General features: G+C 34.1%; 52 protein-coding genes (2 of these 52 running past the window's edge). 50 read left to right on the top strand and 2 right to left on the bottom strand.

Annotated elements, in window-relative coordinates; translation table 11 throughout:
* From EPK97_RS01075 to EPK97_RS00835, 49 genes are all read left to right on the top strand, one after another.
* Positions 1 to 870 carry the 3' portion of a 1-deoxy-D-xylulose-5-phosphate reductoisomerase gene (locus EPK97_RS01075; RefSeq protein ID WP_162034745.1) on the top strand. Its footprint begins 285 nt before the window's first position, so 870 of the gene's 1,155 nt are visible here — the last part of the coding sequence; its start codon lies off the left edge, out of view; the stop codon is at positions 868 to 870.
* 150 nt (positions 871 to 1,020) lie between these two features.
* Entirely contained in the window at positions 1,021 to 2,292 is a 1,272-nt protein-coding gene (gene rseP, locus EPK97_RS01070) for an RIP metalloprotease RseP (RefSeq protein ID WP_276609459.1), read from the top strand.
* A 19-nt stretch (positions 2,293 to 2,311) separates the two neighbouring features.
* Positions 2,312 to 3,760 (top strand): proline--tRNA ligase, encoded by a 1,449-nt coding sequence (gene proS, locus EPK97_RS01065; protein WP_162034744.1) that lies wholly within the window; start codon positions 2,312 to 2,314, stop codon positions 3,758 to 3,760.
* 64 nt (positions 3,761 to 3,824) lie between these two features.
* Entirely contained in the window at positions 3,825 to 8,186 is a 4,362-nt protein-coding gene (locus EPK97_RS01060; protein ID WP_162034742.1) for a PolC-type DNA polymerase III, read from the top strand.
* A gap of 142 nt (positions 8,187 to 8,328) precedes the next feature.
* Positions 8,329 to 8,784: a ribosome maturation factor RimP gene (rimP, locus tag EPK97_RS01055; RefSeq protein WP_338075632.1), complete on the top strand. Its 456-nt coding sequence runs from the start codon at positions 8,329 to 8,331 to the stop codon at positions 8,782 to 8,784.
* 116 nt (positions 8,785 to 8,900) lie between these two features.
* A complete protein-coding gene (gene nusA / locus EPK97_RS01050) occupies positions 8,901 to 9,995 on the top strand; it encodes a transcription termination factor NusA (protein WP_162034740.1) in 1,095 nt (364 codons plus the stop codon).
* Positions 9,996 to 10,019: 24 nt separating this feature from the next.
* Positions 10,020 to 10,307 carry an RNase P modulator RnpM gene (gene rnpM / locus EPK97_RS01045; RefSeq protein WP_162034738.1) on the top strand — a complete coding sequence of 96 codons (288 nt, stop codon included), beginning with the start codon at positions 10,020 to 10,022 and terminating at the stop codon, positions 10,305 to 10,307.
* The gene (locus EPK97_RS01040) at positions 10,294 to 10,608 is read left to right on the top strand and encodes a YlxQ family RNA-binding protein (RefSeq protein ID WP_420826762.1); all 315 of its coding nucleotides are present in this window, start codon (positions 10,294 to 10,296) and stop codon (positions 10,606 to 10,608) included. The genes rnpM and EPK97_RS01040 overlap by 14 nt, the downstream gene beginning before the upstream one ends.
* A gap of 56 nt (positions 10,609 to 10,664) precedes the next feature.
* The gene (gene infB / locus EPK97_RS01035; RefSeq protein WP_240903681.1) at positions 10,665 to 12,899 is read left to right on the top strand and encodes a translation initiation factor IF-2; all 2,235 of its coding nucleotides are present in this window, start codon (positions 10,665 to 10,667) and stop codon (positions 12,897 to 12,899) included.
* A gap of 4 nt (positions 12,900 to 12,903) precedes the next feature.
* Positions 12,904 to 13,257 (top strand): 30S ribosome-binding factor RbfA, encoded by a 354-nt coding sequence (gene rbfA, locus EPK97_RS01030; RefSeq protein WP_162034735.1) that lies wholly within the window; start codon positions 12,904 to 12,906, stop codon positions 13,255 to 13,257.
* Entirely contained in the window at positions 13,254 to 14,240 is a 987-nt protein-coding gene (locus EPK97_RS01025; RefSeq protein ID WP_162034734.1) for a DHH family phosphoesterase, read from the top strand. Before rbfA ends, EPK97_RS01025 begins: the two co-directional genes overlap by 4 nt.
* On the top strand, positions 14,237 to 15,160 hold the full coding sequence (gene truB / locus EPK97_RS01020; protein ID WP_162034733.1) for a tRNA pseudouridine(55) synthase TruB: 924 nt from the start codon (positions 14,237 to 14,239) through the stop codon (positions 15,158 to 15,160). Before EPK97_RS01025 ends, truB begins: the two co-directional genes overlap by 4 nt.
* Before the next feature lie 26 nt (positions 15,161 to 15,186).
* Positions 15,187 to 16,146 carry a bifunctional riboflavin kinase/FAD synthetase gene (locus EPK97_RS01015; protein ID WP_240903656.1) on the top strand — a complete coding sequence of 320 codons (960 nt, stop codon included), beginning with the start codon at positions 15,187 to 15,189 and terminating at the stop codon, positions 16,144 to 16,146.
* Positions 16,147 to 16,363: 217 nt separating this feature from the next.
* Positions 16,364 to 16,633, top strand: a complete 270-nt coding sequence (rpsO, locus tag EPK97_RS01010; protein ID WP_162034732.1) for a 30S ribosomal protein S15 — start codon at positions 16,364 to 16,366, stop codon at positions 16,631 to 16,633.
* A gap of 284 nt (positions 16,634 to 16,917) precedes the next feature.
* On the top strand, positions 16,918 to 19,014 hold the full coding sequence (pnp, locus tag EPK97_RS01005) for a polyribonucleotide nucleotidyltransferase (protein WP_162034731.1): 2,097 nt from the start codon (positions 16,918 to 16,920) through the stop codon (positions 19,012 to 19,014).
* A 118-nt stretch (positions 19,015 to 19,132) separates the two neighbouring features.
* Complete coding sequence (locus EPK97_RS01000; RefSeq protein ID WP_162034730.1) at positions 19,133 to 20,122, top strand: polysaccharide deacetylase family protein; 990 nt, start codon at positions 19,133 to 19,135, stop codon at positions 20,120 to 20,122.
* Between the two features lie 68 nt (positions 20,123 to 20,190).
* Positions 20,191 to 21,444: an insulinase family protein gene (locus EPK97_RS00995; RefSeq protein ID WP_162034729.1), complete on the top strand. Its 1,254-nt coding sequence runs from the start codon at positions 20,191 to 20,193 to the stop codon at positions 21,442 to 21,444.
* A complete protein-coding gene (gene dut / locus EPK97_RS00990; RefSeq protein WP_240903655.1) occupies positions 21,434 to 21,886 on the top strand; it encodes a dUTP diphosphatase in 453 nt (150 codons plus the stop codon). The genes EPK97_RS00995 and dut overlap by 11 nt, the downstream gene beginning before the upstream one ends.
* 170 nt (positions 21,887 to 22,056) lie before the next feature.
* Positions 22,057 to 22,953 carry a dipicolinate synthase subunit DpsA gene (gene dpsA / locus EPK97_RS00985; protein WP_162034727.1) on the top strand — a complete coding sequence of 299 codons (897 nt, stop codon included), beginning with the start codon at positions 22,057 to 22,059 and terminating at the stop codon, positions 22,951 to 22,953.
* Position 22,954: 1 nt separating this feature from the next.
* On the top strand, positions 22,955 to 23,548 hold the full coding sequence (locus EPK97_RS00980) for a dipicolinate synthase subunit B (protein WP_162034726.1): 594 nt from the start codon (positions 22,955 to 22,957) through the stop codon (positions 23,546 to 23,548).
* An 82-nt stretch (positions 23,549 to 23,630) separates the two neighbouring features.
* Positions 23,631 to 24,668 (top strand): aspartate-semialdehyde dehydrogenase, encoded by a 1,038-nt coding sequence (locus EPK97_RS00975; protein ID WP_162034725.1) that lies wholly within the window; start codon positions 23,631 to 23,633, stop codon positions 24,666 to 24,668.
* Positions 24,669 to 24,754: 86 nt separating this feature from the next.
* Positions 24,755 to 25,969, top strand: a complete 1,215-nt coding sequence (dapG, locus tag EPK97_RS00970; protein ID WP_162034724.1) for an aspartate kinase — start codon at positions 24,755 to 24,757, stop codon at positions 25,967 to 25,969.
* Between the two features lie 117 nt (positions 25,970 to 26,086).
* Complete coding sequence (dapA, locus tag EPK97_RS00965; RefSeq protein WP_170295421.1) at positions 26,087 to 26,965, top strand: 4-hydroxy-tetrahydrodipicolinate synthase; 879 nt, start codon at positions 26,087 to 26,089, stop codon at positions 26,963 to 26,965.
* Positions 26,966 to 27,180: 215 nt separating this feature from the next.
* Positions 27,181 to 28,854: a ribonuclease J gene (locus EPK97_RS00960; RefSeq protein WP_162034722.1), complete on the top strand. Its 1,674-nt coding sequence runs from the start codon at positions 27,181 to 27,183 to the stop codon at positions 28,852 to 28,854.
* A 235-nt stretch (positions 28,855 to 29,089) separates the two neighbouring features.
* Entirely contained in the window at positions 29,090 to 29,830 is a 741-nt protein-coding gene (locus tag EPK97_RS00955; RefSeq protein ID WP_162034721.1) for a ClpP family protease, read from the top strand.
* Positions 29,827 to 30,054 (top strand): YlzJ-like family protein, encoded by a 228-nt coding sequence (locus tag EPK97_RS00950; protein ID WP_162034720.1) that lies wholly within the window; start codon positions 29,827 to 29,829, stop codon positions 30,052 to 30,054. The genes EPK97_RS00955 and EPK97_RS00950 overlap by 4 nt, the downstream gene beginning before the upstream one ends.
* Positions 30,055 to 30,118: 64 nt before the next feature.
* Positions 30,119 to 32,566 carry an FtsK/SpoIIIE family DNA translocase gene (locus tag EPK97_RS00945; RefSeq protein WP_162034719.1) on the top strand — a complete coding sequence of 816 codons (2,448 nt, stop codon included), beginning with the start codon at positions 30,119 to 30,121 and terminating at the stop codon, positions 32,564 to 32,566.
* Between the two features lie 79 nt (positions 32,567 to 32,645).
* A complete protein-coding gene (gene sleB, locus EPK97_RS00940; RefSeq protein ID WP_162035419.1) occupies positions 32,646 to 33,368 on the top strand; it encodes a spore cortex-lytic enzyme in 723 nt (240 codons plus the stop codon).
* A gap of 202 nt (positions 33,369 to 33,570) precedes the next feature.
* Positions 33,571 to 34,857, top strand: a complete 1,287-nt coding sequence (gene yfmF, locus EPK97_RS00935; RefSeq protein ID WP_162034718.1) for an EF-P 5-aminopentanol modification-associated protein YfmF — start codon at positions 33,571 to 33,573, stop codon at positions 34,855 to 34,857.
* 1 nt (position 34,858) lies between these two features.
* Positions 34,859 to 36,148, top strand: coding sequence for an EF-P 5-aminopentanol modification-associated protein YfmH (yfmH, locus tag EPK97_RS00930; protein WP_162034717.1), 1,290 nt, complete (start codon positions 34,859 to 34,861; stop codon positions 36,146 to 36,148).
* Positions 36,145 to 36,891, top strand: coding sequence for an elongation factor P 5-aminopentanone reductase (gene ymfI, locus EPK97_RS00925; protein WP_162034716.1), 747 nt, complete (start codon positions 36,145 to 36,147; stop codon positions 36,889 to 36,891). Before yfmH ends, ymfI begins: the two co-directional genes overlap by 4 nt.
* Positions 36,892 to 36,979: 88 nt before the next feature.
* A complete protein-coding gene (locus EPK97_RS00920) occupies positions 36,980 to 37,234 on the top strand; it encodes a DUF3243 domain-containing protein (RefSeq protein WP_162034715.1) in 255 nt (84 codons plus the stop codon).
* A gap of 219 nt (positions 37,235 to 37,453) precedes the next feature.
* Positions 37,454 to 38,221: a DUF3388 domain-containing protein gene (locus EPK97_RS00915; RefSeq protein ID WP_162034714.1), complete on the top strand. Its 768-nt coding sequence runs from the start codon at positions 37,454 to 37,456 to the stop codon at positions 38,219 to 38,221.
* A gap of 27 nt (positions 38,222 to 38,248) precedes the next feature.
* Positions 38,249 to 39,178: a helix-turn-helix domain-containing protein gene (locus EPK97_RS00910; RefSeq protein WP_162034713.1), complete on the top strand. Its 930-nt coding sequence runs from the start codon at positions 38,249 to 38,251 to the stop codon at positions 39,176 to 39,178.
* A 102-nt stretch (positions 39,179 to 39,280) separates the two neighbouring features.
* Positions 39,281 to 39,772, top strand: coding sequence for a YajQ family cyclic di-GMP-binding protein (locus EPK97_RS00905; RefSeq protein ID WP_162034712.1), 492 nt, complete (start codon positions 39,281 to 39,283; stop codon positions 39,770 to 39,772).
* An 86-nt stretch (positions 39,773 to 39,858) separates the two neighbouring features.
* Positions 39,859 to 41,187, top strand: coding sequence for a 30S ribosomal protein S12 methylthiotransferase RimO (gene rimO / locus EPK97_RS00900; RefSeq protein ID WP_162034711.1), 1,329 nt, complete (start codon positions 39,859 to 39,861; stop codon positions 41,185 to 41,187).
* Positions 41,184 to 41,771: a CDP-diacylglycerol--glycerol-3-phosphate 3-phosphatidyltransferase gene (gene pgsA / locus EPK97_RS00895; protein WP_162034710.1), complete on the top strand. Its 588-nt coding sequence runs from the start codon at positions 41,184 to 41,186 to the stop codon at positions 41,769 to 41,771. The genes rimO and pgsA overlap by 4 nt, the downstream gene beginning before the upstream one ends.
* Before the next feature lie 219 nt (positions 41,772 to 41,990).
* Complete coding sequence (locus EPK97_RS00890) at positions 41,991 to 43,250, top strand: competence/damage-inducible protein A (protein WP_162034709.1); 1,260 nt, start codon at positions 41,991 to 41,993, stop codon at positions 43,248 to 43,250.
* Between the two features lie 261 nt (positions 43,251 to 43,511).
* Positions 43,512 to 44,555, top strand: a complete 1,044-nt coding sequence (gene recA, locus EPK97_RS00885; RefSeq protein ID WP_162034708.1) for a recombinase RecA — start codon at positions 43,512 to 43,514, stop codon at positions 44,553 to 44,555.
* Between the two features lie 194 nt (positions 44,556 to 44,749).
* Positions 44,750 to 45,406 (top strand): RecX family transcriptional regulator, encoded by a 657-nt coding sequence (locus EPK97_RS00880; protein ID WP_162034707.1) that lies wholly within the window; start codon positions 44,750 to 44,752, stop codon positions 45,404 to 45,406.
* Positions 45,407 to 45,619: 213 nt separating this feature from the next.
* Positions 45,620 to 47,161 carry a ribonuclease Y gene (gene rny, locus EPK97_RS00875; RefSeq protein ID WP_162034706.1) on the top strand — a complete coding sequence of 514 codons (1,542 nt, stop codon included), beginning with the start codon at positions 45,620 to 45,622 and terminating at the stop codon, positions 47,159 to 47,161.
* Positions 47,162 to 47,325: 164 nt separating this feature from the next.
* Positions 47,326 to 48,120, top strand: coding sequence for a TIGR00282 family metallophosphoesterase (locus tag EPK97_RS00870; protein WP_162035418.1), 795 nt, complete (start codon positions 47,326 to 47,328; stop codon positions 48,118 to 48,120).
* Between the two features lie 116 nt (positions 48,121 to 48,236).
* Positions 48,237 to 48,497: a stage V sporulation protein S gene (locus tag EPK97_RS00865; RefSeq protein WP_162034705.1), complete on the top strand. Its 261-nt coding sequence runs from the start codon at positions 48,237 to 48,239 to the stop codon at positions 48,495 to 48,497.
* A 115-nt stretch (positions 48,498 to 48,612) separates the two neighbouring features.
* Positions 48,613 to 49,551 (top strand): dipeptidase, encoded by a 939-nt coding sequence (locus EPK97_RS00860; protein ID WP_162034704.1) that lies wholly within the window; start codon positions 48,613 to 48,615, stop codon positions 49,549 to 49,551.
* A 225-nt stretch (positions 49,552 to 49,776) separates the two neighbouring features.
* Complete coding sequence (locus EPK97_RS00855) at positions 49,777 to 51,510, top strand: 2-oxoacid:acceptor oxidoreductase subunit alpha (RefSeq protein WP_162034703.1); 1,734 nt, start codon at positions 49,777 to 49,779, stop codon at positions 51,508 to 51,510.
* Positions 51,511 to 52,377 (top strand): 2-oxoacid:ferredoxin oxidoreductase subunit beta, encoded by an 867-nt coding sequence (locus tag EPK97_RS00850; RefSeq protein WP_162034702.1) that lies wholly within the window; start codon positions 51,511 to 51,513, stop codon positions 52,375 to 52,377.
* A gap of 180 nt (positions 52,378 to 52,557) precedes the next feature.
* Positions 52,558 to 53,127 carry a phosphate propanoyltransferase gene (locus EPK97_RS00845; protein WP_162034701.1) on the top strand — a complete coding sequence of 190 codons (570 nt, stop codon included), beginning with the start codon at positions 52,558 to 52,560 and terminating at the stop codon, positions 53,125 to 53,127.
* Between the two features lie 156 nt (positions 53,128 to 53,283).
* Positions 53,284 to 54,750 carry a tRNA (N6-isopentenyl adenosine(37)-C2)-methylthiotransferase MiaB gene (gene miaB, locus EPK97_RS00840; protein ID WP_162034700.1) on the top strand — a complete coding sequence of 489 codons (1,467 nt, stop codon included), beginning with the start codon at positions 53,284 to 53,286 and terminating at the stop codon, positions 54,748 to 54,750.
* Between the two features lie 51 nt (positions 54,751 to 54,801).
* Entirely contained in the window at positions 54,802 to 55,254 is a 453-nt protein-coding gene (locus EPK97_RS00835; RefSeq protein ID WP_420826761.1) for a YlbF/YmcA family competence regulator, read from the top strand.
* A 124-nt stretch (positions 55,255 to 55,378) separates the two neighbouring features.
* Here EPK97_RS00835 and EPK97_RS00830 read toward each other — a convergent pair whose 3' ends face one another.
* Positions 55,379 to 56,197 carry a VanW family protein gene (locus tag EPK97_RS00830; protein WP_240903653.1) on the bottom strand — a complete coding sequence of 273 codons (819 nt, stop codon included), beginning with the start codon at positions 56,195 to 56,197 and terminating at the stop codon, positions 55,379 to 55,381.
* Between the two features lie 117 nt (positions 56,198 to 56,314).
* On the opposite strand from EPK97_RS00830, the gene EPK97_RS00825 reads away from it, so the two are divergent.
* A complete protein-coding gene (locus EPK97_RS00825; protein ID WP_162034699.1) occupies positions 56,315 to 57,139 on the top strand; it encodes a DUF3450 domain-containing protein in 825 nt (274 codons plus the stop codon).
* 96 nt (positions 57,140 to 57,235) lie between these two features.
* On the opposite strand, the gene EPK97_RS00820 is transcribed toward EPK97_RS00825, so the two are convergent.
* Positions 57,236 to 57,671: the 3' portion of an SRPBCC family protein gene (locus EPK97_RS00820; RefSeq protein ID WP_162034698.1), read on the bottom strand. It continues 26 nt past the right edge of the window; 436 of the gene's 462 nt are visible here — the last part of the coding sequence; its start codon lies off the right edge, out of view; its stop codon occupies positions 57,236 to 57,238.

The following is a 57,671-nucleotide window of genomic DNA, read 5'->3' as shown; positions in this document are numbered from 1 at the left end:
GTAAATGCGTTGGTTGGCAGTCAGGGATTAAAACCAACAATAAGTGCTATTGAAGCTGGGAAACATATTGGTTTAGCTAATAAGGAAACTCTTGTTACTGCTGGACATATTATAAAACAATTAACACAAAAACATGAAGTAGATTTACTCCCAATAGACAGTGAGCATTCTGCGATTTTTCAGTGTTTAAATGGAGAATCTCATTCAGAAATATCGAAAATCACTTTGACTGCTTCAGGTGGTTCCTTTCGAGATCGATCTAGAGAAGAACTGGTCGGTGTAACTGTAAAGGAAGCCTTATCACACCCTAATTGGTCAATGGGTGCTAAAATTACGATCGATTCAGCGACCATGGTTAACAAAGGTTTAGAGGTAATAGAAGCACACTGGTTATTTGATATCGCATATGAAAAAATTGATGTAATCATACATCCTGAAAGCATCGTACACTCTTTTGTAGAGTTTAACGATTGTAGTGTTATTGCTCAGTTAGGTAATCCTGATATGAGAGTGCCCATTCAATATGCATTAACCTATCCAAGAAGATTAAAAACATCAACTGAACCATTAGATTTAGCATTACTTGGTAGGTTGAATTTTAACCAAATGGACTTTAATCGATTTCCTTGTTTAAAAATGGCTTTTGACTGTGGAAAAATAGGTGGATCAGCGACCACTGTTTTTAATGCGGCTAATGAAGTGGCAGTTTCTAAGTTTTTAAAAGGTGAAATTGAATTTTTACACATTGAAAAAATAATACATAAAGTTTTAGAGAAACATGCTGTAACGGCATTTCCTCAACTAGACGAACTTTTGGAAATAGATAAATGGGCTAGAGAAAGTGCGCATAACGTTTCTTCCTCTAGTTAGCAGCAATTGCTAACGACTTGTTTTTCCATTTGCAATCATGATAATCTTAGGACATACTGTTTATGAAAGTTTAATAAAATGATTGTAGGATAACTGAGCTAGGTATACTTTTATAAGTTATTGTACTAGTGAAATAAGGAGGGAAATCTATTGACTGTAGAAGTGATTATTATTGCTCTTCTCATGTTCTTTTTATTAGTAGGTATTCATGAGTGGGGGCATTTTTACTTTGCGAAACGAGTAGGTATTCTAGTCAGAGAATTTGCAATCGGATTTGGTCCAAAGCTACTATCTGTAAAAAGAAATGAAACTCGATATACATTTCGTTTACTACCGATGGGTGGTTATGTACGAATGGCTGGTGAGGATCCAGAAATCGTTCAAATTAACCCTGGTCAAACCATTGCAGTTAAAATAGAAAATGATAAAGTAACTCATATTTATTTAGATCAATTAGATCAAAGAACTGATGTGATTCAAGGGACTGTTGAAAGCATTGATCTTGAGCATAAATTAAATATCAAATTAGATGTTGATGGTGAACTGCAAGATTTAGATGTACATGAAAAAGCAATGATGGAGACAAAAGGGAAAGAGACTCAAATCGCTCCATGGAATCGTCAATTTGGAAGTAAAACGATTGCTCAGAGAGCACTAGTCATTGTAGCTGGACCAGTAATGAATTTTATTCTTGCTTTTTTCTTATTTATAACTTTTATTTATATGAGTGGAATACCTATTGAAAATCCGACTCATTTGCAGGTAGGTACGGTAGTGAGTGATTCCCCGGCTGAAACAGCGGGATTAGAATCAAATGATCTAATTATAGAAGTGAATGGTGAGACGATTGGAACAGACAATGAGAAATTACTCACTCTAATTTCACAATCAGCCGACCAACCCATGAATTGGACTGTATCTCGTGCTCAGTCTGAAATTCAACTTCAGGTCACTCCGAAACCCGATGAAGCAGGTAGTGGAAAAGTTGGAATATCTATTCAACTAGAAAAAAGAAGCCCTGATTCCATCGTTGAAGGTATCACATATTCTTCTAAAACGATGTGGAACGTTACGGAACAAATATTCATCAGTTTAAAAATGTTGGTTACCTTGCAATTTTCGTTAGATGATTTAGGAGGACCTATACGTATTACTGAAATGACAGGTGAAGCGGTTAGTTATGGTGTGGATACATTAGTTGGGTTTGTGGCGATGATTAGTTTATATTTAGGAATTTTCAATTTACTCCCATTTCCAGCTTTGGACGGAAGCCGCTTAATGTTTTTCGGAATTGAAGCTGTGCGTGGAAAACCTGTCGATCCAAATCGGGAGAGTATGGTTCACTTTATCGGTTTTGCTGTACTAATGTTACTTATGATTGCAGTTACTTATAACGATATATTAAGATTGTTTAAAGGTTAATTATTTCGGGAGGTTTATTATGTCTAAGGACAAAAAAATGGTGAGAGAAATTACGCCTCAACAAGAGGATTTTTCTAGATGGTATATTGATGTGATTAAAAAAGCAGATTTGATGGATTATTCTCCAGTCAGAGGGTGTATCGTTTTTAAACCTGAAGGGTTTGAGATTTGGGAGATGATGCAAAAGGAGCTTGATTCTAAATTTAAAGAAACTGGGCATCGAAATGCATATTTTCCTCTTTTTATTCCTGAAAGCTTTTTTCAAAAAGAAAAAGAACATGTTGAAGGTTTTAATCCAGAATTACCTTGGGTTACAGAAGCTGCAGGTGAACAATTAGAAGAGCGTTTGGCGATCAGACCAACTTCAGAAACGATGATCGGACACATGTATTCAAAATGGATCCAATCTTATAGAGATCTTCCTGTATTAATTAATCAATGGGCGAATGTAGTTCGCTGGGAGAAACGAACACTTCCGTTTTTAAGAACGAGCGAGTTTTTATGGCAGGAAGGACATACTGCACACGAAACTGAAGAGGAAGCTAGAGCAGAGACCATGCAAATGTTAGATATTTATCGTGAATTTGTAGAGGACTTTTTAAGCATACCTGTAATCGTAGGTCAGAAAACGCCATCGGAAAAATTTGCCGGAGCTATAGATACTTTTTCTATTGAAGCGATGATGAAAGATGGAAAAGCAGTTCAAGCTGGTACGTCTCACTATTTAGGTACTAATTTTTCCCAAGCATTTGATATTCAATATTTAGATCGTGATAATAAACAGCAGCATGCTTATACGACATCTTGGGGTGTAAGCACAAGATTAATAGGTGCAATGATTATGGTTCATGGAGATGACAAAGGGTTAGTTGTACCTCCTAAAGTAGCACCAACTCAAGTGATTATGATTCCAATTGGTCCAGCAAAGAAAAGAGAAGAAGTAACAAATAAAAGTATGGAATTAATGAATGGGTTAAAACAAGCTGGTGTAAGAGTACGTATTGATACACGTACAGATCAAAGTCCTGGATGGAAGTTTAATGAGTATGAAATGAGAGGGGTTCCAATTAGAATTGAACTTGGACCTCGTGATATGGAAAAAGGACAAGTTGTTCTTGTATCTAGAATTTCTGGGGAAAAGAAGTTTGTACCTCAAGATCAGTTAAATGAAGAAGTATCAAAAATGTTGGATGAGATTCAAAAACAAATGTACGATAATGCAAAAAGTTTTATGGACTCACATTTTAGCTCGGTGGAAAACATTGATGAAATGAAATCTGCTATGGAAAAACAAAGAGGTTTTGTATTAGCAGGTTGGTGCGGTTCTGAAGCTTGCGAACATCAAGTGAAAGAGGAGACAGGTGCAACAAGCAGAAATATCCCAACGGTTGTAACTGAACATAAAGGCAAATGTTTGGTTTGTGAAGAACCTGCAAAACATACTGTTGTATTTGGAAAATCCTATTAACTTATCATTCATAATAAGGAAGCATTAACATTATTGAAAGTTTCATAACAAGCCAGATATAAAGATGAAGAATCTATGTCTGGCTTGTTGCAATTGGGAGGGGAACATTATAAATAGTATACATAATCAAGAAAAAAGAATACGGTTTGAATTGTTGATGAAACAGGCAGAAATTCCACAGGAAATTGTGAATTCTTATTTTTCTGATGGATTTATCGAAAAGGTAATTTGCAATCGACATCATAATGATTGGAATATTCATATTATCAAAGATCATATGATCCCACAAAAAGTTTATAGACAATTTTGTAAACAAATTCAAAAAAAATTCGCCCATATTGCAAAAATTCGGTTTAACTTTTGTTTTTCTAATTCTATTACAAACCAAGAGTTAGTCTCTGAGTATTGGGGACTATTTCTAGATTGGATTCAAAAAGAACAAACATCAGTAAATGGTTGGTTTAGTAAAGCAAAGGTTGAAGTGAATGATCAAACGATCAATGTTTCTTTATTAGATGAAACAGGTATAGAATTGGCAAAGAAGAAGAAATTGGATGAGAGCATCAAACAATTTTTTATTGATTTTTTTTCTAGAAACTTCTCTATTAACTTCTCTGTTGATATGAATAGAATTGAGGAATACGATCGTTTTGCCGAGAAATTAGAAGAAGAAGAGCGATCTGCAACTCAAGCTATATTGGATTCAGCACCAAGAGAGATTGAAAAAGAAATCCCTGAAGGAGAACTGGTGCTTTTACTTGGGAAAAAGATAGATGAACCATCTGTTCCGATTCAACAAATTACGGATGAAGAGAAAAAAACGGTCATCCAAGGAACAGTCCTCAATTTAGAAATGAGGGAACTTAAAACAGGTACGACTTTAACTCAATTTATACTAACTGATTTTACAGACTCTATTAAAGTCAAAATATTTACAAAGAAAAAGGAAGATGTAAAAAAATTATCATTGTTAAAAAATGGAGTATGGATAAAATTAAGAGGGAAAGTTGAATATGATACCTTTCTTCCCGTGCATGAATTGACGATGATTCCAATGGATTTGAATGAAATCGTTGCTCCAGCTAATTTCGAACGCAAGGATCATGAGAAGGAAAAACGTGTTGAATTCCATCTTCATAGCAATATGAGTACAATGGATGGGATTACTTCCATCGGTGATTATATAAAAACTGCAGCTAAGTGGGGTCATAAAGCGATTGCTGTAACTGACCATGGTAATGTACAAGCGTTTCCGGAAGCTTTTTGGACAGCGAGTAAAAACAATATAAAAATGATTTATGGGGTAGAGGCGAATGTTGTTAATGATGCGATTCCAATTGCGCTGAACCCTTTCAATGTTTCTTTGCAAGATGCTACTTATGTCATTTTTGACTTGGAGACCACTGGTCTTTCCGTTACAAATCATAATATCATCGAAATTGCTGGAGTGAAGGTCAAAAACGGGGAAGAAATAGAGAGATTTACCTCTTTTGTGAACCCGCATGAAAAAATACCATATAACATAAGTCAATTGACGAATATTACGGATGATATGGTTGTAGATGCGCCAGATCTTAAAGATGTCTTTCCTAAATTTATTCAGTTTATAGGGGATGCTATTTTAGTAGCTCATAATGCTAGATTTGATGCAGGATTTGTTCAAGCAGCATGTGAGAAATGTGGATTGGAACAGGCAGATAATGCAGTTATAGATACTTTAGAACTGGCTAGGTTTCTTTTTCCAAATTTTAAAAACCATAGATTAAATACATTAGCTGATAAATTAAAAGTAAGTTTAGACAATCATCACAGAGCGATTGATGACACCATTGCACTACAACATATTTTTGTACATTTACTAAAGGAATTAAAACAAAGAGATATTACGAATGTAATCCAACTTAATGACTATGCTGGGCTGGATCTTTCTAAAGCAAGACCTTTCCATTGTTGTATTTATGCTGTGAATCTGGTAGGAAAGAAAAATTTATATAAATTAATTTCATTATCACACACTGAACATTTTAGTAGAGTTGCAACGATTCCAAAAAGTGTTTTAATCGATAATAGAGAAGGTTTAATCATTTCCTCGGGTTGTGAAAAAGGTGAATTATTCGAAACCATATTAAATAAATCGCCTGCTGAAGCAGAGGAAGTAGCCCAATTTTATGACGTTTTAGAAATACAGCCAATTGGCGTAAATCAACATCTTATAGACAAAGGTTTAGTAACACATCGCTTGCATCTAGAGGAAGCAAACCAAAGAATATGTAATCTAGGAGAAAAATTGAATAAACCTGTGATCGCTACAGGTAATGTTCATTATCTTAAACCTAGAGAGAAAATAAACAGAGATATTACGATTCACGGTATTACAGGTTATAGTCCACTAAAGGATTTGGAAAAACCCGATGTGCATTTTAGAACAACGACTGAAATGTTAGCTGAGTTTGAACATCTTGGAGAAGAAAAAGCCTATGAAGTTGTTGTAAAAAATACAAATGATTTGGCAGATCGCTTTGAAGATATTGAGTTGTTTCCTAGCAAACCGTTTTTCCCAGTCATTGAAGGGGCTGATGAGGAAATAAGAAATACATGTTATGCAACAGCTAAGGAAATATATGGTGAGGAACTGCCTGAAATTGTTATAGAACGATTAGAGAAGGAACTTGTTCCTATCATCAAAGCAGGATTTGCAGCTTTGTATTTAATTTCAGAAAAATTGGTTAAAAAATCGAATCGAGATGGTTACTTAGTTGGATCTCGGGGGTCTGTAGGATCTTCCGTTGTAGCTATGATGTTAGGTATTTCTGAGGTCAACCCGTTACCTCCTCATTATTTGTGTAAAACGTGTAAACATAATGAGTGGTTTACGGATGGAAGTGTTCGCAGTGGATTTGATATTGAAGATAAAACTTGTCCAAAATGTGATGGTTTGTTAAAGGGAGATGGTCAGGATATCCCATTTGAAACGTTTTTGGGATTTAAAGGAGATAAAGTTCCCGATATTGACTTGAATTTCTCTGGAGAATATCAGCCTAATGCTCATCATTATACAAAGGTGCTTTTTGGAGAAGAAAATGTTTATCGTGCTGGGACAATTGGTACTGTGGCAGATAAAACAGCATTTGGATATGTGAAAAAATATGAAGAAGATAAATTAAAAAGCTGGAGAAATGCTGAGGTAGTAAGATTAAGTACAGGATGCACGGGAGTGAAACGAAGTACTGGACAGCATCCAGGAGGAATTGTTGTTGTTCCTGATTATATAGACGTTGAAGATATTACACCGGTTCAATTTCCCGCTGACGATACATCAGCTGATTGGAAAACAACCCATTTTGATTATCATGCTTTTGATGCTAACTTATTGAAGTTAGATATTCTAGGGCATGATGATCCAACAATGATGAGAATGTTACAGGATTTAACGGAGGTGGATCCAACTTCCATTCCTATGAATGATCCTAAAATCATGAGCGTATTTAACTCAACAGATGCATTAAATGTTACACCTGATCAAATAAAATCTCCTGTAGGGACATTTGGTGTTCCTGAAATGGGCACTAAATTTGTAAGACAAATGTTAAAGGAAACAAAACCTTCAACCTTTGCTGATTTATTGCAAATCTCAGGTCTTTCTCATGGAACGGGGGTTTGGTTAGGAAATGCGCAGGAACTTATTAAAAACAATACGTGTACGATCAAAACGGTAATTGGTTGTAGAGATGACATCATGTTATATTTAATTTATAAGGGTGGTTTGGAGGCAGGTCTTGCATTTCAAATTACTGAAAGTGTTCGTAAAGGGAAGGGTTTAAAGGATGAATGGATCGCTACGATGAAAGAGCACAAAATACCGCAATGGTATATTGATTCATGTTTGAGAATTGAGTATATGTTTCCAAAGGCCCATGCGGCTGCTTATGTTATTTCTGCTGTAAGAACTGTTTACTTTAAAGTTCATTATCCAATTGCATTTTATGCGACTTACTTTTCTGTTCGAACAGAGGATTTTGATGTTGATGTATTTTGTCAAGGGTACAATTCAATTCTGAGAAAATTAAACGAAATTGAAGAATTGGGTTTTAAAGCAACTGCAAAAGAAAAAAGTATGATCTCGATTTTAGAAATGGCTTTAGAGATGACTGCTCGTGGTTTTTCATTTAAAGGCATTAACTTATATCGATCAGATGCTGAAAAGTATATAATAGATGGTGATTCTTTAATCCCTCCATTTTCTGCGATTCAAGGAATTGGTGTGAATGCTGCTAAAAACATCGTTGAAGCTAGAGAGGGTGGCGAGTTTTTATCTATTGAAGATTTTAGGCAACGTTCTAAAGTGTCTAAAACGGTTGTTGAAACATTAAATGGATTTGGTTGTTTCAATGGTTTACCAGAGACGAACCAGCTATCATTATTTTAGTACAGACCTTGTAAGGAATTTCACAATATGATATAATTTACTCATAATTGAGATAGCGATTTCGAGAAGAGTGGGGGAAACCCACTCTTTGCCTTTTATTTAAAGGATTTATCGCATTGATTTAGGGGGTTCAAAGTTTAAAGTGAGCAAAATAAAAGGTCTTGTTCAAGATATGATACAAAACTTTATCGAAGAAGAAGGATATGAATTAGTTGATATAGAGTATGTCAAAGAAGGTGAGAATAGATACCTACGTATTTATGTTGATAAGGACGGAGGTATTGATATTGATGATTGTGGTCGTATCAGTGAATATATAAGTCAAAAGTTAGATGAATCTGACCCAATAACAGAAGCTTACATTCTTGAAGTCTCTTCACCTGGTGCTGAACGTCCATTAAAAAAGGCAAAGGACTTTGAAAATGCTGTGAATAAAAATGTCTTTATTACTACATACGAATCCATTGATGGATTAAAGGAATTTGAAGGAGAATTGATTTCTTTCCAAAATGAAATGATCGAAATAAAACAAGTAAAAAAGACTCATCAAATACCACTAAATAAAGTTGCAAGTGCCAGACTTGCTGTACTTTTTTAAATATGAGATGTTGTTCAAACTTCTGTATATTCACACAATCTTCTCTGTACTGAAAAACGGAAATTTTTGAACACAGATTATTAGCTTGATTTTTTGAAAGGAGGGACTAGTTTCAAATGAATGCAGAGTTTATTGAAGCTCTAACTGAAATCGAAAGAGAAAAAGGGATTAGCAAGGAGGTATTAATTGATGCTCTTGAAGCGGCATTAATTTCAAGTTACAAACGTAATTATACCGCACAAAATGTAAGAGTGGATATTAATCAACAAACAGGCGTAATTAAAGTTTTTGCAAGAAAGACAGTTGTAGAAGAAGTGCTAGATCCAAGATTGGAAATCTCCATCGATGCGGCACGATCTATTAATGCAAATTACCATTTAGATGATATCGTTGAAATAGAAGTCACACCGAGAGATTTTGGTCGTATTGCAGCACAAACAGCTAAACAGGTCGTGACTCAAAGGATTCGTGAAGCTGAAAGAGGACTTATATTTAATGAATTCATTGATAAAGAAGAAGATATCATAACGGGCATCGTAGAAAGAATGGATCCAAGAAATATATATATTAATCTAGGTAGAGTAGAAGGTTTATTACCCCTAAATGAGATTATGCCAACTGAAAAATTCCAACAAGGTGATCGCATTAAAGCTTTCATCACAAAAGTTGAAAATTCAACTAAGGGTCCTTTAATTATGCTGTCAAGAACTCACCCTGGTTTATTAAAAAGATTATTTGAACTAGAGGTGCCAGAAATCTATGACGGAATCGTAGAAATTCGTTCTGTAGCAAGAGAAGCAGGTTATCGATCTAAAATCGCAGTGTATTCCCCTAACCCCGATGTTGATTCAGTAGGTGCCTGTGTAGGACAAAAAGGAATGCGAGTCCAAACCATAGTAGATGAATTAAAAGGTGAAAGAATTGATATTGTTTATTGGTCTGAAGATATTAGTGAATATGTTGCTAATGCATTAAGTCCATCTAAAGTTCTTGAGGTACAAATATTAGAAGAAGATAAAATGTGTAGAGTGATCGTGCCAGATTTTCAATTGTCACTTGCTATAGGGATCAAGGGTCAGAATGCAAGACTTGCTGCTAAATTAACGGGTTGGAAAATAGATATCAAAAGTGAATCACAAGCTTTTGAGCAGTTTGGTAGACCGAAAGAAGGCAGCGATCTACCACAAGAAGATTTTCTATCATTTGAGTAAATTCTCATGAAATAAGGTGATTTTATGCGAAATCGAAAAATTCCTATGAGAAAATGTGTTGCTTGCCAGGAAATGAAAACTAAAAAAGAGCTAGTTCGAATCGTTAGGTCCCCAGAAAATGAAGTGATCATTGATTCAACAGGTAAAAAGTCTGGTAGAGGGGCTTATTTATGTAAAACAGTAAGTTGCTCACAATTAGCTATGAAAAATAATTCACTTGACAGAGCATTAAAACATCAAGTCGACCGGGAAATATATGAGCAGTTAGAATTAAACTTCACGAAAATAGAGGAACATGATGGAAAAAAATAACAAGATATTATCGTATATAGGTCTTGCAAAACGAGCTGGTAAATGCTTGTCTGGTGAGGAGAAAGTATTAAACAAGATTCGATCTAATGAAGCAAAATTAGTTATCATTGCGAGTGATGCTTCTGATAATACTTCTAAGAAATTTAAGGATAAGTGCAGTTCTTATCATGTTCCACTCATCCAATATAATAATCGCTCTCAATTAGGTCAAAGTCTAGGAGAAGCAGAACGTGTTGTGATTGCAATTACTGATGATGGTTTTGTAAAAATGATCATGAATTGTATGGAAAAAGAGATGTGAGGTGAAGAGTATTGAGTAAAAAATTTAGAGTTTATGAATATGCTAAGTCCATAAACATGAGTAGTAAAGAAATTATTACAATTTTGAAAAAAATGGATATCGCAGTAAATAATCACATGAGTGTGATTGAAGATGAATCCATCAAAAAAGTTGAACAATTTTTCCGTAACATTAAGGAAAATGCTGCAGAAAAGAAATCAGCAAATGATGCTCCAGAAAAAGCTGATCTTCATCAAGATAAGAGAAAATCTTCAAAGCAAACTGAGAAACAAAACAAACAAGTCACAAATAATGATAAAAAGGAACATGTAATGAAAAAAACACAAACATCTGAGATAAATAAAAGTAAGCAACCCAACCAATCAACTAAACAGGCTTCCACTAACACAAGTGGTCAAAACAGAAGAAACGATAGTTCATCAAAAAATTTCAAACCTTCACAGAGAAGAAATCAACCAAATTCTAGAGGGTATAAAAATTATAAGGGTAAGAACAAGAGATATCAAAACAGCAATGTAGAAGTAAAGGAGAAAATTGATAATACACCTAAAAAGATCATTGTTAGAGGAAACATGTCTGTAGGTGAATTAGCTAAGCTTTTGCATAAAGATGTTTCTGAAGTGATTAAAAAATTATTATTTCTTGGGGTTATGGCTAATATTAACCAAGAGATTGATTTAGATACAATTCAACTTATTGCAGATGAGTACAAAGTTGAAGTAGATGTCAGACTCCCAGTAGAAGAGGACGAGTTCGAAATTGAGGAAGTAGATGATGAAAAAGATTTAAAAGAACGACCTGCTGTAGTGACAATCATGGGACATGTTGATCACGGAAAAACAACTCTTTTAGACGCCATCAGAAAAACAAAAGTCACTGAAGGAGAAGCGGGTGGTATCACACAACATATTGGTGCTTATCAAGTAGAAAGAAATGATAAAAAGATCACTTTCCTTGATACCCCTGGTCATGAAGCTTTTACAACAATGAGAGCTAGAGGTTCAAAAATAACGGATATCACGATCTTAGTTGTTGCAGCAGATGATGGAGTTATGCCACAAACAGTTGAAGCCATTAATCATGCGAAAGCTGCAGAGGTTCCAATTATTGTTGCAGTGAATAAAATAGATAAACCAGAAGCAAATCCTGATAAAATTAAACAAGAGCTTACAGAGTACAATCTAGTACCTGAAGAATGGGGCGGAGACACCATATTCGTAAATGTGTCCGCAAAACAAGGTGAAGGTTTAGATGAACTTTTAGAAATGATTTTACTTGTAACAGAAGTTGAAGAACTTAAAGCAAATCCTAATAAAAGAGCAAGAGGTACTGTAATTGAAGCGGAGCTTGATAAAGGAAGAGGACCTGTTGCCAGAGTACTTGTTCAACAAGGGACTTTGGAAATCGGAAATGTTTTTGTAGCGGGTGTATGTTTTGGTCGCGTAAGAGCCATGGTAAATGATAAGGGAAGAAGAATTAAAGTGGCAGGTCCATCTACCCCTGTAGAATTAACAGGTCTAACAGAAGTACCACAAGCTGGAGATCCTTTCATCGTGTTTGAAGAAGAAAAGAAAGCTAAGGCCATTGCGGATAAAAGAGCAAACGAAGTAAGACAACAGGAAATGAATGTGAACACCCGCATTACTTTAGATGATTTATTCAAACATATTCAAGAAGGAGAAATGAAGGAACTTCCTGTGATTATTAAAGCAGATGTACAAGGATCTGCTGAAGCATTAAAAGGCTCATTAGAAAAAATCAATGTTGAAGGTGTAAGGGTGAAGATCATTCATACTGGAGCTGGAGCGATTACTGAATCAGATATTATTTTGGCTTCTGCTTCAAACGCCATTATTATTGGATTCAATGTTAGACCTGATCCTAGGGCCATCGCAACTGCAGAACAAGAGCAGGTAGATGTGCGTTTACACCGTATCATCTATAATGCAATTGAAGAAATTGAAAGTGCGATGAAAGGGATGTTAGATCCTGAATTTAAAGAAGTCGTAATTGGGCATGCTGAAGTGAGAAATATATTTAAAAACAGTAAAGTTGGTAAAATTGCTGGGTGCATGGTAACTTCTGGTAAAATGTCTCGTAATGCTGAAGTTCGTTTAATTAGAGAGGGTATCGTAGTTCACGAAGGACAGCTTGATTCCCTTAAACGTTTTAAAGATGATGCTAAAGAGGTTGCTCAAGGTTATGAGTGTGGATTAACAATAGAGAACTATAGTGATCTCAAAGAAGGGGATATTGTTGAAGCATTCGTAATGGAAACTGTCGAGAGGTGATCATATGGCCAAAATAAGAGTAGGTCGAATTGGAGAGCAGATCAAAAAAGAGCTCAGTTTGATTCTCCAAACTGAAATTAAAGACCCGAGAGTTGGTTTTGTTACAGTTACAGGTGTGGAAGTGACAAATGACTTATCCCAAGCAAAAGTGTATTTAAGCATTTTTGGTAGTGAAAAGGAAAAAGATGATTCTTTACAGGGTTTATCTAAGGCAAGTGGATATATTCGTTCTGAATTAGGGAAAAGAATTCGCCTTAGACATATACCTGAATTGATATTCAAAATCGACTCCTCTATTGAATACGGTAATCGTATTGAAGAGATGTTAAGAGATATGAATAAGGATGCTAATGTATGAGTGTTCTTTTAGATGAAGGTGTATTATCTGATATACAGAATTTTATTCAAAATCATGATGTTTTTTTAGTTGTATCCCATGTTCAACCAGACGGAGATGCGATTAGCTCAACTTGTGCGATGGGATTGATTTTACAACATTTAAACAAGAAATTTGTCATGTTGAATGAAAATGAAATCCCCAAAAAGTTCCATTTGTTACAAGGAGCAAAACAAATACAGCAATATTCATCAACGAAATTAAGTCATCCTTATAAATATGTTATTTCTGTTGATTGTGCAGATTTTTCAAGAATGGGTAAAGTAGCTCAAACATTTTCGGATGATGTTCAAATTTTAAACATTGATCATCATCCTACAAATGATGGTTTTGGGATCCTTAATTTCATTCAGGAAACATCAGCTTCTACGACTGAAGTTTTAAATGATATTATTGAATTTCTTAACATTCCTTGGACTAAAGAACTTGCAGAATGTGTATATGCTGGGTTGCTTACAGATACGGGTGGATTCAGATATTCTAATACGACACCAAAAGTAATGAAATTGGCATCCAAGTTATTGGAACAAGGCGTTAATGCCAATCATTTTGCTGAAGAATTGTTAGAAAAGTTCACCCTATCACATCTTGCGCTTTTGGAAAAATCACTTTCCACTTTAAATTTTGCTAATAACAAACAAATTGCTTGGATGACTGTCACAATAGAAGATATAAAACAATCCAAGGCTTCTTCAGATGATCTTGAGGGTCTTATAAATATTCCAAGAAATATTTATGGGGTTGAGGTTGGAGTATTATTCAAACAAGTCAATGAGAATCAAGTGAAGATAAGTTTTCGTTCAGCTGGAAAAGTAAATGTGGCAGAAGTAGCTCAATTTTTTAATGGGGGCGGACATATATTAGCTTCTGGTGCATTGGTTGAAGGACAAATTGAAACTGTTATTAAAAATGTAATACAAGAGTTGGAGAAAAAAATTTCATGAATGTTGAAGGCATTTTACCTGTTTTAAAACCAAAAGGTTGGACATCACATGATGTTGTTGCAAAAGTAAGGGGAATTTTAAGAATAAAAAGAATTGGTCATACAGGTACGCTGGATCCAGAAGTTACAGGGGTTTTACCTTTATGTATTGGAAAGGCTACCAGAGTCGTTGAGTACATCCAGCTTTTACCTAAGGAATATGAAGTGATTTTGAAATTGGGCATTTCAACAGACACTGAAGACATGACGGGTAAAGTGACTGAACAATTAGAGCAGGTGAAGGTCACCAGGGATCAAATTGAAAGTACGATAAACACTTTCATTGGTGATATTCAACAGATACCTCCAATGTATTCTGCAGTAAAAATCAAAGGGAAAAAATTATATGAATTAGCTAGAAAAGGTGAAGAAGTCGAAAGAAAACCTAGAGCAGTTACGATACATAAAATTGATTTGCTTCACTTTAATTTGGATCTACAGTATCCAGAAATTAAGTTTAGAGTATTATGCTCCAAAGGAACGTATATTCGAACATTATGTGTAGACATAGGAAGGGAGTTAAATCTCCCAGCGACAATGCTTTCTTTAGTTCGAACTGCAACCGGAAACATTGATTTAGACCAATGTTTGTCCATAGATGAAATTCAAAAATTGGTTGATGAGAATGATCTAAATCACAAATTAATATCAATCGATCAATCTATCCACCATTTTTCAAGTTTTATTATAAAAGATACACAATTGCAAAATGCACGTTTTGGAAAAAGGTTAAATTTTTCAGATTTAAAGTCCAAACCCGAATCAGATAACGATCTCATTCGGTTATATTCAGAAAATAATGTATTTATTGGTATTTATAAATTAGACCACATCAATCAAATGGTCATTCCAAACAAGCTGTTTTTAAACAATCATTCTTAAGGATCGTTAATTAATGTAGGTGAAAAATGATGAAAATTATCCATTTATCTTATCCTTTACAGTTTCCAATCCCAAACCTGCCTGATTCACAGCAGGTTTTAGCGATCGGTGATTTTGATGGTATTCATTTAGGACATCAGTATGTGATTCAAAATGCAAGAAATATTGCGAAAAGAAATCAAATACCATTGTCTATCATGACTTTTAATCCCCATCCCAGAGAAGTATTAGGTCAATCTAAATATTCAAGATATCTTGTTCCACTTCAAAAAAAGATGGAACTTCTTGAAAGCTTGGATTTAGACTATGTTTATATTGTTCACTTTGATAAAGAATTTTCAAAAGTGAGCACAGATGATTTTGTGAATAAGTTTTTATTCCCACTTAAATTACATACTATCGTTGTTGGATTTGATTTTACATTTGGCTACCGAGGAAGTGGGACAGTTGAAACTTTAAAACAAATCTGTGACCGTAGAATGAGTGTAAACATCGTTGAACCATATAACTTAAATGGAGAAAAAGTAAGCAGTACCCTGATCAGGGAACAATTACATTTGGGGAATGTTGATAGAATAAGACAATTTACAGGGCGTGACTATTTTATAACCGGTACAGTTGTACATGGGGATGGTAGAGGCAGAACAATCGGTTTTCCTACCGCTAACATAGAAATATCTGAACCTTTCGTACTTCCTAAAAAAGGTGTTTACGTCGTAAAAATTTCATTGAATGATAAAGTGTACTCAGGAGTTCTAAATATCGGAGTTAAACCAACATTTTATGAAGAAAATATTACACCGACCTTAGAAGCACATATATTCGACTTCTCTGAGGATATTTATGATGAAGAAATAAAGGTTGAATTTTTATCTTATTTAAGAGATGAAAAGAGATTTCAATCTGTAGAAGCCTTAGTTGAGCAAATTAAAGAGGATGTTAAAAAAGCAAAACTGTACACTCAAAAAAGTAACATCAACCTTTGATTGGTTCAAACAGGAGGATTTTTGTTCACATATAGGAAAATATAATTTTGGGGTTATATATTTCTTTGCTTTCATAAAACAGTTGTGATATACTAACAACGGTGTTGAGTGAAGAAGAAATTTTTCCCTTTACACCATACGAACCTTAGCATGGAATGACGTTTCACCGGCGAATTCTGGGCTATTGGCGATTTTATTGAAGAAGGAGGTGAAACGGATGGCACTTACAGCAGAACGTAAAACAGAAATCATTCAAGAATTTAAAGTTCATGAAACGGATACAGGATCACCAGAAGTACAAATTGCTATCCTAACTGAGAACATAAACAATCTGACAGATCACTTACGTACACACAAAAAAGATCATCATTCCCGTCGTGGATTGTTAAAAATGGTTGGTCAACGTCGTAGTTTATTAGCGTATTTGAAGAAAAATGATCTAAAACGTTACAGTACGCTCATTGAAAAACTAGGATTACGTAGATAATAAAGTTAAAAGCAACCGGTTGTTCATCCTTTGGCTAATTGAGCTAACTGTGAACAATAAGGTTGTTTTTTTTTAACTGGTATAAATTTTGAACTGGTAACATCGCATTAGTACATCCTGAACTGACAATTACCCCTCTGTCTTCACCATAGAGGTATGCCAATAGAGGAGTTTTTTTAAAAAGATTTTATTGAAGTAGATATTTATTTAAAAAAGAAGGAAATAATAACATTTATGAAGAATTGAATTTTGATGTACGATTATACATACTAAGGAGGGACAATATGAAAAAAACAATAGATATGGAAATTAATGGTGAAAAACTTACATTAGAGACAGGTGTTTTAGCCAAACAAGCTAATGCGGCTGTAAAAGTTAGTTATGGAGATACTGTTGTGTTATGTACAGTCACTGCCTCTAATGAAGCAAGTAACTTAGATTTTTTCCCACTAACAGTGAATTATGAAGAAAGATTATATGCGGTAGGTAAAATCCCTGGTGGTTTTATCAAAAGAGAAGGTCGTCCTAGTGAGAAAGCGATTTTAGCTAGTAGGTTGACGGATCGAGCTATTAGACCACTTTTTGCAGATGGGTTTAGAAATGAAGTGCAAATTATGAATTTAGTCATGAGTGTGGATCAGAATTTCTCCCCCGAGATCACTGCCATGATAGGTACTTCAGCAGCTTTAAGTATCTCTGATATTCCTTTTAACGGACCTATCGGAGGGGTTGTTATCGGCAGAATTAATGAAGAATTTATCATTAATCCAAACAGAGCTCAAATTGAGGAAAGTGATTTATATTTAGTTGTCGCTGGAACAAACGATGCCATTATGATGGTAGAGGGAGAAGCAGACGAAGTTCCCGAAGATATTGTTTTAGAAGCGATCATGTTTGGTCATGAAGAGATCAAAAAAATAGTCTCTGTACAAGAAAAGTATGTTGAAATTGCCGGTAAGCCTAAAATGGCAGTAGAACTACATAGTGTAAATGAAGAAGTGAATCAAGCTACTCGTGATTTTGCATCAAAACGTTTGATTGAAGCTGTACAAGTTCATGAGAAACATGCTCGACAAGATGCTATAGATCTCGTTAAAAATGAAACAATAGAACATTTCTCAGCCATTTATGAGAATGAACCTGATTTTTTAAAAGATGTTAAAGAAACTCTGAACACTATCGTGAAAGAGGAAGTAAGAAGATTAATTACACATGAGAAAGTAAGACCTGATGGAAGAGCTTTAGATGAGATACGTCCAATTGAATCAGACACCAATATATTACCTCGTACTCACGGTTCAGGTTTATTTACAAGAGGACAAACACAAGCCTTGAGTATATGTACTTTAGGTGCACTCGGAGATGTTCAAATCTTAGATGGGATTGATCTTGAAGAATCAAAAAGATTTATGCACCATTATAACTTTCCACCATTTAGTGTTGGGGAAGCAAGACCTTTAAGACCACCAGGTAGACGTGAAATTGGACACGGAGCACTAGGAGAAAAAGCATTAGAAAAAGTCATTCCACCTGAAACAGATTTCCCTTATACAATACGATTAGTATCTGAAGTTCTTGAGTCTAATGGATCGTCATCACAAGCAAGTATATGTGCAAGTACTTTAGCTATGATGGATGCAGGTGTTCCAATAAAAGCCCCGGTTGCTGGAATTGCGATGGGTCTTATTAAAGATCAGGATCACATCTCTATTCTAACAGATATTCAAGGAATGGAAGACCATCTTGGAGATATGGACTTTAAGGTAGCTGGAACCAGTAACGGAATGACAGCCATTCAAATGGACATTAAAATTGAGGGCATCAATCGTGAAATATTAACACAGGCATTAACTCAAGCTACAGAGGGTAGAATGTTTATTTTAGGGAAGATGCTTGAAACGATTCAAGAACCAAATCAAAAACTATCACAGTATGCTCCTAAAATTCTAACTTTAAATATCAATCCTGATAAAATCCGTGATGTTATTGGAGCGGGTGGAAAAATCATAAATAAAATAATTGAAGATACCGGTGTGAAAATTGATATTGAACAAGATGGTCGTATCTTTATCTCATCAGTAAACGAAGAAATGAATGACAAGGCAAGACAAACGATTGAAAATATCGTTAAAGAAGTTGAAGTTGGAGAAACATACTTAGGTAAAGTCAAAAGAATCGAAAAGTTTGGTGCATTTGTAGAAGTACTGCCGGGCAAAGAAGGATTGGTTCACATTTCTCAATTGTCCACTGAACGAGTTGCTAAGGTTGAAGATGTTGTGAAAATGGGTGAAAGTATCACTGTTAAAGTGACTGAAATTGACCAGCAAGGACGCATCAATCTTTCTCGTAAAGCAACGTTAGTATCAGACAATAAATCTTAATTTTACACCATATTAGAGTGAAGAGTCAGAATTGTTCTGTCTCTTTTTTTGTATGTACTTTTTTTTTATTAAATATCATAAGATAGGACAAAGTATGTACAAAAAGGGGTTTATTGGAATGCACATTAAAAGAGGTTGGATAACCATTTCTTTATTTTTTATATTATTTTGGCTCTTGAACCAATCTAGTGCTTTAAATGATTACATTAATAGTGTGAAAGAAAATAATAATTCGTTATCAGTGTATCAACCTCAAGGTTCAAATGATTTGTTATTAGAAAAAATTAAAGAAGCAGCTGAGAAGAATAACATTGAACCCATAAACGCTAGAATTGATCGTGTTTGGAAGGCGATCCCCGGTTACAATGGAAGAGAGGTAAACATAGAGAAAACCTACTATTTAGCCATGAAATTAAATAATAATCAAATTCCTTTTGTTTATAAAGAAGTTGAACCAAAAATCCAACTCGAAGATTTAGAACCTAATGCTATTTTTAAAGGAAACCCCAACAAAAAAATGGTTTCGATAATGGTTAACGTCTCTTGGGGAACAGATTACATTCCGTCAATTTTAAAAACATTAGAAAAAGAAAATGTCCATTCAACCTTTTTTTTAGATGGTCAATGGATTAACAAGAATATAGAAGTTGCAAAACAAATTGCTGATTTGGGTCATGAATTATCCAACCATGCATATTCCCACAAAAATATGAGCGAGTTAAACAGAAAAGAAGCCTTAGATGAGATGTCAAAAACGCAAGTTTTATTAAAGGAACATTTTAATGTAGATAACAAGTTGTTTGCCCCACCTTCAGGAGATTGGGATCAAGAGACCGTATTATTAGCAAATGAACTAAATATGAAAACTATTCATTGGACCATTGATACGATAGATTGGAAAAATCCTAGTCCAGATTATATTATTAAAAAAATATCTTCAAGATTGGAACCAGGAGTGCTTATTCTTATGCACCCTACAGAATCATCTAGTAAAGCATTACCTGAAATGATAAGTGTGATCAAAAAGGAGGGTTATGTCATTGGAACAGTAAGTGATTTAATATCTTCTAGAAGAATGAATGAAGTTGAGACCCATTTTAATTTTTGATAGAATGAATAAATGACCTTTTGTTCGAAATTTAGAATTATTTTATTGGGGAAGTAGGAGGCAATGTAGTGAAAAAACATCACTTAAAAAACGGATTGCGTGTAATAACTGAAAAAATACCAGCATGCAGATCTGTTTCTTTTGGCATTTGGGTGAAAACAGGTTCTAGAAATGAAGGTATGGAGAATAACGGGATCTCTCATTTTATTGAACATATGTTGTTTAAAGGAACAGATCAATATACAGCCGCAGAAATTGCAGATACATTCGATAGTATTGGTGGAAATGTAAATGCATTTACTTCAAAAGAATATACATGTTATTACACAAAAGTATTAGATGAACATTTAGATATAGCATTAGAAGTACTCTCAAGTATGTTTTTAAATTCTACAATGGATCCTAATGAATTAATCAAAGAGAAAAATGTAATCTATGAGGAAATTTCGATGTATGATGATACACCAGATGAATTAGTTCATGATTTAGTGACGATAGCTGCATATAAAAATCACTCACTTGCTTACCCTATATTAGGGACTGAAAACATTTTAGAAAATTTACATAGTGAAGATTTGCAACGATTTATGAAAAATCATTATCATTTGAATAATACAGTGATCAGTGTAGCTGGTAATATTGATGATTTAATTTTGGAGAAGATAGAAAAATATTTTGGAGAATTTTCAGGTCATGGGCAATCTCAAAGTCCTACTTCTCCTACATTTGAAGCTGAGCAATTATACCATTATAAAGATACTGAACAAAATCATATCTGTTTAACGCTACAGGGCTGCTCTTTAAAAGATCAACAATTATTCACAATGACATTACTAAATAATTATATTGGTGGAGGTATGAGTTCAAGACTATTTCAGGAAATTAGAGAAAATCGAGGTCTTGCATATTCAATCTATTCATACCATAGTGCATTTGAAGATAGTGGGTTGTTTACAATTTATATGGGTACTGCACCAAAACAAACAAAATCAGTGTTAGATGTTACAATGGAAACGTTGGAGACCATTCTTCTTAAAGGTATGACAGTTGAACAACTTAAAAAAAGTAAAGAGCAATTAAAGGGTAGCTTAATTTTAAGCTTAGAGAGTACAAGTAGTAGAATGAATAGACTTGGAAAAAATGAATTAATGATGGGAAAACATCTATCTTTAGATGAAATTATTAATAAAATAGATTCTGTAACGACTAATGATGTTAAAAATTTACTCAGTAAAATGTTTAGTACACCATTCGCAATGGCAATGGTTGGTCAAAAGGAAGATGTGTTTAAACAATTTAGGAGGGATCGCCTTGTCATTTAATGTACAAATAAAAAAAGTATCTACAGAAATTGAATTTGATTTACCTAAAAAAATGACAACTTTAGCTAGTGGTTATGATTTAATTGCAGCAATTGAATCTCCATTAACAATACAACCAGGAGAAAGGATATTAGTGCCTTCAGGTATTGCCATTAGCATGTCGAATAACTTAGAAGCACAGGTACGGCCTAGAAGTGGATTAGCATTTAAATATGGGATCACAGTTTTAAATTCTCCGGGGACTATTGATGCAGATTATAGGGGTGAAATAAAAGTTTTACTCATAAATCACAGTAAAGAAGAATTCATCATTCAACCTATGGATCGAATAGCTCAATTGGTTTTCCAAGTCATTCCTGATGTTCAGCTCATTCAAGTAAATGAACTTACGGTTACGGAACGCGGGGCTGGCGGTTTCGGTCATACAGGAATTAATGAATAAAGTGCAACTACCCCTCTGTCTTCGCCTTTAAGGCTCGCCAATTGGCGAGTTTTCTTTATTTTCAATCCTTTTCTTAGATCTATATGAGACTCTTTTTAGTTTGTAACTTAATTGTACGCTCCAGCATATTATGAGTTATTGAAGAAGGTATAGAAAGGAGTTTAATGTTGATGTTAACAGGAATCCATGTAGCATTTTTAGGCGGGGATGCAAGACAGTTAGAGGTGATTGAGAAGTTTTCCGAAATGGATGCATCCATTACTTTAATTGGATTTGATAATTTAGAACCCAAATATAGTGGGGTAAAATATGCTGAATTAAAGGAAGATGTACTTAAAACCATTGATGTCCTTATTCTTCACGCAGTTGTGACTAATAATACTGGTAAGATAGATTCAATCTTTTCATCAAAAGAATTGCTGCTTACTGAGAGTCATTTAAAGAGCCTTCCTAAACATGCAAAAATATACACTGGATATTCTAAACCATACTTTAGAAACTTATGTCAAGAAAACACAGTTGATCTCATTGAGCTCTTTGAACGTGATGATGTGGCTATTTATAATTCTATACCTACAGCTGAAGGTGCAATCATGATGGCTATTGAAAATACAGATATCACGATTCATGGTTCTAGATGTATTGTTTTAGGACTTGGCAGAACCGGCATTACATTAGCAAGGACTTTAAAGGGTATCGGTGCTCAAGTAAAAATAGGAGTGCGTAAACATGAACATTTTGCAAGAGCATATGAAATGCAGTTGAATCCATTTTTATTGAAGAATTTAAGTACTGAAGTGACTGATATTGACTTGCTTTTTAATACAATTCCAACTATGATAGTCACAGCCGAGGTCATCGCTCATATACCTCATAGAGCAGTTATTATAGATCTTGCCTCAAAACCTGGTGGAACGGATTTTCGTTTTGCAGAAAAAAGAGGTATAAAAGCAATGATTGCCCCAGGACTACCTGGAATTGTAGCACCGAAAACAGCTGGACAGATCATAGCCAAAAGTTTAATTCAGTTGATATCGGAAGATTCTAGTGAATGGGGGAATGATTAATATGGACTGGAAAAGTAAAACAGTAGGATTTGCTTTATCTGGATCACATTGTACGGTGGAAGAAGTGTTGCCTGAAATACAAAAATTTGTAGATGAAGGAGCAACAGTGATACCTATCGTCTCATCTACTCTGAAAACAACGGATACACGTTTTGGCAATGCAAAAGATTGGTTAAAAAAGTTGAAAGAAATCACCGGAAATGATATCATTTCTACAATTGTTGAAGCAGAGCCACTTGGTCCATCTAAATTATTGGATGTGTTGGTCATCGCTCCTTGTACGGGCAATACAACAAGTAAATTAGCCAATGCTATGACAGATTCCCCTGTAATTATGGCTGCAAAAGCTCAACTCCGGAATCTAAGGCCTTTAGTGTTAGCTATCTCAACAAATGATGGGCTAGGATTGAATGCAAGTAATATTGCTAAATTATATAATACTAAAAATATTTTTTTTGTACCATACGGACAGGATAACCCAGAACAAAAACCTAATTCCTTAGTAGCGAACATGGGTCTCGTAGTTGAAACTTGTGCATCTGCTATCGAAGGGAATCAAATTCAACCAATGATCATTGAGTATCCTATTAACTAATAAATGAAGTGACAACTTTGGTTTATGTCCTATTTAAAATGGATGATAAAATATACATTGCAATTGAGAGGAGAACATATTCATGACAAATCAAAAATTATTTAATGTAGCTGTAGTTGGATCTACTGGAGCCGTTGGTGGACAGATCATTAAACTATTGGAAGAAAGAGATTTCCCTATTAATGAACTGAAGTTACTTTCATCTGCTAGATCAGCTGGAAAAAAGATAGAGTTTAAAAATAAAGAAATCACATTAGAAGAAGCCACTCCCAATAGCTTTGAAAATATTGATATTGCATTGTTTAGCGCTGGGGGAAGTGTAAGTATGGAGCTTGTTCCACATGCGGTTGAAAGTGGAGCCATTTGTATAGATAATACAAGTGCATTTCGTATGGATCCAGATACTCCCTTAATTGTTCCAGAGGTAAATATAGATCAACTCAATGAGCATAAAGGTATCATTGCAAACCCGAATTGTTCTACAATTCAAATGGTAGCAGCTTTAAAGCCGTTATATGACCGTTATGGGTTTTCGAGAATTATTACATCCACATATCAAGCAGTATCAGGATCAGGAAAAAGTGCTATTGATGAAACGATTAAACAATCTAGAGATTTTATTGAAGGAAAAAATGTGACACCTGACATTTTACCTGTTGGAGGTTTACCAGTAAAACACCAAATTGCGTTTAATGCGATTCCTCAAATTGATAAATTTGTAGATAATGGATTTACGTTTGAAGAAATGAAAATGGTGAACGAAACTAAAAAAATTATGGGTGATGAATCATTAGAAATCACAGTAACATGTGTGAGAATCCCCGTTATTTTTGGTCATTCTGAGTCTGTCTATGTAGAATTGCATGAAGATTTTGATGTTGAGGAAGTAAGAACATTACTTTCAGAAGCACCCGGTATCATTGTCGAGGATCTTCCTGAAGAACAGAAATATCCACTGGCAACAGAATGTGCTGGTAAGTTAGATGTTTTTGTTGGACGTATTCGCAAGGATTTGGCGAACCCACGTGGTTTAAATATGTGGATTGTATCTGATAACTTGTTAAAGGGTGCAGCTTGGAATGCAGTACAAATTGCTGAATATATTGCAAAGCAATCATAAACTAATTACACCAAAAAAGAATCTAATATAAATATACTACTCATTGTTAAGGTTCCTTAGATACAACCAAGGAGGAATGAAAGAGAGTGAGTATTTTAGTTCAAAAGTTTGGTGGTACTTCTTTGTCTAATGAATTTGCTAGATCTCATGTGATTGACCATATTAAAAGTGCGTACGAACAAAATTACAAACTGGTTGTTATTGTATCTGCAATGGGCAGAAAAGGAGAACCGTATGCAACAGATACATTACTCGATTTAATTAAAAAGAACGGAAATCAGCTTCCTCCGAAAGAAACCGATTTATTGTTGGGGTGTGGTGAAATCATTTCAGCTTCCGTTTTATGCAGTTTATTAAATCAGGATTCTATTTCGTCTGAAGTATTAACTGGTGCGCAAGCAGGTGTTTTAACCAATCATCAACATAATAAAGCGCTGATAAAATCTATACAACCAAAACGTATATTGCAGTTGTTAGATCAAAATAAAGTTGTGATCATTACTGGTTATCAAGGATATAATGAATCAGGTGATCTTACTACATTAGGGCGTGGTGGCAGTGACACGTCAGCAACAGCAATTGCATCAGCTATAAATGCAAAGATGGTTGATATTTTTACAGATGTGGATGGGATACTGACAGCTGATCCAAGAATTGTAGAAGATGCTAAACCTTTAAAAAAAGTATCTTATATTGAAATTTGTAATATGGCTCAGTATGGAGCTAAAGTTGTTCATCCTAGGGCTGTGGAAATTGCTATGCATTCTAATATTCCAATAAGAGTAAGGTCTACATTTTCCAAAGATGAAGGTACTTTAGTAACAAATAATGAAACATTACAGGAGCAAAGTGTTGTTCATGATCGTTTTGTAACAGGAATCACTCATGTACCCAATGTTTCACAGATCCATATTACTGCAAGTCAGGGACAATATGATCTTCAATTAAAAGTATTTAAAGCTATGGCAAAGCAACAAATTAGTGTGGATCTAATTAATGTTACACCTTCGGGTGTCATGTATACCGTTCATGATCATGAAATCAAAAAAGCAATTTCCACATTGCATGATTTAGGATATGATCCATTCTATCAATCAAATTGTGCAAAGGTATCGGTCATAGGCGGAGGAATAAATGGGGTTCCGGGTATTATGGCAAAAATTGTTGAAGCACTAACGGAAGCAGATATTCAAATATTACAATCTGCAGATTCTAATACTACAATTTGGGTATTAATCCATGCTAATCATGTGAAAATGGCTTTGAAGGCACTCCATAAAAAATTTAATTTACACAAATAAATGTTTTTTTAATAACTATATTTTAAAAAGTGAAATCTACTAAAAAGTAGCTTTTATGTGTTTATGTAATTATAATAATCTTATAATATTTATACAAAATATTTTAAAAAAGGAGGAATGAATGTGGATTTTGGAAGAATGATGACTGCAATGGTGACTCCTTTTGATCATAATCAGAAAATTGATTGGGAACAAACAGAAAGACTCGTTGATTTTTTAATTGAAGAGCAGAAGAATGATTGTTTAGTCGTTTGTGGTACAACAGGAGAGTCCCCTACTTTATCAGATGAAGAAATGATTGAGTTATTTCAAAAGACAATTCAATTTGCAAATGGTCGTTGTAAAATCATTGCGGGGACAGGTAGTAATAATACAAAACACGCCATAGAGATGACCTTGGAAGCGGAAAAAATAGGTGTTGACGGAGTACTTGTAGTAGCCCCTTATTATAGTCGTCCAAATCAACAAGGATTATATGAGCATTTTAAAACTATCGCACAATCTACAAGCTTACCTATTATGTTGTACAATATACCAAAAAGATCTGGAGTATCCATAGAGGCACAAACGATAATTCAATTAGCTCAAGTACCCAATATTGTTGCTACTAAAGAAGCTCATAATGATTTTGATTTAATTTCTCAAATTATTTTCAACACTGATCATGATTTTAAGGTATACAGTGGGGATGACAGTTTGACTTTACCTATGCTTTCTATTGGTGCACATGGTGTAGTTAGTGTGGCTGGTCATATTATTGGTAAAGAAATCAAAGCAATGTTGACTGCATATGCAAACGGAGAAACAGAAAAAGCAATTGAGTTGCATCAACGATGTCATCCGATTTTTACGGGTCTATTTTTATGTCCTAGTCCATCCTTAGTAAAATATGCTCTAGGCTTGTTAGATATGAAAGTAGGAGGAGTGCGTTTGCCTATGACGGAAGCTACGGATGAAGGTAAATTACACATTAGAGATTTAATTGATAAAATCTAGAGTAAAAAAATGAAACAATAAAAACGTCTCCAATGTGCTTGAGATGTGTCTGTTGGAGATTTTTTTTTGTTTTGGGTAACACTATACATAATGAGTTGACTTGAATAACATGCTTTCAATGTTGTATAATTATAATAAGTGACTGGGTGCGGTTATTTTTTGGTTTTTGTTTTATTAAAATCGTCGTTAATTTAAAATAATAGGAGGGACATTTTTTGTCTAAAAAAAATAATAAAATAACCATTTTTGCTCTTGGCGGCGCGGGTGAAATTGGTAAGAATATGTATGTAGTTCAATATGGAAATGATATTGTAGTAGTTGATTCTGGTTTGAAATTCCCTGAGGAAGATATGCTCGGCATAGATATTGTAATTCCTGATACGACTTACCTAAAGGAAAATATTGATTTAGTTAGAGGTATTATTCTTACACATGGACATGAAGATCATATCGGTGGACTGCCATATGTTTTGAGGGAGTTAAACGTTCCAATTTATGGGACTAAATTAACTCTAGGATTAGTTGAAAATAAATTGCGTGAAGCTAATTTATTAGGTTCAACAAAAAGGGTTTTAATTCATGCTGATTCTGAGATCACATTAGGGAGTATGACAGCAACGTTCTTTAAAACAAACCATAGTATTCCAGACTCTGTTGGTGTTTGTTTAGATACTCCTGAAGGTGTCATCGTTCATACTGGTGACTTTAAATTTGATCATACCCCAGTAAATGATCAATATGCTGATTTACATCGTATGGCTGATATTGGAAATAAAGGTGTATTAGCTTTATTGTCTGACAGTACAAATGCTGAACGTCCTGGATATACAGGATCAGAAAAAAATGTAGGTGCTGAATTAGAAAGAGCCTTTCGTGAAGCGAAGCAAAGAATCGTTGTTGCAACATTTGCTTCCAACATTCATCGAATTCAACAAGTCATTGATGCTGCGGTAAACACAAACCGTTATTTAACAGTGATTGGTCGAAGTATGGTTAATGTGGTTGGTATTGCATCAGAACTAGGATATTTGAGAGTTCCTGAAGGAATGTTGATTGAACCGGATGAAGTTAATAAACTAGCTGCTGATCGAGTAGTCATTTTATCAACCGGTAGTCAGGGTGAACCTATGTCTGCATTGACTCGTATGGCAAGATCAACTCATCGTAAAATAGATATATTACCTGGAGACACAGTCATTATTGCAGCCACACCAATTCCAGGAAATGAAAAATTTGTAGGTCGAACTGTAGATGAACTATTTAGACTTGGTGCAAATGTTATATATGGTCCGGGCAGCACTTCAGGTGTGCATGTCTCTGGACATGGAAGCCAAGAAGAACTTAAGTTGATGCTTAATTTGATGAGACCTAAGTACTTTATACCAATACATGGAGAATACCGTATGCTTAGACAGCATGGTAAATTAGCTGAATCCGTTGGAATCGAAGCAGAGAATATTTTTATTGTTGATAATGGAGATATAGTAGAGATACAAAACGGTTCCGCTCGTAAAGCTTCAAAAGTACCAGCTGGAAATGTACTTATAGACGGTTTAGGTGTAGGGGATGTTGGAAACATTGTGCTTAGAGATCGAAAGCTGTTATCTCAAGATGGTATTCTTGTTATAGTGGTCACTTTAAGTAAACAAGAAGGCAAGATTTTATCTGGACCAGATATCATTTCAAGAGGTTTCGTATACGTTCGTGAATCAGAAGGTTTACTTGATGAGGCAAATAAGATTGTATCAGCAACTTTAAATAAATTAATGAATGATAATGTAAATGAATGGGCTTCACTTAAAACACATGTTAAAGAAGCTCTAGGACGATTTTTATATGAACAAACCAAAAGAAGACCGATGATTTTACCAATCATTATGGAAGTATAAATAATAAAACGAAAGGACTCTTTTAGGATAACCTAAAAGAGTCCTTTTTTTAGTGTAGTGGAAAGGATTACACTTCTTCAGTCAGTTTTTCGCTATTAACCATGGACGAGGTAGTTTTATTAAGGTCGAACATCATTGCTCTTCATTTTGTGGGTCAATTTCAGTTGAAAAGTATAAATTTCTACACCTAACTCATACTATGAAGGATTCATTTAACGATGGAAGGAATGAAATCATGTACACTACTAGAAATCAAAAAACAAATGAAATTCCACCTCAAACAGCTGAACAAATTAAAAATCCAACTGTGGAAAACATTCAACAATTGGGGCAGAATTCTACACTTCAAGAAGAATCAAACATATTTTGTATGACCATTATCGGGCAGGTTGAAGGTCACATGGTTTTACCACCTCAAAATAAGACAACAAAATATGAACATATCATTCCTCAATTAGTAGCTGCTGAACAAAATTCAAAAGTCGAAGGAATATTAATCATTTTAAATACTGTTGGAGGTGATGTGGAGGCTGGTTTAGCAATCGCAGAAATGATATCAACAATGTCAAAACCCACTGTGACAATTGTATTAGGCGGAGGACACAGTATTGGTGTTCCAATTGCTGTATCTTCAGATTATTCCATAATTGCAGAGACAGCAACGATGACGATACATCCAATACGCTTAAATGGGTTAGTCATTGGAGTTCCTCAAACGTTTGAGTACTTAGATAAAATGCAAGAAAGAGTCGTTAGATTTGTTATGGAGCACTCTAATATTACTGAGGAAAAATTCAAAGAATTAATGTTTAAAACTGGTGAATTAACGAGAGATATAGGGACGACTGTTATCGGACCAGACGCAGTTAGTTATGGGTTAATTGATAAGGTTGGCGGTTTATCTGATGCGACAAAACAATTAAATGAGCGGATAGTAGAATATAGAAAAATGAAAAACGGGGGCATGGTTCAATGATTATGTATTCCATTGTTCCTTTAGATGATATTTTTGATGGGATTGAAAATAATGAACCAAATCAAGAGATTGAATTAAATGGTGTAATTATGCAAGTACAACCCATGAATGCATATCAAGCAAAAGTTGTTCGATTAATTAGTCCAAATCCACAAGATTATTTGAATCCGGCTTATTCCCCTGGTCAGATTATATATTTTCAACCCCAATTTCAATCTAAATAAATAAACTTACTTTAAACACCTTTAGGAATAATGTGGTATAATTAACATTCTGGGGGTGTTTTTTTTGGCAAGAAAACGAAAGAAAAAAAAATCAATCAAAGTTAACATAAAATACGAAATTTACGGAATTCTTCTCATCATTTTCTCCATAATATCCCTTGCAGGAAAAGAATCTATTTCAGGAATCGGAGCAGTTGGGAGAGCATTTAGTTACATATTTTATTTTTTATTTGGAACACTTTACTATATTCTACCTGTAATATTAATATACATTGGATTATACGTGATGGTTAAACGAAAGTGGCCATTGTCATGGTCTTATAAAAAAACAGGGATTTCACTTATTATTTTTGGTTTTCTTATTTATTTTCAAATGGATTTGTTACTTAAGATGGAACCAGAAGGTAATTATGCTAGTATGGATATTTTAACCATACCTTATCAGAACTTTACCGAGAATTTGTTTGCAGGTGAGAATGTCGAGGCTTTTAAAGTCTCTTTAGGCGGCGGCATGATCGGTGCTTTTCTTTATGCAATTTTATATTTATTATTTGACAATCTTGGCTCACAGCTGATTATGATTACATTTTTTATTATTGGAATCATGTGTTTAACAGGAATGTCATTCGTGGAAATGTTAAAAAAATTGAAGATAAAAACAACACAAATGAAAATACCCTTCAAAAATAAGTTTAAAAAATTCACCATTTTATTTAAAAACTATAAGATAAAAAAATCCAAATCCTCTTCGACAAACAATGAGATGGATGAAGATGATTTAGAAGATGATTTTATAGAAGTACCATATCATAAGACCATCATAGAAAATCAAAATCGCCCTAATAGTCACACTTCTGAACCTAATTTTGAGAATAAAAACAGTGTTCAATTAAGTATTAATTCACAACCGCATACGATTGAAAGGAAAGAGGATCTTTCACAGGAAGTGCTTGAAGAGGAATCCGGCATCATTTTTAAGGAAGAACAGGTTCACATTGATCCTGACTCAAATCTTAATCAAGATACATTAAATACCCAAATAACTTTAAGTAATTCGGAGTATTCAGATACATATCACTTACCTTCAATTAAAATCTTAACAAGCAAATCAAATAGTGGAAAAAATAAGAAAAGAAATCAATTCAAAACAAATGAAAAAAAATTAGAAGCAACATTAGAAAGCTTTGGTGTTAGTGCACGAGTGATTGACGTGGTTCCTGGACCTACCGTAACAAGATATGAAGTACAACCTGATATTGGAGTAAAGGTCAGTAGAATTGTAAGTCTTACTGATGATATTGCACTTGCTTTGGCTGCTAAAGATATACGAATGGAAGCTCCTATTCCAGGAAAATCTGCAATTGGAATCGAAGTTCCAAATTCGGAAGTGGCAGTAGTTACTTTAAAGGAAGTTATGGAAAGTTCAACTTTTTTAGAAGCAAATGCTAATTTATCAATTTCATTAGGTAAAGATATCTCTGGACAGCCTATTATAGCGGATCTTGCTAAAATGCCTCATTTATTAGTGGCTGGTGCAACAGGATCCGGAAAATCTGTTTGTGTGAATGGGATTATCACAAGTATTTTATTTAAAGCAAAACCGAATGAAGTGAAATTTTTGATGATTGATCCTAAAAAAGTAGAATTAAACGTTTACAATGGAATACCACACCTGTTAGCTCCAGTTGTAACGGATCCTAGAAGAGCTTCACTAGCACTTAGAAAAATTGTTAGTGAAATGGAAAATAGGTATGAGTTGTTTTCAACAACGGGAACACGGAATATTGAAGGTTATAATGAATATCTTAAACAAACCGAAAGCGGAGAGCCTTTACCTTATATCGTTGTTATTGTAGATGAATTAGCAGATTTAATGATGGTTGCTGCTAATGATGTTGAAGATGCTATTTGTAGGTTGGCACAAATGGCAAGAGCAGCAGGAATTCATTTAATCATTGCTACTCAGCGCCCTTCTGTAAATGTTATTACTGGGGTAATTAAAGCAAATATACCATCTAGAATTGCTTTTGGTGTATCTTCACAAGTTGATTCTAGAACAATATTGGATTCAGTTGGTGCTGAGAAATTACTTGGTCGTGGAGATATGTTGTTCCTACCTGTTGGTTTATCTAAACCAATTAGAATACAAGGTGCATTTCTTTCAGATCAAGAAGTAGAGGTAGTAGTAAATTATGTAAAAAATCAGAAAAAAGCAGAATATAATGAAGATATGGTACCAGAAGTGAATGAACAAGAGGAAGAAGAATCTGAACCAAAGGATGCATTGTTTGATCAAGCTGTCGAAATTATAATTGAAGCAAAACAAGCTTCAGTATCCCTATTACAGAGGAAAATGAGAATCGGTTATACAAGAGCTGCTCGATTGATTGATTCCATGGAAGCCAAAGGTTATGTGGGTCCTTATGAAGGAAGTAAACCTAGAGAAGTAATCATTACACCAGAACAATTAAATCAAAATAAAAGTGAAAATCAAAATCAGAAGACTTCATAAACGAATAGTTAATTTCAACTTTTCTCATAATAAGCAATAAAAGTAATTCATTAAAGAATTGAGAGAGGTTTGAAATATGATGAATAAACGTTTGATTCTCATCACATTATGTTTGATTATAGGTTTAATCACGGTCTATCAATTCAATTCCGATGTAGAAACTGAGCAAACATTTAGCGGTGCTATTGTAAAATACGGATCAGCTGGAAATGACGTGAGAGAATTGCAAGGAAGACTCAAATATTTAGGTTTTTATAACGGTAAAATTGATGGTGACTTTGGAAGTAATACTTTGAAATCTGTAAAATGGTTTCAATGGGAATTTGGATTAACAGCAGATGGAGTTGTAGGCCCAAAAACGAAGCTTAAACTATGGGAATCAACAAAAGCTTGGAGACCGCAAGAAAACATTCAAAACAATGTCACTTATACAAATCATTCTGGTTACTCAACTAATGATTTGAACTTAATGGCAAATGCTGTACATGGTGAAGCACGAGGAGAGCCTTATATTGGTCAAGTGGCTGTAGCAGCTGTAATATTAAATCGAATCGAGTCTGAAAAATTTCCAAATACAATCTCTGGTGTTATTTTTCAACCATTAGCATTTACAGCAGTAGCAGACGGACAAATATGGCTTACTCCAAACGAAGTTTCTAAGAAAGCTGTAATGGATGCTATTAACGGATGGGATCCATCAGGCGGTTGTATATATTATTTTAATCCAAATACAGCAACCTCCTCTTGGATTTGGTCCAGACCACAGGTAAAACAGATAGGCCGGCACATATTTGCAAAATAATAAAATAATGTACACTTTTTCAAATATAGCTTGTTCAATATATTCACATCGATGTTTGCTTGAGCAAGCTATTTTTTTTAAAGTGCAATAAAATGAGGTAAAAAATATAAATCACTTTATTGCAGGTAACCATTATATGGTATACAATTTTATCACTTAGAATAAATTGACAAGAATCGAGAATTTAAGGGGGAGTTAAATTGTGAGTAAGCATTTATTTGAAAGAGCGTCACTTAATAAAATTAGACTTCATGTTTTACCAACTAAACGTTTCAAAACCTATGCAATATCTGTTTATATAGGGTGTCCATTATCTGAATCTACAGTAACTCCTATTGGTTTAATTCCTTTTGTATTAAGAAGAGGATCGATGAAATACCCTGAAACAAAACAATTTAGAGAAAAGTTAGATGATATGTATGGTGCTGGTTTTGGATTTGATGTAGTTAAAAGAGGAGATCATCAGATTATCAAATTTCAAATGGACGTGATTAATGATCATTTTGTAAATGAACAAAATTCTCTTTTAAAACAATCTATTCAATTTTTGGGAGATACGATTACAAATCCGTATGTTGAAAATGATGCTTTTAGTAAATCATATGTTGAAGCTGAAAAAAACACAGTTCAGAAGCGAATTGAAGGGCTTATTAATGATAAAATTAGGTATGCCGCTGAGAGATGTATTCAGGAAATGTGTAAGGATGAACCTTATAGATTATTCGCTCTAGGACAAATTGCTGAACTAAAAGAGATAACACCTTCAAATTTGTACGATGAATATAAGCGCTGGCTGCGTGATGCTGTCATTGATATCTACGTAGTTGGAGATACATCATTAAAAGAAGTTCAAACATTGGTTGAAAACCATTTCCATATACATGATAAACAACACTCAGAGTATGAACAAAAGGGTAAGGGTTCTGCTCCTCAGAAGCAAATAAAATCTGTTATAGAAGAACTAGATGTGACACAAGGTAAATTAAATATGGGTCTAAGAACTCATGTAACGTATGCTGACAAAGATTATCCTACTGCTTTGATGTATAACGGAATATTAGGTTCTTTTCCACATTCCAAATTATTTGTTAATGTAAGAGAGAAGGAAAGTTTAGCCTATTATTCTTCTTCAAGATTTGAAGGGCATAAAGGGATTATTACTATCCATTCAGGGATTGAAATTAATAATTATGATAAAGCGGTTGAAATAATAAAAAAACAAATCGATGATCTCAAAAAGGGAATTATAAGTGAAATAGAATTAACACATACAAAGGCGATGATTTCCAATCAACTACAAGAAATACAGGATTCAGCTTTTGAAATGATTGGTTTCGACTTTAACAATATATTGTCTGGAAAAGAAAGAGGTAGTGATGAATTAATTCAACAAATAAATGATGTTGATACACCATCTATTTCGACTTTTGCAGAACAAATTGATCTTGACACGATTTATTTCTTGCGGGATAAGAAAGGGGAAGTATGAAATGAAAACTATTCCTTATGAAAAATTAAATGAAGAGATTTTTTTTGAGCAGCTTGATAACGGCTTACAAGTTTTTATTTTACCAAAACCTGGATTCAAAAAAACATTTGCCACTTTTTCAACAAATTATGGCTCAGTAGATAACCATTTTCAAGTTGAAGGAAAGGATAAAGTAAAGGTACCTGATGGAATTGCTCATTTTTTAGAGCATAAAATGTTTGAGGAACCAACAGGTGATGTATTTTCTCAATTTTCCTCTCAAGGTGCATCAGCGAATGCATTTACAAGCTTTGATCGTACGGTTTATTTATTTTCAGCAACGGAGCAGATTGAAAAAAATATCGAAACACTAATTAATTTCGTCCAAAATCCTTACTTCACAGATGAAAGTGTTGAAAAAGAAAAGGGAATTATAGGGCAGGAAATTAATATGTACAAGGATAATCCTGACTGGCGTTGTTATTTTGGTTTAATTGATGCGATGTACCATACCCACCCTGTGCATATTGATATCGCTGGTACAATTGATTCAATTTCAAAAATTACAAAGGAACAGTTATTTGAGTGTTATTATACCTTTTACCATCCAAGTAATATGAATTTATTTATCGTCGGCGGTGTTGAACCAGAAAAAATTATGAAACTTGTCAAAGAAAATCAAGCGCACAAGAACTATAAAAAACAAGGTGATATTAAACGTTATTTTGAAAACGAATCAACTTCAGTAAAAGAAGTGAAAAAAATTACAGTTTTACCTGTCTCTTTGCCGAAGTGTTTGTTTGGTTTTAAGGAATCAGAATTAGAAAATGAACCAAATGGATTGTTACAAAGAGAATGTGAAATGAAAGTATTACTGGATATATTATTTGGTTCTAGTTCTGAGATTTATCAAAAGTTATATGATGAAAAATTAATAACGGATCAATTTTCACATGAATATAATGGACAATATGATTATGCTTTTTCCATTATGGGCGGAGAAACTAAAAATCCAGAAATGTTGCTCTCCAGAGTAAGGGAAGAAATTGAGAAAGTGATGAATCAAGGTATCAAACCTACCGCTTTTGAAAGAAGTCGTAAGAAAAAGATAGGTACTTTTTTACGATTGTTAAATTCTCCTGAATCCATTGCAAGTGAATTCACACGATACCAATTTAAAAACATTGATTTATTTGACATTTTAACTACTTATGAAAATATGAAGATCGAGCAGATCAATAATAGACTAAATACACATTTTGATTGGACTAAAATGTCAGCTTCAATTGTTCAAAGTGAGGAGAACGGATGAAACCTTTTTCTGAGATGACAGTGCTTATTACTGGGGGAAGTAGAGGTATTGGAGCCGCGATCGCGAAACGTTTCTCGGAGGTAGGAATTAATATTGTAATCCATTATTTGAATTCACATGAGTCTGCAAATGAAATTGCTCGAACTTGTATTTCAAATGGATCTAAAGCAATCACCATTTCTGCTGATTTACGATCAAAACAACAGATTGAACGTATGAAGGAGAAACTGGATTATCATGATTTGCAACCAGATATTATAGTGAACAATGCAGGCGTATCGCACTATGGATTATTAACAGATGTGAATGAAAATGACTGGGATGACGTCATTAATGTGAATTTAAAAGGAATGTTTTTATGTACGAAAACTTTTTTACCTTATTTGATCAATCAAAAACATGGGAGAATTATTAATATATCCTCTATATGGGGGATCAGTGGAGCCTCATGCGAAGTATTGTATTCAACCACGAAAGGCGGAATGAATGCATTTACGAAGTCACTTGCTAAGGAACTAGCTCCTTCCAACATTACTGTGAATGCGGTTGCTCCTGGTGCCGTGGATACAAATATGCTTGATAAATTAAATGATGAGGATAAAAATAATTTACAGAGTGAAATTCCTGCTGGAAGATTCGCTCATCCAGATGAAATTGCATCTTTGGTATACTTTTTAGCTTTACCAGAATCTAGTTACATCACTGGGCAAATTATTAGTCCAAATGGTGGGTGGTTAACCTAACCTCTAACCAACCCTAACTGCATATTTCTCCTTGTCTTTGCAAATATTATAATTGTTGATTTAAATTCAACAAGGAGGAGGGATGAATATGTCAACCGTATTAGAAACGTTTGATAAATGGAAACATTTTCTTTCAGACAGGGTCGAACAAGCTAAAAAAGCAGGTATGAGTGAAGACACTATTTCTAAACTCGCTTTTCAAATTGGTGAATTTCTTGATGACAAAGTGGATCCCAAAAATTCAGAAGAAAGATTATTGAAGGAATTATGGGATGTAGGTAATGATGAAGAAAGAAAAACAATGGCAAAGATGATGGTAAAATTAGTAGAAAATAAAACATAAATTTATTTCCCCCATTCATGGGGGATTTTTTATAATATAAAATTTTACACGAAGTATTCGGCTACATTTTCGAGAGAGTTTTTGTTCATACAAATCTAATATTAACAATGGAAAAGCATTCTTTTTTTTGATAAACTAAAGTAAGGAGATAAATCATCCAATGAATTCATAAAGTTCATCAATTATTCACAGTTTTAATCGACAGGAAGTGTATTTATTTTGGAATATAAGAAATGGTATATGGAATATAAAATACATAAAAATCGACCAGGTTTACTAGGTGATATCGCATCGATTATGGGGATGTTGAATTTTAACATATTAACCATTAATGGAGTAGAGGATAGTAATCGTGGTATGTTGTTGGAAACTAATGATGACAACAAAATTATTGCTTTAAGGAATCTAATGGAAAATGTAGGTAATATTACATTAACTGCATTACGCCCGCCTAAACTGGTTGATATCCTTGCTGTTAGACATGGTCGTTTCATTGAACGTGATGATTCTGATGACCTTAAGACTTTTCGTTTTACTCGTGATGAATTAGGATTATTGGTTGATTTTTTAGGAGAGATTTTCAAAAGAGATGGCAATCAAATCATCGGACTAAGAGGCATGCCAAGAATTGGGAAAACTGAATCCATTATTGCTGGTAGTGTATGTTCAAAAAAAAGGTGGATATTTTTGTCTTCAACATTGTTGAGGCAGACAGTTCGCAGCCAATTACTAGAAGATGAATTGAATCCAGATAACATATTTATAATAGATGGGATTGTTAGTACAATACGATCTAATGAAATGCACTATCATTTATTGCAGGAAGTGATGAGAATGCCATCAACAAAAGTAATTGAACACCCTGATATTTTTGTTAGGGAATCCCAGTTTGATTATGATGATTTTAATTTTATTATAGAATTAAGAAACCATCCTGACGAAGAAATTATAATTGAACATTTTACGAATCCTTTAAGTGACTTTTAAAATTATGAATCCATAGGGGAGTGAAACATGTCTGAACTCGGTGATCTACTTAAAAAAGCTAGACTTGATAAAAATATATCTTTAGATGAGCTTCAAGAATTAACTAAAATACAGAAAAGATATTTAATTGCAATTGAGGCAGGTGACTTCAATGCACTCCCTGGTCATTTTTATGTAAAAGCTTTTATTAAAAGTTATGCAGATTCAGTTGGAGTAGATCGAGATCATGTTATGCAGCTGTATCAGAATGATGTACCCACTGTTGCTGCTCCAGAAACTAAAGTAAGAAACATACGCAGGAAAAAAAGAAGTTTTATGAGTACCGAGAAATTAACGAAATGGGCTGCAGCTTTTCTAGTCATTTGTTTTATTGCTTTAATTTTTGCTATCATTTATTATTTTTTAGTGAGTGGAGAAAAAGATCAAAATATACTTGACGATCCACGTTTAACGGAAAAAAAAGAAACAGAAGTGTTGAGTGAATCTGAAAAAGAGGAAGTGGATAATTCTACTACTGAAGTAGAAGAACCTGAATCTGCTCCAATACCTGAGCTTCCTTCAGAACCTGAAGTAACTTTAGTAACATCTGAAGGCGGTACAAATACATATGTCGTTTCAAATGTGGATAAACTTCAAGTGGAAGTTGAAATACTAAATAGAGTATGGCTACAGATCAAAGAGGATAATATTGAAGGAAAAGTCATTTATCAAAAGTTATTTGAAACAAATCAAATTGGTGAAGTATATTCATTAGAGCATGAAGGATCATTGTGGATTCGTTTAGGTAATGCTAATAGTGCAGCGATTACTGTGAATGGAGAAGTAGTGGAACAGGATATTGGAAATGTATGGGATTTTCAAATTAATCTCAAAAAGACTGATTCAAGTCAAGAAGAGAATACAGAAAATTTAGAGAATACAGAAGGCACTCCTGATGATGAAAGCGCTAACGATTAGAGTACAAATCAATATACTAATAAGGTAAACTTGATATGGTTTGCCTTTTTTTGTATTTAACTGTTATAATTTGATGTGAAATAATGGAAAGGGGGAAGTGTTATGGCTTCCGAATATTCATTTGATATTGTGTCTAAGGTGGATTTTCAAGAATTAAGCAATGCTATTCATCAAGCAGAGAGAGAAATTCAAACTCGATTTGATTTTAAAGGGAGTAAAAGTGAAATCTCATTAGATGGTGAAGAAGTAACTATTATTTCTGATGATGACTATAAATTGCAGAGCGTGTTAGATATTTTAAAATCAAAGATGGTGAAAAGGAACGTTTCCATTAAAAATTTAGAATTCGATAAGATAGAACCTGCTGCATCAAGTACTGTGAGGCAGAAAATAAAGGTTAAACAAGGGATTGACCAAGAAAATAATAAAAAAATACGGAAATTGATTCAGGATGAAAAATTAAAAGTAAAAACGCAAGTACAAGGTGAGCAAATTCGTGTCACCGGGAAGAATAAAGATGATTTACAAAAAGTGATTCATTTGTTAAATGAAGCTGATTTGACATTAGAATTACAATTTATAAACATGAGATAACAAGGGTTAATTTGTTTTGACAGCCTAATATGCATGTATTATACTTGTTAAGAATAAATTGCACTTATATTTGGAGGCGCTACTGAATGAGTGAAAAAGTCAACCTAGTGACTCTTGGCTGTGAAAAAAATTTAGTGGATTCAGAAATCATGTCTGGATTAATTCACGAGCGTGGATATTCCATTACAGATGATAAAAGTGATGCAACTGTCATTATTGTGAATACATGCGGTTTTATAGATGCGGCTAAAGAAGAATCAGTCAATACCATATTAGATCTTGCTGATCTAAAAAACACCGCAAATCTTAAAGCATTAATTGTGTCTGGTTGTTTAACACAAAGATATAAAGAGCAATTAATGGATGAAATGCCAGAAATTGACGGCATAGTAGGTACAGGTGATTTTGATAAAATCAATCAAATCATTGACGAGGCTCTAAAGGGAGCCAAGCCTGCAATTGTAGGTAATCCTATCTTTAATTATGAATCAGCATTACCACGTAAAGTAACGACTCCTAGATACACAGCATATGTGAAAATTGCAGAGGGTTGTGATAACGCATGTACTTTCTGTAGTATCCCAATTATGCGAGGTAAATTTAGAAGCCGAAGCATTGAATCTATCATTGCTGAAGTAAAACAATTGGCACAACAAGGAGTAAAAGAAATTAGTTTAATTGCTCAGGATTCAACAAATTATGGTACAGATCTATATGATCAATTTAAGCTGCCTGAATTATTAAATCAAGTAAGTGAGGTAAAAGGAATCGACTGGGTTCGATTACATTATGCATATCCAGGTTTCTTTACTGATGAATTGATTGAAACGATTGCTAACAATCCCAAAATTTGCAAATATATAGATATGCCTCTACAACATAGTGAAGATCAAATCTTAAAAAGAATGAGAAGACCTGGTAGACAAACAGATACAAGAGCATTAATTGAAAAAATACGAAAAAGGATTCCAGAAATTTCCTTGAGAACCTCCATTATCGTAGGCTTTCCTGGTGAAACGGAAGAGAATTTTGAAAAATTATGTGATTTTATAAAAGAAATTAAATTTGACCGATTAGGTGTATTTACTTACTCTCAAGAAGAGGATACGCCAGCGTCAAGACTGCCCGATCAAGTCCCCGATGATGTAAAGGAACGAAGATCTAACATTTTGATGGAAATTCAAAGGGTAGTTGCAAAGGAACAAAATAATAAACATATTGGTAAGGTTTTAGATGTATTAATAGAACGTTATGATGGCCGAAATGATGTATTTATAGGACGGTCACAGTATGACGCACCGGAAATAGATGGAGAAGTGTTTGTTTCAAACTTAAAAGCTAACATTGGTGAATTGCACCCAGTTCGCATCACTCACTCTATTGAATATGATCTAACAGGGGAGGGGAATCTATGAACTTAGCCAATCGCATAACTTTGGCCAGGATTTTTTTGGTACCAATCATTATGTTTTTTTTATTGGTTAATTTAGATTTTCCACCTTTAGAATTTGCGCAATTTGAAATTACTTATAGCCAAATGATTGCTACTTTAATTTTTATCATTGCGGCAAGCACAGATGGTTTAGATGGATATATTGCCCGGAAAAGGAAGATCGTTACAAACTTAGGGAAATTACTTGATCCTTTAGCTGACAAGCTATTAGTTGCAGCTGTGTTAATTTCACTAGTTGATATGGGGAAATTGGAAGCTTGGATTGCCATCGTTATAATTAGTCGCGAGTTTGCTGTGACAGGACTAAGGCAAGTTGCATTACTAGATGGAAAAGTTGTGGCCGCAAGTAAATGGGGGAAATGGAAAACTGCATCTCAGATTACGGCTATTATCGCATTGTTGCTTAATAATTTTCCTTTTACATTTATCGGATTTCCATTTGATCTTATTGCAAGTTGGATAGCTGTCATTATTACAGTATATTCTGGAATTGATTATTTTCTTAAAAATAAATCTGTCATACACTTTTCAACAAATAAACAATAGGCTAGTTATACTACCTGTTGTTTTTTATTTTAGAGGTGGATCGAGGAAGTGATTTCGACATCGAATAAAGACTATACCCAAAAAAGTGAAGAAGTTCTTTGAAGTGAAGTCCTAGTAGTTTTCGGGATCCCGAAAAGACTGGCTTCTACATGTTCGTACAATCTTCTCGGTGCTGGAACTAAATTTTTTGAAGGTTTACTTTTAGAGGAGGGGATGTTTTTGAAAGCTGAAATTATAGCAGTAGGTACAGAAATCTTATTAGGACAAATTGTGAATACCAATGCTCAGTATTTATCTGAAAAACTAGCTCAAATAGGCATCAATGTTTATTTTCAAACCGTTGTTGGTGATAATAAAGAGAGAATTGCTGAAGCATTAAAAATAGCAGATAAACGTGCTGATATTATTATATGTTGTGGAGGTTTGGGACCTACTCAAGATGATTTAACGAAAGATATTTTTGCTGAATTTGTAGGGAAATCAATCGAAGTTCATCAGCCCTCAATGAAAAAGATGAGCGATTTGTTTAAGAAACGTGGAATTGAAATGACCGAAAATAATATAAAACAAGCCTATATGGTTTCTGACTGTGAACCTTTGTTAAATGATATAGGGCTTGCTGTCGGAGTTGCTTTAACTCAAAATAAACATCATTACATATTATTACCTGGTCCTCCAAAAGAGCTGAAACCAATGTTTGATCACTATGCTGTTCCATGGCTGCAATCTATAATTGGAGAAGAGCAACCGTTACATTCAAAGTTTTTAAAGTTTGCAGGAATTGGTGAATCAATACTCGAGGACCGTCTAAAGGATTTAATGGAGCAACAAATAGACCCTTCAATAGCTCCTTATGCTAAAGAAGGAGAAGTAATGATTCGACTCACTACAAAAGCTGAATCACAACAAAAAGCCTATGAAAAAATGAAATCTGTAGAGAATGAGATTATCAATAGAGTAGGTAAATACCTTTATGCATCAGAAAATATCACTTTTGAAGAAGCATTAATAAAAATGATGGGGTCTAAGAACTTAACATTATCTGTTGCTGAGAGCTGTACAGGTGGAAAGATTAGCCAATTGATAACAAGCGTTGCTGGAAGTTCTTCAGTTTATCAAGGTGGTGTTGTTTGTTATAGCAATCAATTGAAACACGAATTTCTTAATATTCCTATGGAGTTGCTAGAAGGAAAAGATGCTCCGGGGGCAGTCAGTTCACAAACAGCGGAAATGTTAGCAGAAAATTTGAATCACCAAACAAATACAGATTGGTCTATATCAGTGACTGGTGTTGCTGGACCTTCAGAATCTGAAGGGAAACCCGTCGGATTAGTATTCATAGGGATTAAACAAAAGGGGCATCCAGTAAAGGTGAAATCTGTGCAAATGCCAGGAAATCGTGAAATAGTTCAATTGAGAGCAGCAAAATATGCCTTATATCAATTATGGAAAGAAAATAAGGGAAATATAATCAGTTGATATTTCCCAGGCAAGCGCACGAAATGATGTTTTAATCTTGGTTTCGACAGCAAAATACCCACCTACCCGACAATTAATTCTCTTGTGCCTTTTCAACGTTTCATATATAATAACGATATCGGAAGCACCGTAACGAGGATTTTTCTTTGTTGCGGTTTTTTAAAATATATGAATCGAATATATGTTCGAAAAAATGCTTGGCAAGAAGACTAAAACAAGGTATCATAATCATTATAAAGATAAAAAAAGGAAGTGAGTTCTTTGACAGATCGTCGCGCTGCGTTAGATATGGCTTTACGCCAAATAGAAAAACAATTTGGAAAAGGTTCTGTAATGAAATTAGGAGAATCTACTAGCACACAGGTAGAAACCCTTTCAAGTGGAGCTCTTGCATTAGACATTGCTTTAGGAATAGGTGGTTTTCCGCGTGGAAGAATTATTGAAGTTTTCGGACCTGAATCTTCTGGTAAAACGACTGTAGCACTTCATGCTATAGCTGAAGCACAAAAAACAGGAGGACAGGCAGCGTTTATCGATGCGGAACACGCACTTGATCCTGTATATGCTAAGAAGCTAGGTGTAAACATAGATGAGTTGCTTTTGTCACAACCTGATACGGGTGAACAAGCGTTAGAAATTGCAGAAGCACTCGTACGAAGCGGGGCAGTTGATATTATTGTTGTCGATTCAGTTGCTGCATTAGTACCTAAAGCAGAAATTGAAGGCGAAATGGGAGATGCGCATGTAGGACTTCAAGCGCGTTTGATGTCCCAGGCTTTAAGAAAACTATCAGGCGCTATTAGCAAATCTAATACGATTGCAATATTTATTAACCAACTTAGAGAAAAAGTAGGTGTAATGTTTGGAAATCCAGAAACAACGCCTGGAGGTAGAGCACTGAAGTTTTATTCTTCCGTTAGACTTGATGTGAGACGCATTGAAACGCTTAAACAAGGCAATGATATGGTGGGGAATAGGACACGTATTAAAGTAGTTAAAAACAAAGTAGCACCCCCATTTAAGCAGGCTGAGCTCGATATCATGTATGGTGAAGGAATATCACGTGAAGGTAGCATCATAGATATTGGAACAGAACTAGATATTGTTAATAAAAGTGGTGCATGGTATTCCTATGAAGGTGAAAGATTAGGACAAGGAAGAGAGAATGCAAAGCAGTTTTTGAAAGATAGTAAGGAACTTGCTGAAGAAATTGAAACAAAAATTAGAATCGATAAAGATCTCCTCCCGGATGAGAATGAAGAGGGAAAAGTTGAAAAGAAAGCTCCACTAGCTACAAATGAGTAAAATTCATTCTAAAAAGTGAGGGAATCTTCATAGTTTCCTAACTTAGGAAGAACTGGTACTGAAGTAGCTAAAACAAAATGGTTTATAGTTAGATTCTTTATTTTGAACATGAACTAATATTAGCAATTTAGAAGCAGAAGCACCTTCTTTGAAGGTGCTTCTGCTACATATAACAAAATGGGAGAGAGGTTTTGATGAGCACTGAATCTGAAGGAAATTTGATTACACTAGTTGAAAAACAAAAAAAAAATCGTAATCGGTACAATATTTATGTGAATGATCGATATGTGTTTTCTGTACATGAAGACATACTTGTCAAAAATCGTTTGCTTAAAGGGGAAGAAATAAACTCAAAAAAGATAAAGCAAATTGTTGAAGATGAAGAAATGCAGATTGTACATCGTCAAGCTATTCGTATGATTTCACGTAGAGCTAATTCAAGATATGAGCTTAAACAAAAATTAAGTGAAAAAGGTTATGAAGAAAACCAGATTGAGCACACATTAGATCAATTAGAAAGTACAAAATATATTGATGATTATCATTATGCACTTAATTTAGCAAATTATCGAATAAAACATCAAAAAAAAGGGTTGAAATGGATTGAACAAGAGTTGTCTCAAAAAGGGATCAATAAAGTGACGATCACACAAGTAATACAGGAATTGGATAAAGAATTGGAATATGAAACTGCGTATCTATTAGCCAAAAAAAGGTGGGATAAACAGAGTGGTGAGTCCACCAAAAAAAAATCAAAGATCAGTTCATTTTTATTGAGAAGAGGATTTGAGTATTCTTTAATTCGTAATATTATAGAAAAAGTTGAGAAGGAAGAAACGAATGAATGGTAGATTTATATTCTAAATCATTTCATAACTTGACAATCTTATTTTATTAAAGATAAAATATTCATGTATATTCACCTATTTTTTTTCGCCAATTTTTATCAACTTTCTGCCAAGTATGAAAAAAAGAATGATTAAATGAAAATGTAAATCGGATTAAAAAACCATATTATCCCAGGCTAACCCTTGGAGTTTTATCAACGAGGAGGTGAATGAATCATGGATCCCATCTGGGTTATCGTTCTCGTTGTTGGTGTTGGTTTAATATGCTTCGGGATTGGTTATTTTATCCGCAAATCTCTTGCAGAAGCTAAGATCACTAGTGCTGAACATGCAGCTGAGCAGATTCTGTTAAATGCTAAGAAAGATGCTGAAGCACTTAAAAAGGAAAATATATTAGAAGCTAAAGACGAAGCGCACAAAATCCGAATCGAAGCTGAAAAAGACATTCGTGACCGTCGAAATGAAGTCCAACGACTAGAAAGACGATTGTTGCAAAAAGAGGAATCGCTGGATAAAAAAATAGAATCTTTTGAGCGTAAAGAAGAAAAAATTGCCAACAAGGAGAAGCAAATTGATGATAAACAGTCACAAATTCAACTAATCCATGACAAGCAAGTTGCTGAATTAGAGCGAATTTCAAATCTTACCTTGAGTGAGGCCAAAGATATAATACTAAATCGTGTTGAACAGGAAACTAGGCATGAAACAGCACAGCTGATTAAAGAAATTGAGCAAAGGGCGAAAGAAGAAGCGGATAAGAAAGCGAAAGATATCATTTCACTTGCTATCCAAAGATGTGCTGCTGACCATGTTGCTGAAACGACAGTTTCAGTTGTTTCACTTCCAAATGAAGAAATGAAAGGTAGAATCATTGGACGAGAGGGCCGTAATATAAGAGCTTTAGAAACATTAACTGGAATTGATTTAATTATCGATGATACTCCTGAAGCAGTTATATTGTCGGGATTTGACCCAATCAGAAGAGAGATTGCCAGAACTTCACTAGAAAAATTAGTGGCTGATGGAAGAATTCATCCGGCTCGTATTGAAGAAATGGTCGATAAATCACGTAAAGAAGTGGATGAACGTATTCGTGAATACGGTGAACAAGCTACATTTGAAGCTGGTGTTCATGGCTTACATCCTGATCTAATTAAGATTTTAGGACGTTTAAAATTCCGTTCTAGTTATGGACAAAATGTATTAAGACATTCATTAGAGGTTGCTTATTTAGCGGGTCTAATGGCTGGAGAATTAGGCGAAGATATCACTTTGGCAAAACGTGCTGGACTTTTACATGATATTGGAAAAGCTTTAGACCACGAAGTAGAAGGGTCTCATGTTGAAATTGGTGTAGAACTTGCGAAAAAATATAAAGAACATCCTGTTGTTATTAACAGTATCGCTTCACACCATGGTGATTGTGAAGCAACTTCAGTAATTTCTATGCTAGTTGGAGCTGCAGATGCACTTTCAGCAGCAAGACCTGGAGCAAGAAGGGAAACTTTAGAAACATATATCAAACGTTTAGAAAAGTTAGAAGAGATTTCTGAATCATTTGACGGTGTTGAGAAGTCCTATGCAATACAAGCAGGTAGAGAAATAAGAGTCATGGTTCATCCTGAACAAGTTGATGATACTGAAGCTTATCGACTTGCACGTACCATAACCTCTCAAATCGAAAATGAATTAGAATATCCTGGTCACATTAAAGTGACTGTAATTCGTGAAACTAGAGCGGTTGAATACGCAAAATAAGATAATAAAAGTGGCTTATCTAAGCCACTTTTATATTATCCAGAAAAGTGAGTATAAACGCTAAAATCATGATATGAAGATGAATAGACTTAACATATTCAAAAGACTACCAAATGGGTGGTTTTTGTTTTTGTTAATTACATAGATAAAGGGAGGAAAATAAAATTAAAGTATTATTTATTGGTGATATTGTTGGTTCTGTTGGACGAAAAGCATTGGAAGATGTTTTACCCTATGTAAAACAAAAGTATCAACCAGACATCATTATAGCGAATGGTGAAAATGCTGCAGGCGGTAGAGGAATTACTCGTAAAATTGCTAACCATTTTTATGATTTGGGTGTAAACGGTATTACAATGGGAAATCACACTTGGGATAACAAAGAGATTTTTGATTTTATTGATGATGAGGAAAGGATTGTACGTCCCGCAAACTTTCCTTATGGAACACCTGGAAGAGGATTTACCGTCATTAAAAATAAAACAAAAGAACTAGTTATAGTAAATTTACAAGGCAGAACGTTCCTTCCGCCATTGGACTGTCCATTTGAAAAAGCAGATGAAATTCTTAATCAATTAAATAAAAATCAAAAAAATATATTAGTTGATTTTCATGCAGAAGCAACTTCTGAAAAAATAGCGATGGGATGGTACCTAGACGGAAAAGCATCTGTCGTCCTTGGAACACATACTCATGTACAAACGAACGATAATCAAATTTTACCGCAAGGAACTGCATATGTAACTGATATCGGAATGGTTGGATCTAAGGAAGGTGTATTAGGTATGGAACGTTCATCCGTTATAAGAAAGTTTAAAACTCAATTGCCAGTTAGATTTACATCTGATGAAGGAAAGTGGCAGTTTCATGGATCTGTCATACAAATAGATGAATCAACTGGTCTTGCAAAAAAAATAGATCTCATCAGGATTGCAGAAGATCAAGTGATATTCGAATAATATTTTAGGATTATTAAATCTCTTTTCATGAAAAGAAGGTATTTTTTCAATTTTCACGAATATTATAACTAATGCAAAGTATAGCCAAGGCAATCATTCCCAAGGAGGTACTGTCCATGGAAGTATTAAAAGTTTCTGCTAAATCCAATCCAAACTCCGTAGCAGGCGCACTGGCTGGTGTATTACGTGAGCGTGGAAGTGCTGAGCTTCAAGCTATTGGTGCAGGTGCACTAAATCAAGCGATAAAAGCTGTAGCCATTGCAAGAGGATTTGTGGCACCTAGTGGGGTTGACTTGATTTGTATTCCTGCCTTTACAGATATAGTAATTGATGGGGAAGATCGGACAGCAATTAAATTAATTGTGGAGCCTAGATAATCCTAAAATTATGGAGTACCTGTTTACATTGTAGACAGGTTTTTTTATGTTTAAAAACATATAAAAATGAATTGGTTAAATAACTTAATAAGGTTAATAAGGGGAGGGCAAATGAATGAAGGTTATCGATGCACACTGTGATGTGTTGATGAAGATGTATGATAATGAGAACATTCAATTTGATGATCATCTTTATCTAGATGTAACAAATTCAAGACTGTTGAAAAGCAATACTTTAATGCAATGTTTTGCTATCTATATATCTGAACGTATTCAAAATCCAAATATAGATCATATTTTGCAATATATTCATATATTTCACGAAAAGGTTTTGAAGTTTGATCATATTATACAAGTTAAAAATAAGTCCGATCTTCAATCTGCTTTATCTGAAAATAAAATTGGGGCTATGATCACATTAGAGGGTGTGGATGCTCTAGCTGGTAATCTAACTTATTTGAGAATTTTATATGAGTTAGGTGTTCGGTGTATTGGAATCACATGGAATTACGGAAATTGGGCGGCTGATGGTGTATTAGAACCTAGACATGCTGGATTTACATTAAAGGGGAAGCAACTTATTGAACAATGTAATGATTTAGGTATTATTTTAGATGTTTCTCACTTATGCGAAAAGTCATTTTGGGATTTTGTACAAATCAATCAAAAACCTTTTATTGCTTCCCATTCTAATGTTTTTGATATTTGCAAACATGTGCGAAACTTAAAAAAGGATCAAATCTTAGAAATCATAAATAATAAAGGTAGAATTGGGTTATCTTTTGTCCCTTACTTTGTCAATACTAGTGAGGATGTTTATATTAGTGATCTGTTAAAACACATTGAATATATTTGTGAGATAGGTGGACAGAATCATGTAGGATTTGGTTCTGATTTTGATGGAATAGATCTCTGGATGAATGATTTGAGTCATACAGGAGACTATATTACATTAAAGGAAGCTTTATTAAAACATTATTCTGAAGATATTGTAGATGGATTTTTATATAAAAATTGGTTCGATTTTTTTGAAAATAATTTACCAAAAATTTGAATTAAATTACTAATTATAGTAAAAATAGATTCTTTTATCGATTGATCTATTATTCGTATGGATATGATCTAAAATAACTATGTGTAATCTTTGTCAAAATCTATTGCTTTTTGTATCTCGAAATCATAACATAACTATTGAAACTAATTTTAAAATATTTGTGAAGTTTTTTTGAAAATTATATAAAAATATTAATGGAATGAATCGTTAAAGGAGTTGCATTAAGTGATTAGTCAATTGTCATGGAAGATTGGTGGACAACAAGGGGAAGGTCTAGAAAGTACAGACCGAATTTTTTCAACAGCATTAAATCGTCTTGGTTATTATTTATATGGGTATCGACATTTTTCTTCCCGTATTAAAGGTGGACATACTAACAATAAAATAAGAATTAGTAAACAACCAATTCGATCTATTTCAGATGATTTAGATATTTTAGTTGCATTTGATCAAGAAACTATAGATTTAAATGCTCATGAGCTTTGTGATGGTGGAGTTATTGTTGCAGACGCAAAGTTTTCACCAAAAGTTCCTGAAGGAATCAAAGCAAGATTGTTTGCAGTACCCTTTACAGGAATTGCTGAAGAACTCGGTACATCCTTAATGAAAAACATGGTGGCAACTGGTGCATCTGCAGCGTTGCTTGATTTGCCTATTGATATAATAAAAGAAGTAATTAGTGAGGAATTTGGACGTAAGGGAGCAGCTATTGTAGAAAAAAATATTGAAGCGGTTTCCAGAGGTGCTGATTTTATTACAGATGAAACTGGTGGTCCATTACCTGAATTGCAAATTGAACCAGCCGATGGACAGAGACGTTTGTTTATGATTGGTAATGATGCCATTGGATTAGGAGCTTTGGTTGCAGGATGTAGATTTATGCCAGCCTATCCAATAACACCTGCTTCAGAAGTTATGGAATATTTAACAAAAAGATTACCTAAATATAATGGAACTGTCATTCAAACTGAAGATGAAATCGCAGCAATTACGATGGCCATTGGTGCAAACTATGGTGGTGTACGTGCTTTAACAGCATCTGCAGGACCAGGGCTTTCATTAATGATGGAAGGGATCGGTTTAGCAGGAATGACTGAAACACCTGTTGTTATTGTTGATACACAACGTGGTGGTCCAAGTACTGGATTGCCTACAAAACAAGAGCAAAGTGATTTGAATGCGATTATTTACGGTACGCACGGTGAAATTCCGAAAATTGTACTTGCACCTAGCACGATTGAAGAATGTTTTTATGATACTGTGGAGGCTTTTAATTTAGCTGAAATTTATCAATGTCCTGTTATTATTGTAACTGATTTACAACTATCTCTTGGTAAACAAACTGCTGAGAATTTAGACTTTGAAAACATTGAAATTGATCGAGGTAAAATTGTAAGTGAAATTGAGTCTCGTGAAGACGGAAAGTTATTTAAACGTTATGAAATTACTGAAGATGGAATTTCACCACGTGCCATTCCAGGAACTAAAAATGGAATATATCATGTGACAGGTGTTGAACATGATGAAGAGGGACGTCCATCTGAAGCGGCTGATAATCGTCAAAAAATGATGGATAAACGTTTGAGAAAATTGAATAACATTCAAGTCACTAATCCAATATTAGTAGATGCTCCACATGAAACTCCGGATTTACTAATTATCGGTATGGGATCAACAGGTGGAACCATAGATGAAGCAAGAACTAGATTGGATAAGGACGGGATTTCAACAAACCACGTCACTGTGCGTTTAATGCATCCTTTCCCAGCATCAGAAATGAAACCATATATTGAGAAAGCTAAAAAAGTCGTAGTAGTTGAAAATAATGCGACTGGTCAATTGGCTTCTTTAATTAAACTACATGTTGGATATGCTGATAAAATTGAGAACCATCTTAAGTATGATGGGAACCCATTTTTACCTTCTGATATTCATGAAACTTGTAAGGAGTTGAAATAAATGGCTACATTTAAGGAATTTAGAAATAAAATCAAACCTAATTGGTGTCCTGGGTGTGGAGATTTTTCTGTACAAGCTGCAATTCAAAGAGCGGCAGCTAACACAGGATTAGAACCTGATGATTTAGCAGTCGTATCAGGTATAGGTTGTTCTGGAAGAATATCTGGTTATATCAATGCAAATGGACTTCATGGAATTCATGGACGTTCTCTTCCAATTGCTCAAGGGTTAAAAATGGCTAATCGTGAATTAACAGTCATTGCAGCAGGTGGAGATGGCGATGGTCTTGCAATAGGTACTGGACATACTGTTCATGCTATTCGTAGAAATATGAACATCACATATATTATCATGGACAATCAAATTTACGGTCTTACGAAAGGTCAAACTTCACCACGAAGTGCTTTTGGTTTTAAAACTAAGAGTACTCCAGAAGGTTCTAAGGAAGCTGCTTTACCACCATTAGAGTTAGCTTTATCATCTGGTGCAACTTTCGTAGCTCAATCCTTTTCAAGTAATTTAAAAGAAATGACAAACATTATTGAAGAGGGAATTAAACATGATGGTTTTTCCTTTATTAATGTATTTAGCCCTTGTGTTACATTTAATAAAATTAACACATATGATTGGTTTAAAGAAAATATCGTAAGTGTTGAAGATATTGAAAATTATGATTCTTCCGATAGAATCATGGCTATGTCTAAGTTGATGGAAAACAATGGTATGTTAACAGGTATTATCTATCAAGATAAAACCAGAACAAGTTACGAAAATCATGTAGCAGGTTTTAAAGAAGAAGGGTTAAATAAACAGGATTTAAACTTATCAGAAGAAGAATTTGACCAATTAGTGGCTGAATTTAGATAATTGTTTGAACTTTTGTGAAGCATATGGTGTAAACCATATGCTTTTTTGTATAATTAAAAATTGACGGTATTTTTCCAATGGCAATGGATTGTTATTTGGATTTTTGTATCAAAAAGCAGATTTTATTTTTGGATATAATATAAATATAAATTATTTTGAAATAGGAAGGAAGAAACTACCATGAAACAAGTTCCAGTTGGAGTATCCGCACGTCATATCCATTTATCTCAAGAGCATATCGCAATTTTATTTGGGAAAGAAAATGAACTAACTATACTAAAAGATTTATCACAACCTGGTCAATATGCAGCAAATGAAACAGTCAAAGTAGAAGGTCCTAAGAACTCCTTTGAGAAAGTTCGAATATTAGGTCCTGCCAGAAGAGAAAGTCAATTAGAAATCTCTAAAACAGATTCTTTTTATTTAGGTGTACAATCTCCAGTACGTGAGTCTGGGGATATAGAGGGTTCACCAGGCATAAAAGTTATTGGACCTGCAGGAGAGGTACGACTAGATAAAGGAGTTATTATTGCCGCACGTCATATTCATTTTCATACAAGTGATGCTGAAAAATGGGGAATTCAAAACAAACAATTATTGAAAGTGAGAGTAAGTGGAGAACGTCCTTTAATATTTGAAGATGTCATTGCTAGAATATCTGATGATTATGCGCTAGATATGCACATTGATACGGATGAAGCAAACGCAGCTGGCATAAATAATTGTGATACTGCTGAAATTATTGACTAATAGAATGGACTATGTTCTTTAACAAGCATCCTTGAACTGGCAACAACCGTCTGTTATCGCCATGGAGGCTCGCTAATAGTCGAGTATTCTTTAAAAAAGTTTCTGCAGATGTTATAATAAGAAGAATGTTTATTTTTAGTGAAAGGGTGTTGTAACATGTCTGTTAAATCCGATAAGGATTTTTCTATATATTTTAATCCTCCTTCTTTAAGCGACGCTAAAAAAAGAGGAAATGAAGATGTAAAGGTTCATTATAATTTTTCTATACCTGAGGAAATGACAGGTTTTGGTATAGGAAAAAAATATTTAATTCGAACTTATGGCTGTCAGATGAATGAACATGATTCAGAAACAATGAAGGGCATGTTAGAGCAAATTGGTTATGAAGCAACAGAAGAAGCTTCTAATGCTGATATTATTCTTCTTAATACGTGTGCTATTCGTGAAAATGCTGAGGAAAAGGTTTTTGGACAGTTAGGTAGTTTAAAACATCTTAAAAAGGAAAACCCGTCCCTTATTTTAGGGGTCTGTGGATGTATGTCACAGGAAGAAAACGTAATAAATAGAATTTTACAAAAACATAATTTTGTAGATTTAATATTTGGAACACACAATATTCATCGTTTACCTCATTTAATAAAAGATTGTTATTTCAATAAAGAGATGGTTGTTGAAGTTTGGTCTAAAGAAGGCGATATCATTGAAAACCTTCCTAAAAAGAGGGAAGGTATGAGAGCTTGGGTTAATATTATGTACGGCTGTGATAAGTTTTGCACGTATTGTATCGTTCCCTATACTAGAGGAAAAGAGAGAAGTCGAAGACCAGAAGATGTCATAGCAGAAGTACGAGATTTAGCTCGCCAAGGATTTAAAGAAATTACGTTATTAGGTCAAAATGTCAATGCGTATGGTAAGGATTTTGAAGATATAAATTATCGTTTTGGTGATCTAATGGATGATATTCATAAAATAGATATTCCAAGAGTTAGATTTACAACTTCTCACCCACGAGATTTTGATGATCATTTGATAGAAGTATTGGCTAAAAAGGGTAATTTAGTAGAACATATTCACTTACCTGTTCAATCTGGAAATACAGAAATGTTGAAAATCATGAGTCGTAAATATTCTCGTGAACATTATATGGAGCTCGTCTCTAAAATTAGAAAAGCAATTCCTGATGTTGTTTTAACTTCAGATTTTATTGTTGGCTTCCCTGGAGAAACAGAAGAGCAATTTGAAGATACAGTTTCTCTAGTTAAAGAAGTTGGGTATGATTTTGCTTATACCTATATTTATTCAGCTAGAGAAGGTACACCTGCTGCTAAAATGAAAGACGATGTACCTGAAGAAGTCAAAAAACAGCGACTGCAGCGTCTAAATGAAGCAGTAGCAGAGTCAAGTTATAAACAAAATGCAAAATTACAGGGGCAAACAGTTGAAGTACTTGTAGAAGGTATAAGTAAAAACAATGCAAAAGTTCTAAGTGGTAGAACACGTACAAATAAATTGGTCCACTTCGAGGGTACAGAGGATTTAATTGGTCAATTCGTCCATGTTAAAATAAATAAAACAACAACTTGGTTTGTTAGTGGAAACATCATAGTACATGAAGCTGTATAGTTTGGTTACACAACAATATAGTTAATATAAAATGGTAGGAGCGTGAAGACTTTGTCAGAGGCAAAACAACGTGTTAATGAACATGGCATGCCAGAATACACCATTACTGAATTGGTTGTAAGAGATGATATATTAAAAAAAGCGAAGGAATTAGCTAGTTTAATTTCAACAACAGACGAAGTAAGAATGTATAGAGAAGCAGAGAAAAAAATAAACAGCAGTGAAAAAATCCAAAATATGATTAGTGATATTAAGAAAAAGCAAAAGGAAGTTGTTGCTTTTGAATCGTTTGAAAATCCTGAAATGGTTAAAAAGATAGAAACAGAGCAAACAGATCTGCAAGATGAGTTAGATAATTTACCAATTGTGCAACAGTTTCAACAAACACAGAGTGATATCAACTATTTACTTCAATTAGTTGTATCAGTAGTTAGAGATACCGTCTCGGAAAAAATCAACCTAGATTCAGAGGTTGCACCACCGCCTTCAAATTGTAGTGAATAATTAAAAAAGCATTATATCCTTGGTAGATAGGGTATAATGCTTTTATTTATATTCAAGTACAATGATCATTCAGTTATTTCTTCACTTTTTCTGGTATACATTCATGAAACTATATGTTTAGGTATCATTTTAATAAAGGTTGATACATCATGATCGCATGATTCTCAGTTAAATACTGATCATCAATATATTCGTTATCTAAATTAAATACTTTACGATGGATTAGGTTGTGTCGTACATAATCTCCCCAGTATTCCTGTGTTATAGAATGGTCTTTTTCGTATACTTCATATTTATGAATGGGTTGTTTAGTTGTTCTCCATTCTCCAAATAGATGATCTTTTTCTATACTAAGGTAAAGTTGATAGGGGTGGTCAGTAGGGTTGTAGATTTGCAGGTCTAAATAATTATAAGAACAAGTAGCCCCACTACCAAAAGGTTGTGTTCTTTTTGCATCAGGGAATACGTCATAGCTGTGTCGATGACGTTCTGTTACAACTAATGGAGTATGAAGTGTAATCCAGTATATTAAATTAGAGAGCTGACATAAACCACCACCTGTACCTATCTGGAATTTTCCGTAGTGTAAAACCATACCATCTACATAACCTTTTTGTTTCGTTATTTTTCCGATTAGTTTCCAATAAGAGAACGTTTCACCTGGTTTAATAGCAATTTTATTCAGCTTTTTTAATGCTATTTTTAAATTTATAACCTTGTTATGCTGCATCCACATATCAACATCTTTAAGTTTCCTTAATGTGGGGGTTTTGTGATTGAAAACGGTAAATGGTAAGAGAGCATGATTATATTGACAAGCAAATTTTGTACTTCTTTTAACCCAATCTAAATACCTTTTATATGTATAAAATTTAGAACCTAACCATATACGAATAGAAGAACGAAGTTTTGGTCTCATATATATGAGCGGTTTTGTTTCCATTGATTGATCACCTCATTGATGAATTAAACATATAATCCAAGTATACAATATCACATCCAATTTAGAATTACAGAAAAGAACATTAATTTTTTTCTCGGTTAGAAAGGAGATAAAAGTATGAGATTAACATGCGTGGTTTTATTACTTTTCTTCTTAACAGCTTGCAATCATAGTAATTTAAACTTGGAAGAAGAGTTGGTGCAGATTAAAGAGGAAAACATGAAGCTAGTAAATCAATTAGATCAAATTAGCAATGAAATAGACTTGCTTAAAGAAGAGAATTCAACTATATTACAGAATTTGGAGCAGTTAAAAAAAGTTAATAATCAATTAGAAGCTGATAATAAGAAGTTACAAGATGAAAATGAAGATTTAAAAGATCAAATATTAAACATAGAAAAGGAAGGCGATTCTTCACAAGATTCATCTCAAATTAGTGAAGAAGATTTAATATTAAATAAGGCAAATGAAATCATATTGTTACTAGAAGCGGAAGATATGTCACAATTGTCTTCATTTATACATCCCAATAGTGGTTTAAGATTTTCCCCTTACCTTTATGTTAATGTTAATAGTGATTTAGTGTTTACCTCTAATCAAATACTTGGTTTTATGACAGATAACAATGTATACACTTGGGGAAATTATGATGGTTCTGGTGATCCGATACAATTAACTCCTGCTGATTATTATAATGCTTTTGTTTATAGTGCTGATTTTGCCAACCCAGAGCAAGTTAGCTACAATCAAATATTAGGAACTGGAAATATGATTCAAAATCAATTTACAGTTTACCCTAATGCAAATATCGTGGAATTTTATTTTTCAGGGTTTGATCCTCAATTTGTGGGAATGGACTGGCAAAGCTTAAGATTAGTTTTTGAAGAATACAATGGAGAATGGTATATTGTTGGTATAATTAAAGGGACTTGGACGAGTTAATTCGATCCTAGATCGTGGACTTATGAGAAGAACAAGAATGATTAAAAAGCCGTAATTCCTTGAAATAGGGATAACGGCTTTCTAAATTTTTTAGCATTATTGACAACACAAAATGCCTTCTCCAGACTCTATATTAGACTTTAGACTGCTCAATGCTTGCTCCCATGCTTTGATATGCCACTCTTTAGCTTTAATCCAAACATCTGTGTCATTCCAACCCGTATGGTCTAGAATTAGTTTTGTACCATTTTCATAGGGTATGAAAGAGGTTTTAACCATGGTAAGTGCTGTTTCATCATTCATCACATCATTGAATTCGTCTGGACCTTTCCATTGAAACTCTAAAAAACTAGGTTTTTCAAAATTTAGTATTTTGCATCCAATCGTGCTCATGCTGTTTTTGTTCGTTGGATCAAAGTAGAGTTCGTATTTTCCATTGTCCTTTAATTGTATTTCTGCTGCTGGTGCAAACCATTTTGTGATTCTATCAGATTCTGTCCAAGCCTTCCAAACTAGTTCAATATCAGAATTT

It is taken from the genome of Chengkuizengella sediminis (assembly GCF_010078385.1).
Classification (GTDB): Bacteria; Bacillota; Bacilli; order Paenibacillales; family KCTC-33759; genus Chengkuizengella; species Chengkuizengella sediminis.
Note: the sequence above shows the minus strand (reverse complement) of the source record. Positions and strands in the feature narration are given on the sequence as shown.

Coding starts and splice junctions, on each gene's coding strand:
- proS (WP_162034744.1), top strand. CDS start 2,312: ATGTCTAAGGACAAAAAAATGGTGAGAGAAATTACGCCTCAACAAGAG.
- EPK97_RS01060 (WP_162034742.1), top strand. CDS start 3,825: ATGAAGAATCTATGTCTGGCTTGTTGCAATTGGGAGGGGAACATTATA.
- nusA (WP_162034740.1), top strand. CDS start 8,901: ATGAATGCAGAGTTTATTGAAGCTCTAACTGAAATCGAAAGAGAAAAA.
- rnpM (WP_162034738.1), top strand. CDS start 10,020: ATGCGAAATCGAAAAATTCCTATGAGAAAATGTGTTGCTTGCCAGGAA.
- EPK97_RS01040 (WP_420826762.1), top strand. CDS start 10,294: ATGGAAAAAAATAACAAGATATTATCGTATATAGGTCTTGCAAAACGA.
- infB (WP_240903681.1), top strand. CDS start 10,665: ATGAGTAGTAAAGAAATTATTACAATTTTGAAAAAAATGGATATCGCA.
- rbfA (WP_162034735.1), top strand. CDS start 12,904: ATGGCCAAAATAAGAGTAGGTCGAATTGGAGAGCAGATCAAAAAAGAG.
- EPK97_RS01025 (WP_162034734.1), top strand. CDS start 13,254: ATGAGTGTTCTTTTAGATGAAGGTGTATTATCTGATATACAGAATTTT.
- truB (WP_162034733.1), top strand. CDS start 14,237: ATGAATGTTGAAGGCATTTTACCTGTTTTAAAACCAAAAGGTTGGACA.
- EPK97_RS01015 (WP_240903656.1), top strand. CDS start 15,187: ATGATGAAAATTATCCATTTATCTTATCCTTTACAGTTTCCAATCCCA.
- rpsO (WP_162034732.1), top strand. CDS start 16,364: ATGGCACTTACAGCAGAACGTAAAACAGAAATCATTCAAGAATTTAAA.
- pnp (WP_162034731.1), top strand. CDS start 16,918: ATGAAAAAAACAATAGATATGGAAATTAATGGTGAAAAACTTACATTA.
- EPK97_RS01000 (WP_162034730.1), top strand. CDS start 19,133: ATGCACATTAAAAGAGGTTGGATAACCATTTCTTTATTTTTTATATTA.
- dpsA (WP_162034727.1), top strand. CDS start 22,057: ATGTTAACAGGAATCCATGTAGCATTTTTAGGCGGGGATGCAAGACAG.
- EPK97_RS00980 (WP_162034726.1), top strand. CDS start 22,955: ATGGACTGGAAAAGTAAAACAGTAGGATTTGCTTTATCTGGATCACAT.
- EPK97_RS00975 (WP_162034725.1), top strand. CDS start 23,631: ATGACAAATCAAAAATTATTTAATGTAGCTGTAGTTGGATCTACTGGA.
- dapA (WP_170295421.1), top strand. CDS start 26,087: ATGAATGTGGATTTTGGAAGAATGATGACTGCAATGGTGACTCCTTTT.
- EPK97_RS00955 (WP_162034721.1), top strand. CDS start 29,090: ATGTACACTACTAGAAATCAAAAAACAAATGAAATTCCACCTCAAACA.
- EPK97_RS00950 (WP_162034720.1), top strand. CDS start 29,827: ATGATTATGTATTCCATTGTTCCTTTAGATGATATTTTTGATGGGATT.
- sleB (WP_162035419.1), top strand. CDS start 32,646: ATGAATAAACGTTTGATTCTCATCACATTATGTTTGATTATAGGTTTA.
- yfmH (WP_162034717.1), top strand. CDS start 34,859: ATGAAAACTATTCCTTATGAAAAATTAAATGAAGAGATTTTTTTTGAG.
- ymfI (WP_162034716.1), top strand. CDS start 36,145: ATGAAACCTTTTTCTGAGATGACAGTGCTTATTACTGGGGGAAGTAGA.
- EPK97_RS00920 (WP_162034715.1), top strand. CDS start 36,980: ATGTCAACCGTATTAGAAACGTTTGATAAATGGAAACATTTTCTTTCA.
- EPK97_RS00910 (WP_162034713.1), top strand. CDS start 38,249: ATGTCTGAACTCGGTGATCTACTTAAAAAAGCTAGACTTGATAAAAAT.
- EPK97_RS00905 (WP_162034712.1), top strand. CDS start 39,281: ATGGCTTCCGAATATTCATTTGATATTGTGTCTAAGGTGGATTTTCAA.
- rimO (WP_162034711.1), top strand. CDS start 39,859: ATGAGTGAAAAAGTCAACCTAGTGACTCTTGGCTGTGAAAAAAATTTA.
- pgsA (WP_162034710.1), top strand. CDS start 41,184: ATGAACTTAGCCAATCGCATAACTTTGGCCAGGATTTTTTTGGTACCA.
- EPK97_RS00880 (WP_162034707.1), top strand. CDS start 44,750: ATGAGCACTGAATCTGAAGGAAATTTGATTACACTAGTTGAAAAACAA.
- rny (WP_162034706.1), top strand. CDS start 45,620: ATGGATCCCATCTGGGTTATCGTTCTCGTTGTTGGTGTTGGTTTAATA.
- EPK97_RS00865 (WP_162034705.1), top strand. CDS start 48,237: ATGGAAGTATTAAAAGTTTCTGCTAAATCCAATCCAAACTCCGTAGCA.
- EPK97_RS00860 (WP_162034704.1), top strand. CDS start 48,613: ATGAAGGTTATCGATGCACACTGTGATGTGTTGATGAAGATGTATGAT.
- EPK97_RS00850 (WP_162034702.1), top strand. CDS start 51,511: ATGGCTACATTTAAGGAATTTAGAAATAAAATCAAACCTAATTGGTGT.
- EPK97_RS00845 (WP_162034701.1), top strand. CDS start 52,558: ATGAAACAAGTTCCAGTTGGAGTATCCGCACGTCATATCCATTTATCT.
- miaB (WP_162034700.1), top strand. CDS start 53,284: ATGTCTGTTAAATCCGATAAGGATTTTTCTATATATTTTAATCCTCCT.
- EPK97_RS00830 (WP_240903653.1), bottom strand. CDS start 56,197: ATGGAAACAAAACCGCTCATATATATGAGACCAAAACTTCGTTCTTCT.
- EPK97_RS00825 (WP_162034699.1), top strand. CDS start 56,315: ATGAGATTAACATGCGTGGTTTTATTACTTTTCTTCTTAACAGCTTGC.